Consider the following 54,449-nt stretch of genomic DNA (forward strand, 5'->3'; position numbering starts at 1 on the left):
GCCGCCCGAGAGCGAAACGGTCGATGCCCAGCCCCCTCAGGCGCAGGCCGGTCAACGGCAGATGCGCGTGCTTGCAGCAGAAGACAACCGGACCAACCAACTGATTCTTGGCAAGATGACCAAGGACCTTGATATCGAACTCCGCTTTGTCGCCAACGGGGTCGAGGCGGTTGATGCCTATTCCGACTTTGATCCTGATCTGATTTTCATGGATATTTCGATGCCAAAGATGGATGGCAAACAGGCCACGGCCGAGATTCGCCGGATCGAAGTCGGAACGGGCCGGCATGTTCCGGTCGTCGCGCTGACGGCCCATGCGATGGCCGGGGACGATCAGGGTATTCTGGCGGCCGGGCTGGATCATTATCTGACCAAGCCTTTGCACAAAAAGCTGATCTGCCAGATGATCGAAGACCATTGCCCCAAGGACGCCCGGCCCGTCATTGCCGATCCGGCTGCCGGCGCTTAGGGTATCTGCATGGATAAGGACCGAGGCTTTCGTCCCCGTGCGCTGGGCGAAATCGCCATTCGCTGCGCCGATATGGACAAGATGGTTGCGTTCTACGAGGACGTGATCGGGTTGCAGCGTCTGCGCGGTAACCGCACCAGCGCCATCACCTTCTTTCGCATTGCCGAAGGGTTTGGCGGGCATACCCAGGTATTGGCCCTGTTTCAGCAAGCGCCGGGCCCCGATTCCGACCGGAACGGGCCGGGCGGCAGCGCCCCGGCGACCGGGGCGGGGTCGTCACTGCATCACATCGCGCTGTCCTTGCCATTTGCCGAACAAGAGGCGGCGATGCGCTGGTATGACAGGATCGGCCAGCCCTATCGGATCGAGCAGTTCAGCTGGATCGGATGGCGCGGCATCTTCACCCAGGACCCCGAGGGCAACACGGTCGAACTGGTCGCCTATGACCCTTCGATGCTGGATCAGGCCTGATAGGGGCGCAGGAATACCGGTTTGTCCACATCCGACAGATCAGGCTGATACGCATAGCCCCCAAGGTCGAAATCCAACAGGCCGGACGGGTCGGTCAGGCGCTTTTGGATGACAAACCGCGCCATTGCCCCGCGTGCTTTCTTGGCGAAAAAGCTGACGACCTTGGGCTTGCCGCCTTTGTCCTCCATGAAAACTGGTGTGATGACGCGCAATTTCAGGGCTTTCGGGTCTACTGCACCGAAATATTCCTGACTGGCACAGTTCACCAGGACGGCGCTGCCGATACTTTCGGCTTGCGCATTCAGCGCCCTGCTCAGCTGGTCGCGCCAATAGTCGTACAGGTTCTTACCCCGCCGGGTTTTCAGCCTGCTGCCCATTTCCAGCCGGTAAGGCTGGATCGCGTCAAGCGGACGCAACAGACCGTACAGGCCCGACAGGATACGCAGATGATCCTGGGCCCAGGCCAGTTCGTCAGCCTCCAGTGACCCGGCCTCTAGCCCCTGATAGGTGTCCCCTGCAAAGGCCAGCGCAGCAGGGCGCGTCGCCGTGGCCTCAGGCGTGGCGGCAAAAGCGCGATAGCGGTCCCGGTTCAGGCGGGCCAGATCATCGCTGAGGTCCATCAGTTTTTTCAGGTCACCCAAAGTGAGGTTGCGGGCGGTTTTCGACAGCCGGACCGCGTCGTCCTGAAAGTCGGGCTGCGTGACCGCGAAATCCCGCTCTGCCCAGTCCAGCCGTTTGGCCGGGGAAATCACTACCAGCATATCCGCCCTCGTCTCTTGCCTGATGGGCCGTGTCTAGCCCGCCTGTCGCAGCACGTCCAGAAAGGCGGCGCCAAACCGTTCGTGCCGCCGGTCGCCCAGCACCTGTTCAATCGCGCGCGGGTCATCGCTACGCAATTGCGCCACCTTGGCCAGTTGCGAGGCCGAGCAGGTCAGCGGCTTGTCGATCCCGTCGGGGCCGCGTGACAACTGTGACTGAACTTCGAGCAGGCGGTCATAGATACCGCCCTGGTCACGCCCGGCAAGCTTGCGACGGGCGGGGTGCACCTCTTCGACCGCGCCGGTCAGCACCTCAAGGAAGGTGCTGCCATATCGTTCGAGCTTTTTCGCGCCGATCCCGCTGATCCGGGCCATGTCGTCCAGTGTGGCGGGACGGGTTTCCGCCATTTCGATCAGGGTCCGGTCGGGAAAGATGACATAGGCCGGAACGCGGGCCGCCTCGGCCAGGGCCCGCCGCTTGGCCTTGAGCGCGGACAACAGCGGCGCATCCTCGTCAGAGACCATCGCCTTGACGGCAGGCCGCCGCGTGGCCTTGCGGATCGTGTCTTTGCGCAGGTTGATCTGTGCCTCGCCCTTGAGGATCGGCTTGGCGGCCTCGGTCATGCGCAGTGCGCCGTGGCGTTCGGGGTCGGGGCGCACCAGATCATGGCCCATCATCTGTCGGAATATGGCCTGCCATTGCGGGCGCGACCATTCTTTGCCGATGCCATAGGTGGACAAGGCATCATGGCGCCGCGCGCGGATCTTGTCGGTCTCGTTGCCCAGAAGAATGTCGATCAGGTGGCCGGCCCCGAACCATTCCTCGGTGCGCAGGATCGCGGACAGGGCCATGCGGACGGGCGTGGTGCCGTCGAACACCTGCGGGGGGCTGTCGCACAAATCGCATTTGCCGCAGGGTTCGGCCCGTTCACCGAAATAGCCCAGCAAGGTCTGACGGCGGCAGACCAGCGCCTCGGCCAGGCCCAGCAGGGCGTTCAGCCGGGCGTGATCGGCCATGCGACGCTCGGGCGGGGCTAACCCCTCGTCGATCTGGGATCGACGCAGGCGGATGTCGTCGGGGCCGAACAGGGTCAGGGTTTCGGCGGGGGCGCCATCGCGCCCGGCGCGGCCGATTTCCTGGTAATAAGCCTCGATGGATTTGGGCAGGTCCGCATGGGCAACCCAGCGGATATCGGGTTTGTCGATGCCCATGCCGAAGGCCACGGTGGCGACGACGATCAGCCCGTCCTCGCGCGCAAAACGGGTTTCGACGATGCGTCGGTCCTCGGGGTCCATGCCGCCGTGATAGTGGCAGGCCGAATGCCCTTCGTCGCGCAGAGCCCTGGCCAGAACCTCGGTCTTGTTGCGGGTGCCGCAATAGACGATGCCGGATTGGGTTTTGCGGGCAGCGGCGAAATCAAGGATCTGCTTGCGCGGCCCGTCCTTGGCGGCAAAGGCCAGATGGATATTGGGCCGGTCAAAGCCGCGCAGAAACTTTTGCGGCGGCGTGCCATCGAACAGTTTCTCGACAATCTCGTCCTGTGTTTCCGCATCTGCTGTCGCGGTAAAGGCGGCCAGCGGCACGTTCAGGGCGCGCCTCAGCTCTCCGATCCGAAGATAGTCAGGGCGGAAATCGTGGCCCCATTGGCTGACGCAATGCGCCTCGTCCACCGCGATCAGGCTGACATTGATCCGCCGCAGCATGCCCAGCGCAGAGCCCGCCGCCAAACGTTCGGGCGCCATATAAAGCAGCTTGAGCCGCCCGGCCTCCAACGCCTCCCATACCGCGTCGGTTTCCTCGGGCGTGTTGCCCGAGGTCAGGGCACCCGCCGCAACACCAGCTTCCTGCAGGCCGCGGACCTGGTCGCGCATCAGCGCAATAAGCGGAGAGATCACCACCGTGACCCCCTCGCGCATCAGCGCAGGCAATTGAAAACACAAGGATTTGCCGCCGCCCGTCGGCATGATCGCCAACACGTTTTCGCCCGCCGTCACGGCATCGACGATTTCCTCCTGACCGGGGCGGAAGGCGTCGAATCCAAAGACATCTCGCAGCATCGGCGCGGCGTCAAACATATGCGGGTGTGCCCTGTTTTAAGGTTTGTCTGCTCTTGAGACAGGACAATCACATACTAAGAATCGGTGAACAAGAGGTCAGTAGAAGTGCGTCATATTGTTGGCGAGTATGATGCGCAGGGAAAAGACACCAATCAGTACGATCAACGGCGCCAAGTCCAATCCACCCATCGGTGGTAAGAGACGTCGAATTGGCCCATATATTGGTTCGAGTATGCGGTTCAGGCCATACCAAATCTGCGCGACGAACTGCTGATGAAGGTTGAGCACCTGGAAGTTGATCAGCCAGCTCATGATCACATGAGCAATGACTATAAACCAAACAAGGCTCAGTAGCATTTGCAAGATTTCGAAAAGAGATTGCATGGGTGCTCCGTTCTTTCACCGAAAGAGACCTAAGCACACACACGCCAAAGAGCAAGACTGTACCAACTGAACGCTTGCGAATTGGGCCAAACACCCGTCTTATTGGACAAAAGAAAAACTGGGGCAGTCATGGCAGAGATTTCCAAGCGCAAGCGTATCTGGGGATGGTGGTTTTTCGACTGGGCCAGCCAGCCCTACCATACCTTGCTGGTGACGTTTGTCTTTGGCCCCTATTTCGCAGGCGTCGCGGCCGAGTATTTCCTGAACTCGGGCCTCGACCCCGAGGCGGCTGGCGCGCGGGCACAGACCGTCTGGGCCAATTGCATGACCATCATTGGCCTGATCATCGCCTTTGGCGCGCCGCTGATGGGCGCGATGGCGGATGTTTCGGGTCGTCGAATTCCTTGGATATTCGGGTTCTCGCTGATGTATGCGGTGGGGTCTGCCACACTGTGGTTCACGCTGCCGGACGGGTCGAACATGTGGCTTATGCTGTCTGCGTTCGGGATCGGCTTTGTCGGGGCGGAATATGCGCTTATCTTCATCAACTCGCAGCTGCCCGATCTGGGCGATGACAGTGAAGTCGGCGAGATTTCGGGATCAGGCTTTGCCTTTGGCTATTTCGGGGGGCTGATTTCGCTGGCCATCATGCTGGCGCTGTTTGTGGAACAGGCCAATGGAAAGACGCTGATCGGGATGGACCCCCTGTTCGGTCTTGACGCGGCAACGCGGGAAGGCACGCGTTTTGTCGGGCCGTTCACCGCCGGGTGGTTCATCCTGTTCATGGTGCCTTATTTCCTGTGGGTCCGCGACGATGCGCCTTCCGGCAAGACTGGCCAGACCGGCACGGTGGCCGAGGCGTTGCGCGTGCTGGGCCGCTCGGTCGCGGCCTTGCGTCATCGTACCAGCCTTGCCAGTTACCTGGGGTCGTCGATGTTTTACCGCGACGCGCTGAACGGTCTTTACAGCTTTGGTGGGGTCTACGCGACGCTGGTGCTGCACTGGGACCTGACCAAGATCGGGGTTTTCGGAATTGTCAGCGTACTGGCGGCGGCGGCCTTTTCCTGGGTCGGAGGAAAGCTGGACAGGCGGTACGGTCCCAAACCGGTGATCCTGGTCGCGATCTGGGTGCTGATCCTTGTCTGCACAACGATCGTGTCGATGGACCGGACCCAGATTTTCGGGCTCGGTTTGCCGTCGGGCTCGAGCCTGCCGGACCTTGTTTTCTTTGGTTGCGGCGTGCTGATTGGCGGGATGGGGGGCATCCTGCAATCGGCCAGCCGTTCGATGATGGTGCGCCACACCGACCCAAAGGCCCCGGTCGAAAGCTTTGGGCTTTATGGCCTGTCGGGCCGGGCGACGGCCTTTGCCGCGCCTCTGCTGATCGGAATTGCGACAACGATGACCGGCAGCGCACGTCTGGGGGTGTCACCCATCGTTGCGTTGTTTATTCTGGGCCTGTTCCTGATGCGCTGGGTCAGACCGGAAGGGGACCAGAACAGATGAAATTACTGCGTTTTTTCGTGACCGTCGCCGCCCTGGGTCTTGCTGCAGAGGTCGCGGCCGAGCCTTTGGCAAAGCAACTCTTCGGGGCTCAAAGGGTCAGTTCACAGCAAAAACCGGCCGCGTTCGGCAGTTATTCGCGCGGCTGTGCGGCCGGATCGGTGCAACTGCCGGAAACCGGTGCGACATGGCAGGCCATGCGTTTGTCGCGCAACCGGAACTGGGGCCATCCTGAAACGATCGACTATGTCCAGGACCTGAGCCGGTTTGCAGCCCGACAGCCGGGATGGAACGGGCTGTATGTCGGCGATATCAGCCAACCGCGCGGGGGGCCTATGACCTCGGGCCACCGGTCGCATCAGCTGGGCCTTGATGTCGATATCTGGATGCTGCCCGGTGACAATATGCGCCTGTCGCGAAAGGCGCGGGAAAACCTGTCTTCGATTTCGCTGCGCCGCGCCAGCGGGGCCTATGTAAACGGGAACTGGACCAGCCAGCACCACGCTGTCCTGCGCGAGGCGGCCAAGGACAAGCGGGTCGCGCGCATTTTCGTCTTTCCCGGCGCAAAGGTGCAGATGTGCAATGACGAAAAGGGAAACCGCGCCTATCTGCGCAAGATCAGGCCCTGGTGGGGGCATCACTATCACTTTCACGTTCGCCTGAAATGCCCCCGAGGGTCCCGCGGCTGTGTCAATCAGGACGCCCCGCCCAAGGGCGATGGGTGCGCCGAGGCCCGGCAGTGGGTGCAGAACATCCTGAACCCGCCGCCGCCGGATCCGAATGCGCCACCCCCAAAGAAACGCCGTGAATACACGCTGGCCGACCTGCCTCAGCAATGCGCATCCGTTTTGCACTCGAACTGATTGCCGGCCTGACGCTGGCCGGGGCGGCGTGGGCGGTCGATGTCAAAACGGCCACCCTGGCCGACAGCTTTGCGTGGCGGCACCCTGCTGAATGGTTCGGCGGATTCTCGGCCGTACATGTTTCGGACAAGGGGCGCAATTTCATTGCGCTCAGTGACCGGGCCACCTTTGTGACTGGCCGGATCGAACGCGACAACGGCGCGATAGCGGACGTTCGCATTTTGGGCCATTGGCCAGTTCTGTCCAGCACTGGCCGTATCATGCTGGGCTATGCCGGTGATTCCGAAGGTCTGGCCGTGGCACCGGATGGCAATCTTTTCGTATCCTTCGAAGGGGTCCACCGGGTTGCCCATTACGCGGCACCCGGCACCCATGCGCGCGTGCTGCCGCGCCCGTCCGCCTTTGACGGGCTGGACCGCAACGGGTCATTCGAAGCACTTGCGATGGACCGGCGGGGGCGGCTCTATACCTTAACCGAGAAAAGCCGCACGCTTGAGGGCGACATCCCGGTCTATCGCTGGGACGGTCAGGCGTGGTCCACGCCGTTTGTCCTGCCCGCACGCGGCGGTTTTCTTCCGGTTTCGGCTGATTTCGGCCCTGACGGGCGGTTGTATGTCCTTGAACGCAGCGTGTCGCTGACCGGGTTCCGCACCCGCCTCAGGCGGTGGGACACAACCAATGACGTGCCGTCTGCCGAAGAAACCCTGCTGGAAACCGCGACCGGCACCCATGACAACCTCGAAGGTCTGTCCATCTGGCGCGACGCTCAGGGGGAAATGCGGGCCACGATGGTGTCCGACGACAATTTCCTGGCCCTGCAACGCACCGAGCTGGTGGAATACCTGCTGCCCGATTGACTTGCCGCAACCAAGGGTCTAAACGCACGGCTTGCCTTGGGATGAACCCTTGGCCAAGTCGCCGCTACCTTGTCAAAACGGGCATCTGAAAATGCAACGCAACTATATTCCCGGCATCATTGCCATGGCCGCCATTGTCGTGGCCTCGAACATCCTGGTCCAGTTCCTGATCCTTGACGGATTGCTGACCTGGGGTGCTTTCACCTATCCGCTGGCCTTCCTGGTCACTGACATCATGAACCGCGTCTATGGCGTGGGTCCGGCCCGCAAGGTCGTGTTCGCCGGGTTTGTCACCGGTATCATCTGCTCGCTGATCGGCAGCCAGATCATGCTGCAGGGCGATGGCTTTACCTATGCCGCCGTGCCGCTGCGGATCGCAGTTGCGTCCGGTACAGCCTTCCTGATCGCGCAACTGACGGACGTCACCGTGTTCAACGCCATGCGCGGCGGCCGCTGGTGGCGCGCGCCGCTGGTTTCGACTCTGGTCGGATCGGCGCTGGATACCGCGATCTTCTTCACGCTGGCCTTCTCGGCCTCGGTCACCTTCTTCGGTGCCAACGCCGACGCCGCAATCAACTGGGCGTGGGAGCCCGTGCCGTTCATGCTGACCGGCCCGATGGCGCCGCTATGGGTCACGCTGGCCTTTGCGGACTGGTTGGTAAAGCTGTCATTGGCTTTGATCGCCCTGATCCCGTTCAAGGTGATCGTCGCCCGTCTGACCGCCGCACAGCCTGCGTAAAAAAAGTGCTTTGAGAATGGCGCATCTTGTGTCAGGCTCAAAGTTAACCGCAACAGATAGAAAAGGAGGTGATCCAGTGTCGAGAAAGAGATTGGAGAGAGGTGTCGGAACAACCGGGGGGACCGCCTGCTAGGGCAGCCCTTGGCCGAGCGTTCGCTCCGGCTGGTCGATTGATCTAACCGACCCCACCTCCTGAACTTTCGAAGGGCCGTCCCGCCGGGGCGGCCCTTTCTGTTTCCACCCGTGCCTTGTAAGGTCAGCCCCATGTTGCGCATCACCGACGATATCGCCCTGCAAGACTGGGAAATGACCGAAAGCTTTGTGCGTTCCTCGGGTCCCGGTGGTCAGAACGTCAACAAGGTCTCGACCGCTGTTGAGCTTCGGTTTGAGGCCGCGCGCTCGCCATCCCTGCCGGAACCTGTCAAGAACCGCCTGAAACGTCTGGCCGGGCGGCGGTGGACCAAGGATGGCGCAATCATCATTCAATGCGAAGAAACCCGCAGCCAGGCCCGCAACCGTGAAATCGCGCGCAGCCGGCTGGCCGAGCTGATTGCCCGCGCCTTGGTCAAGCCCAAACGCCGGATCGCGACAAAGCCCACATATGGATCGGTCAAGCGGCGCTTGGCTGCGAAAAAGGCGCGTGGCGACGTCAAAGCGCTGCGGGGCAAAGTGTCCGAAGATTGATCTGGCATATTGCCTGCCCATTGATAATCTGACCCGCACAGGCGGCAAAAGGATCACGGCATGAGGCTGGAAGGAAAAACCGCAATCGTCACAGGCGGCGCATCGGGATTCGGCGCTGGGATCGCGCAGAAATTCGTGGCCGAAGGCGCCCGTGTGATGATTGCGGATATCAACGGAGACGCGGCCGCAAACCTGGCGGCACAACTGGGCGACCGGGCGCAACCGCAGCAGGTTGATGTCGCTGATCGCGCGTCTGTCCAGTCCATGGCGGAAACGGCGATCCGGGATTTCGGCGGGCTGGATATCCTGGTCAACAACGCCGGTGTCACGCACCTGCCGACGCCGCTGGAAGACGTCAGCGAACAGGATTTCGACCGCGTTTTCAACGTGAACATGAAATCGGTGTACCTGACCGCACGCGCATTGGTGCCACATATGAAATCCCGCAAGACCGGGGCGATCCTGAACGTGGCCTCGACGGCTGGCCTGTCGCCGCGCCCCAACCTGAACTGGTACAACGCCTCCAAGGGGTGGATGATCACGGCAACCAAGACAATGGCCGTGGAGCTTGCCCCTTCCGGCATCCGCGTCAACGCGATCTGCCCGGTTGCCGGGGAAACACCGCTGCTCAAATCTTTCATGGGCGAGGATACGCCCGAAATCCGGGCCAAATTCCTGTCGACCATCCCGCTGGGCCGGTTCTCGACCCCGGAAGACATGGCCAACGCCGCCTGTTTCCTGTGTTCGGACGAGGCCGGTATGGTCACAGGTACAGCGTTGGAGGTCGACGGTGGCCGCTGTATCTGATCCGCTCTTCATCTGGCCATAAATATCCCCGCTGGAGGCAGCGCGCCTGCGCGCTTCCCTGCAACAAGGCACGAGTTCATCAATGACTCCCGGACCGCGAAACCTGATCACCGATATTCCCGGCCTCAAGGTCGGAAATGCGCAGGATGCCACCCTGAAATCAGGAGCCACGGTTCTGACCGCCGCGCGCCCGTTCACCGCATCGGTCCATGTCATGGGCGGGGCCCCCGGTACCCGCGAAACGGATCTTCTTGCGGCGGACAAATCCGTAACCCATGTGGATGCCATCGCCCTGTCGGGCGGGTCGGCTTTTGGGCTGGACGCCTGTTCAGGCGTGTCCGACGGGCTGAAGGCGCAGGGCAGGGGCTTTGCGGTGGGGTCCGTCACCGTGCCCATCGTCCCCGGCGCAATTCTGTTCGACCTGCTCAATGGCGGCGACAAGGGATGGGACCAAAACCCCTATCACGCGCTTGGCCGCGCCGCGTTTGATACGGCTGCCGAGATATTCGACCTGGGGTCGGTGGGTGCCGGAACCGGGGCGCTTGCGGCGATGCACAAAGGCGGGCTCGGGTCGGCATCGCTGGTGCTGGATGACGGTACGATTGTTGGCGCTCTGGTCGCGGCCAACCCGATGGGCAGTGTCACAACGGCGGGTGACCGCCATTTCTGGGCAGCGCCGTTTGAAATCGGGGATGAATTCGGCGGCCTGGGCCCGGACCCGGCCTCGGGGCTGGGTCGGCCCGGTGCCAGCCGCAAGGCCGCCGCCATGCACGCCCTCGGTTCCGATCGGGCCAACACCACGATTGCGATCGTGGCCACCGACGCGGACCTGACCAAACCACAATGCCAGCGGATGGCGACGGCCGCGCATGACGGCATTGCCCGCGCGATTGTTCCCGCGCATACGCCGGGCGACGGTGATCTGGTTTTCGCGGTCAGCACCGGAACCCGCCCGGCAGGGGACGGCTCTGCCGACATGGCGATGATTGGCCACGCCGCCGCCCTGTGCCTGAGCCGGGCCATCGCGCGGGCCGTTTTCCTGGCCTCTCCGGCCCCCGGCGACTTGCTGCCGTGTTGGTCCGAAACGCAATAATGTAAGTGAAAAATGCGACTTTTGTCCACTGCGACCCGGTGACGCCGGACGGCAAATGCGCGTTGACTCCTGTGTCTTGGGGCGTTCCATTCGGGCAGCTAAATCGCATCGGAGCACGAGCTATGAAACGAATTATCGCACCTCTTCTTGTCGGACTGCTGGCGGTCCCCGCATTTGCGGAAGGCGATGCCGAGGCCGGAAAGAAGACATTCAACAAGTGCAAATCCTGCCACATGATCGCGGGCCCTGACGGCGAAGCGATCGTAAAGGGCGGCAAGACCGGCCCCAACCTGTATGGCATTTCGGGCCGCACGGCGGGCACGCTGGAGGGTTTCAAATACGGTGACAGCCTGGTTGCAGCCGGTGAAAACGGGCTGGTCTGGGATGAGACCACCTTTGTCGAATATGCGCAGGATCCCAAGGCGTTCCTGAAAAGCTACCTGGATGACACGGGCGCCAAATCCAAGATGACCTTCCGCCTGAAAAGCGGCGGCGAGGATGTCTTTGCCTATATCGTGAGTGTCTCGGGCGAGTAACGCCGGACCCCATCTTGGTGAAATGTGCAAAAGGCCGCAGCCCCTGCGGCCTTTCGTGCGCTTGATTGGCAGGAAATTCAAGGTCACCTTGGGACCCAAGGCGGAGCAACACGCCATCTCAGGGCCCGCATTGCAACGACACGCCAAACCGTCCGGGCAGGACGCAGCAAGTTCCGCACGAGCCTGACAATTGTCGAATTGGCACCAGGAGAGGATAAATGGGAATCACCATCCCGGCATGGGTTCAGGGCGAACTGACCCCCGTGGACAAGCTTGAGGCGCATGAAAAGGGGCTCAAGCACAAGGCGGTGTCGGTCTTTGCCGTGCGGGGCACCGAAATCCTGCTTCAGCGCCGGGCGATGGGAAAATACCACACACCGGGCCTGTGGGCGAATACATGCTGCACCCATCCCGACTGGGACGAAAGTTCAAGCGTCTGCGCCGTGCGCCGCCTGCGCGAAGAGCTGGGGATCACGGGGTTGTATCCCGAATATCGGCACCGCTTGGAATATCATGCGGATGTCGGCAACGGCATGGTCGAAAACGAGGTGGTCGACGTGTTTCTGGCCCATGTGCGCGGGCCGCTGACCATCACCCCCAACCCTGACGAGGTCATGGATATCCGCTGGATCGACTATCATGACCTGCTGGCCGAGGTCCTGCGGCACCCCGAGCGGTTTACCCCATGGCTCAAGATCTATTTGCACAACCACGCCGACACGATTTTCGGGCCCGACCTGATAATCTCGGCGAAAACCTGACGCCCGGCGGCAATCGGCTTCTTGCAAGGGCCAGCGAAGCCGCCTAAATCAACGCGTCATGGCCAAGCAAAAGACAGACCCGAATTACAAAATCATCGCCGAAAACCGGCGCGCGCGCTTCGATTACGCGATCGAGGACGATATCGAGTGCGGTATCATGCTGGAAGGGTCCGAGGTCAAATCCCTGCGGGCGGGCGGGTCGAACATCGCCGACAGCTATGCCTCGGTCGACGACGGAGAGCTGTGGCTGGTCAACAGCTATATCGCGCCCTACGAACAGGCCAAGGTCTTTAAGCACGAGGAACGGCGCCGCCGCAAACTGCTGGTGTCGCGCAAGGAATTGGCCAACCTGTGGAACGCGACACAGCGCAAGGGCATGACCCTTGTGCCGCTGGTTTTGTATTTCAACCACAAGGGCCGGGCCAAGGTGAAAATCGGCATTGCCAAGGGTAAAAAGACCCATGACAAGCGCGAAACCCAGGCCAAGCGGGACTGGTCACGTCAAAAGCAGCGGTTGATGAAGGATCACAGCTGATCCTTCCGTCGCGGTTCAGAACGCCATTGCAGCGGCAACCGCACGTTTCCAGCGATCATAGGCCGCGTCACGCTCGGGTTCGGACAATTCCGGCTTGAACCGGCGATCCAGCGCCCAGGTCTCGCTGAACCCGGCCTGGTCCGGGTAGACCCCTGCGCGCATCCCGGCCAGCCAGGCCGCGCCCAAGGCGGTTGTTTCCAGCATCACCGGCCGATCGACCGGTGCGCCCAGAAAATCGGACAGCCCCTGCATTGCCCAGTCGGATGCGCTGGCGCCGCCATCGACGCGCAGCGTGACATCCGTATCCGTGCCCCAGTCGCCCTGCATGGCATGCCACAGGTCGCGGGTTTGATACGCGATGCTTTCCAGCGTGGCGCGGGCGAATTCCGCGCGGCCCGAATTGCGGGTCAGGCCAAACACCGCGCCGCGGCAATCGGGTTTCCAATAGGGCGCCCCAAGCCCGGTAAAGGCAGGCACCAGAACGACGTTCTGGTTGGGATCGGCCCGCAACGCCAATTCGCCGCTTTGCTCGGCCGAATCGATGATCTGCAGCGCATCGCGCAGCCACTGAACCGCCGCACCTGCCACAAAGATCGACCCTTCCAACGCATAGGTCCGCTTTCCATCCAATTGGTAGGCGATCGTCGTCAGCAGCCGGTTTTTCGACTCGACCGGCGTATCGCCCGTATTCAACAGCGCGAAACAGCCCGTGCCATAGGTTGATTTCAGCATTCCCGGCTGGAAACAGGCTTGCCCAATCGTTGCGGCCTGTTGGTCGCCAGCCACCCCGAGAATCGCGATTTCACCCCCGAACAGAGCCGTTTTTCCAAAATCCGCGGCACAGTCCAGAACTTTGGGCAACATGGTCAGCGGCACATCCAGAAGGTCGCAGATCTCGGCGCTCCATTCGCCTTTGTGGATGTTGAACAGCAATGTGCGCGCGGCGTTGGTGGCGTCGGTGACATGGCTGCGCCCTTCGGTCAGGCGCCAGATCAGGAAACTGTCGATTGTGCCGAACATCAGGTCGCCAGCCTTGGCGCGATCACGGGCGCCGGGGATCGTATCCAGCAGCCATTTCACCTTGGTGCCCGAGAAATAAGGGTCCAGCAGCAAGCCGGTCTGGTCGGTGACGTCATCCTCGCACCCGGCCTGCTTGTAGCGGGCGCAGATATCGGCGGTGCGGCGATCCTGCCAGACAATAGCATTGTGGATCGGCTTGCCGGTTTCCCGGTCCCAGACCACGGTGGTTTCACGCTGGTTGGTGATGCCGATGCCGGCGATTTGGTCGGCGGTCACGCCATTGCTTGCCATGACGTCCCGGCACACGGTCAGAACGCTTTCCCAGATCTCTTCGGGGTCATGTTCGACCCAGCCTTCCTGCGGGAAATACTGTGTGAATTCCTTTTGCGCGGTGCCGGCGCGCTGCATGTCGGCGTCAAACAAAATGGCGCGCGATGACGTCGTGCCCTGATCAATGGCAAGAATATAGGTCATGCCTGCCGCCCCTCCCGTATTGGTTTTGCAGCAGTTTAGCGCAATCAAAGCCGCTGGTGCCAGAGCGTTCAGACGGGAATGTTGTCGATCAGGCGCACACCGTCCGCCCAGGCCGCGACAAACAGGCGGGCAGGTTTGTCGGCACAGGTCAAAGGGTCAAGCGTTTCGGCACAGCGCAGCTGAATATATTCCACATGCGCAAACCCGGCGGCCAACAGCGCGGTCCGGGCGTGGGCTGCAAGCTGGTCAAATGCGGCCCCGCCTTGCAGTGCGCGTGCCAGGTCATTCATGATCCGGTGCTTTTGGGCGGCAACCTGCAATCCCTGGGGCGACAGGCGCAGGTTGCGTGACGACATGGCCAGCCCCGAGGGTTCGCGTATCGTGGGGCATCCGACGACCTGGATCGGGATGTCCAGATCGCGCGCCATGCGGCGGACCACCATCAGTTGCTGAAAATCCTTTTCCCCAAAAAAGGCCCGATCCGCCTGTGTTTGCAGGAACAGCTTGGCCACGACGGTGGCGACCCCGTCAAAATGTCCGGGGCGAAATTCGCCTTCCATCACGTCGGTCAGGCCTGCAACCGAAACGGTGGTGGCGAAACCTTGCGGGTAGATCTCGTCAGGCTCGGGCACATAGATGGCGTCGACATCGAAGGGGGACAGCTTTTGCGCGTCCTCAATTTCAGTGCGCGGGTACTTGGCCAGATCCTCGGGGTTGTTGAATTGCTTGGGGTTCACGAAGATGGTCACGATCACCCGGTCGCACCCCGCCTTTGCGGCCTCGACCAAAGACAGATGCCCCCGGTGCAGCGCGCCCATCGTGGGCACAACGCCAATCACCTCGCCACGGCTGCGCCAACTGGTGGTCAGGGCGCGCAGGTCGTCCAGACGGCGCAGGATCGGCGCGGTCATGGCTTGGCCCCCTTGGCGGGGGCCTGATCGGCAAACACATGTTCATCCGTCGGAAAGCTGCGGGCGCGGACTTCGGCGGCGTATTCGGCAATGGCGGCCTCGGCCAACGGGCCCAGCTCGGCATAGCGTTTGACGAATTTCGGTTTGAAGGCGGTGAAAAAGCCCACCATGTCATCGACGACCAGTATCTGCCCGTCGCACCCGGCCGAGGCGCCGATACCAATGGTCGGAATTGACACCTCGGCGGTGATCTGGTCGGCAAGCCCCTGCGGAACCTTCTCTAACACGACCGAAAACGCACCGGCATCGGTGACGGCGCGGGCGTCAGCCAGAACCGCGTCGGCCTTTTCATCGCGGCCTTGCACCTTGTAGCCGCCCAGCGTGTTGATGGATTGTGGCGTCAGCCCGATATGGGCCATGACCGGAATGCCCCGTTTGACCAGAAAACGGACCGTGTCGGCCATCTCGACCCCGCCTTCCAGCTTGACCGCGGCAGCCCCTGTTTCGGCCATCAGTCGGGCGGCGTTGCGGAACGCCTCGGCGGGTGAATGTTCATAGCTGCCGAACGGCATGTCGACGACCATCATCGCCCGGTCCAGCCCCCGCGCCACCGCCTGGCCGTGCAAGATCATCATCTCCATGGTCACACCAAGGGTCGAATCCAGCCCGTGCAGCACCATTCCTACGCTGTCACCGACAAGAACAAAGTCGCAATGGGCATCCATCAACCGGGCCATTGGCGTGGTGTACGCGGTCAGGCTGACCAGGGGTTCGCCGCCTTTCCGGGCGCGAATATCCTCGGCGTTCGGGGCCTTTTTACGGGCGGTGGCGCTCATGGTCGCTCCTCCGGTGTTCAAGTTGCAGCGCGGCATAGCAGATTGCGCAAGGTCATAGAAACCCCGGTTGCGCGAACAATTCCTTGAATGACCTTAGGTTTACGGGGACATTGGTCTGAGAACGATCCGCGCCAAGCGGGCCAGCCTGTCTCAGTTGGGAGTGAAATTCATGGAAATGCAGTCAGTTCGATCCTTTGCATCGGCCCTTGCGCTTGGTGCGACCTTGCTTGCCTCGCAGGCCGTGGCCAAATCGGACATCACCATTGCGATGCAGTTGGAACCCCCGCATCTGGACCCGACCAGTGCCGCTGCCCAGGCCATTGATTCGGTGGTCTACACCAATATCTTCGAAGGCCTGACCCGCTTCATGGGTGATGGGTCGGTCGTGCCGGGGCTGGCCGAAAGCTGGGAGATTTCGGATGACGGGACCCAGTACACGTTCAAGCTGCGCCAAGGTGTCACGTTCCATGATGGCACCGCCATGGATGCCGAGGATGTCAAGTTCAGCCTTGACCGCGCGCTGGCCGACGACAGCGCGAACGCGCAAAAGGCGCTGTTTGCCGGGATCGAAAGCGTCGAGGTGATCGACCCGCTGACGGTCAAGGTCACGCTTGCCGCCCCCAACGGAAACTTCTTGTTCAACATGGCCTGGGGCGACGCGGTGATCGTCGCGCCCGAAAGCATCGGTGACATCAAGACCAACCCGGTGGGCACCGGCGCCTTTACCTTTGGCGAATGGGTGCAGGGCGACAGCATCACGCTGAACCGCAACCCTGAATATTGGGGCGATCAGCCCGCATTAGAGACTGCGACCTTCAAGTTCATCTCGGACCCGACCGCCGCTTTTGCCGCCATGATGGCCGAAGATATCGACGCGTTCGACAATTTCCCGGCACCCGAAAATCTGCCCCAGTTCGAGGCCGACCCGCGCTTTCAGGTGCTGGTAGGCTCAACCGAGGGCGAGACGATCCTGTCGACCAACAACAAACAACCCCCCTTTGATGATATCCGCGTGCGGCAGGCGCTGGCCCATGCGATTGACCGGCAGGCGATCATCGACGGGGCGATGTTTGGTTACGGCACGCCCATCGGCACGCATTTCGCGCCGCATAACCCCGCCTATGTCGATCTGACGGGGAATTCGGCCCATGACCCGGAAAAGGCCAAAGCATTGCTGGCCGAGGCCGGGTTTGCCGACGGGATTGAAACGACGTTGCACCTGCCGCCGCCGTCCTATGCGCGCCGTGGCGGTGAAATCATCGCCGCACAACTGGCCGAGGTCGGCATCAAGGCCGAGATCATCAATGTGGAATGGGCGCAATGGTTGGAATCGGTCTTTAAGGGCAAGGATTTCGGCCTGACGATCGTCAGCCATACCGAGCCGATGGATATCGGCATCTATGCGCGCCCGGATTATTATTTCCAGTATGACAGCCTGGATTTCCAGACCCTGATGGACAGCCTCAACACCACCACCGATCCGGACGAACGCAGCAGGCTTCTGGGCGAGGCACAGCGCCTGATCTCTGCTGATTACGTCAATGGCTACCTGTTCCAGCTGGCCAAGCTGGGCGTGGCCAAGGCGGGCGTGCAGGGGCTTTGGGAAAATGCACCAACCGCCGCGATTGACCTGACCGCGATCAGCTGGTCCGAATGACAAACCGACGGGGCTGCGCGTTGCAGCCCCGGGCCCCTGCCGGATGCGAAAAACTGTATTGATGTCACTGCTACGTATTTTTACCCTTGCTGCCGCCTTTCTGTGCCTGAACGCCGCAATGCCCGGAATGGTCCAGGCGCAGAACGTCCTGGGCAGTCGCCTGGATGCCCTGACGGGAACGCCTGACAATCCGCTGGACGTCGGTATAGGTATCTGGATTGACCAGATTATCGGCGTTGATCAAAAAGCCGAGAATTACGGTGCCGTCGTTGTGTTGCGGGCGGAATGGACCGACCCCGCACTGGCATTCGACCCGCAGGAAGCGGGCCGCGACATCCGCGTGTTCAGCCCACCGGCGCTGGCCGATCACGCAGCCGAAATCGGCGCAGTTTTGCCAGCCTTTGTCATCCATAACCAGCAGTCCAACAAGTGGATACATGAATCCGCCGCCGGGCTGAACCATGACGGGCATGTCGTCTATGTCGAGAAATCCTCGCTGACGCTGCAGGCACCCCATTTCAACTTTCGCAAATACCCGTTCGACACCCAGCGGTTTCAGTTCGAAGTGGTGTCCATCCTGCCGTCCGAATACGTATCCTACCATCCGCTGGACGACTTTTCGGGCCTTGGCGATCTTTTGGGCGAGGAAGAATGGATTCTGGGCAACGCGCGGCTTGAAGCCTCGACCGTTACCGGCTTGTCGGGTCGCGACAGCGACCAGGTGGCGCTGATTTTCGAAGGCAAGCGGCACCTGACCTATTACGTCATTCGCGTGTTCCTGCCGATGCTGGTGCTGGTCACCGTGGGCTGGGCGCTGTTTTTTCTGGACGAATACCGCAAGCGGATCGAAATCGCAGGCGCAAATCTATTGGTTTTCGTGGCCTTCAACTGGGCCATTTCCGAAGACCTGCCCAAGCTGGGATACCTGACCTTTCTGGATTTCATCCTGCAATGCATGTTCCTGATGACGGGGGCGCTGATCGTGTTCAACGTCGCCCTGCGCCGGTTAAAGGTCGCAGGCCGCGAAGAGGCAGCCAGGAAGCTGGATAATTATGCGATCAAGTGGATTTACCCCCTGGGGTATGCCGCAATCGTCGGATATGCGGTTTCAGCTTTTCTGGTAGTGCCATAGGTGCTGGACCCCGGCGGATTGCGACCCTAACGTGGCGCCAATGCTTCGTTATTCTCTCAAACGCCTGCTCTCGTTGATCGTCAGCCTCGTGGTTGCCTCGGTTGTCATTTTCGGGGTGATCGAGGTCGCGCCGGGTGACCCGGCGTCGTTCATGCTGGGCGTGAACGCGCAGCCCGATACCTTGGCGGCCCTGCGGGCAGAGCTTGGGCTGGACGTTTCCAAACTGCAGCGGTATTTCAATTGGGTCGGCGGGATGCTGACCGGGGATTTCGGCACATCCTACACCTATCGCACGCCTGTTTCGCAGATGATCGCGGACCGGCTGTGGGTGTCGCTGCCGCTGGCGCTTTATGCGCTGACCCTGTCCACCCTGATCGCCTTTCCCGCCGGGATCTATGCCGCTGCGCGCCGGGGCAAACCCGGAGACCTGGCGGTCATGGGCGCCACGCAACTGGGTATTGCGGTGCCGAATTTCTGGTTTGCGATGATGCTGGTGCTGATCTTTGCCATCAACCTGCGCTGGTTCAACGCCGGAGGGTTCGTGGGCTGGGAAACCGGATTGTGGACCGGGTTGCATTCGCTGACCCTGCCCGCCATCGCGCTGGCCCTGCCGCAGGCGGCCATCCTGGCGCGCGTCATGCGCTCATCACTGCTGGACATTCTGGGCGAGGATTTCATGCGCACGGCCCGCGCCAAGGGCCTTAGCCGCCGTCAGGCCTTGTGGCGGCACGGGGTGCGCAACGCGCTGATCCCGGTGCTGACAATCATCGGGTTGCAATTTTCCTTCCTGTTGGCAGGGTCGATCATCATCGAACAGGTGTTTTACCTGCCCGGCCTGGGGCGGCTGGTGTTTCAGGCGATCTCGGCCCGCGACCTGATCGTGGTGGAATCGGTGGTCATGCTGCTGGTTTTTGCCGTCATCACCGTGAACTTTCTGGTCGATCTGGCCTATGCCGCCGTCGACCCAAGGCTAAGGAGCCGGACATGAGCCGCAACCTGATCCTTGGCACGCTGCTATCGTCGCTGGTTCTTTTGGCGGCGGTGGTGTCGTTTGTCTGGACACCCTATGACCATGCCGCGCTGAACATTCCGGACAAGTTGCAGCCGCCCAACGCGCAACACTGGTTCGGCACGGATCATTTCGGGCGGGACATATTCTCGATGATCATGGTGGGCGCGCGCACCTCAATCGCGGTGGCGCTGGTGGCGGTGGGCATCGGTGTGGGTTTCGGCGTGCCGCTGGGCCTGACGGCAGCCGCCCGCAAAGGATCATGGCTGGACGAGGTGATCATGCGCGGGAATGACCTGGTTTTTGCCTTCCCTTCGCTGGTCATCGCCATCCTGATCACCGCCGTGTTCGGGGCCGGAGCCATCAACGCCATCATCGCCATCGGCATCTTCAACATCCCCGTTTTCGCGCGCATCACCCGCGGGGCCGCCCTGTCGCTGTGGGAGCGTGAGTTCATCCTTGCCGCCCGTGTGTCAGGCAAGGGCGCAGCGCGGATATCGGCCGAACATATCCTGCCCAATGTGGCCAACCTGCTGATCGTGCAAGGGACCATCCAGTTCAGCCTGGGCATTCTGGCTGAGGCGGGCTTGTCCTATGTCGGATTGGGCGCGCAACCGCCCACGCCCAGCTGGGGCCGGATGCTGGCCGATGCGCAGACAATGGTCAGTTTTGCCCCGCATTTGGCTCTGATTCCGGGTCTGGCGATCATCGTGACCGTGCTGGGTCTGAACCTGTTGGGCGACGGGCTGCGCGACTGGCTGGACCCCCGGATAAGGGTGGCGCGGGCATGAGTTTGCTTGAGATTGAAAACCTGTCACTGGCAATCCACGGGGTGCCGATCCTGAAACAGGTCGACCTGTCCATCGCCCCCGGTCAGATCGTGGCGGTGACAGGCGAAAGCGGCTCGGGCAAGTCGATGACGGCATTGGCCGTCATGCAATTGCTGCCAAACGGGGCCGAGGTCAGCGGCGCGATCCGGTTGAACGGGTCCGAACTTGTGAACCGCCCCGAGGCCGAAATGTGCGCCCTGCGCGGCGCCTCGATCGGCATGGTCTTCCAAGAGCCGATGACAGCGCTGAACCCGGTCAAAACCATCGGCGATCAGGTGATGGAGACAATCCTGATCCACAAGGCGATGCCCCCCGCGCAGGCCCGCGCCCGTGCCAAAGAGGTGCTGAGCCGCGTCGGCCTGCCGCCTGATCGGTTCCCGCTGTCGCGCTTTCCGCATGAACTGTCGGGGGGCCAGCGCCAGCGGGTGGTCATTGCCATGGCCATTGCGCTGCGCCCCAAGCTGCTGATCGCCGATGAACCGACAACTGCGCTGGACGTGACGACGCAGGCGCAAATCCTCGAATTGCTCAGGGGGCTGGTCAGCGAATACGATATGGGGCTGTTGATGATCACCCATGATCTGGCGGTGGTGGCGGATATGGCCGACCGGATCACCGTCATGCGCCATGGCGAAGTGGTCGAAAGCGGCGCGACCCAACATCTGCTGGGCCACATGCGCCATCCCTATACTCGCATGTTGTTCGAGGCCTCGGGCCACCAAGTTACCCTGCCCGAGCCGGTTGAGCCACGCCCGCTGCTGCAGGTCTCGCAAGTGGTGCGCGACTATCGTCTGCCGCGCAAGGCTTTGTTGGACATACCCGGTCATCACCGCGCGGTGGATGGGGTCAGCTTCACTCTCAACAAGGGTGAGCGTCTGGGGCTGGTGGGCGAGTCCGGATGCGGAAAATCGACCCTAACACGGGCCATTTTGGGGTTGGAAGAGGCTCAGTCCGGCGCAATTCATCTGGATGGGCAGCCGGTTTTCACCGGCCACCGGCCAAACCTTGCCGTGCGTCGCAAGATGCAGGTGGTGTTCCAGGACCCGTATGGCAGCTTTAACCCCCGTCACCGGGTCGCGCGCCTTGTGACCGAACCCTTTCACCTGTTGGAAAGCCCGCCCACCGGGACAGAACGGCAGGACCGGATCGCCGAGATGCTGACGGCGGTCGGCCTCAGCCCGGATGATTCAGGCAAGTACATTCACGAGTTCTCGGGCGGGCAACGGCAACGGATCGCAATTGCCCGTGCCCTGATCATCCGCCCCGAGTTGATCCTGTTTGACGAAGCGGTGTCGGCGCTTGATGTCTCGGTCCGGGCGCAGATCCTTGATCTGTTGGCTGAACTGTGCGCCACTTATGACCTGACCTATCTGTTCATCAGCCACGATCTGAGCGTTGTGCGCACCATCACCGACCGGGTGCTGGTCATGCAGTCCGGCCGGATCGTCGAGCAGGGCGAGACAGAGCAGGTCTTCTCGGACCCGCAGCATCGCTATACCCAATCGCTGATCGCCGCCGCGCCCCGATTGCCCGAGATCGGGCAGGGTGCCGCCTAATTGACCTTTGTTAGACCCTAATCGGAGCCCCAATATGACCCAACAGCCATGGTTTGACCCCACCCAGTGTCTGATTGGCGGGACCTGGGTCTCTGCGTCCTCGGGCGAAACCCTGCCATTGATCAACCCGTCGGACGGTGCCGAAATCTGCCGGATCGCGCGCGGCACTGACCCGGATGTCGATGCGGCCATTGCTGCGGCGCGGGCCGCGTTGGATGGTGATTGGGGCCGCATGACCGCGTTGCAGCGGGGCCGAATCCTGACCCGCCTGGGGCAACTGGTGCTGGACCGCGCCGACGATCTGGCCGCGCTTGAGGCGCTGGACGTGGGCAAGCCGCTGACGCAGGCGCGGGCGGATGCGGTGGCGCTGGCGCGGTATTGCGAGTTTTACGGTGGTGCGGCCGACAAGGTGATGGGCGAGACCATCCCTTATCTGGACGGCTACACGGTCTATACCCTGCGCGAACCGCATGGGGTGACGGGTCATATCGTGCCTTGGAATTATCCGATGCAGATCATTGGACGCTCGGTCGGGGCGGCATTGGCGATGGGCAATGCCTGCGTCCTGAAACCGGCGGAAGAGGCGTGCCTGACCGCACTGGCCTTTGCCCACCTCGCGGTTGAGGCCGGTTTGCCAGCCGGCGCGCTGAACGTTGTGCCCGGTCTGGGCGCCGAGGCGGGGGCAGCCCTGTCCGGGCATCCGGGCGTTGACCATATCTCGTTCACCGGATCGGTCGCGACGGGCGCCTTGGTGCAGCAGGCGGCGGGGCGCAATGTGGTGCCGGTGACGCTGGAACTGGGCGGTAAATCCCCGCAACTGGTCTTTGACGATGCCGATCTGGACGCCGCGCTGCCGTTTCTTGTGAATGCAGGCATCCAGAACGCAGGGCAGACCTGTTCGGCATCGTCTCGGATTCTGGTGCAGCGCGGCGTTTATGATCAGGTCAGATCCCGCATGGCCGAGGCGTATGAGCAGCTGAGCGTTGGCCCGGCGATGCAGGACCTGCGCGTCGGCCCGCTGATCTCGGCCCGGCAAAAGCAGATCGTCAGCGGATTTCTGGACAAAGGCGCGGACCTGACCATCGCCGCCCAAGGCAAGATCGTCGAAGACCCGCCCGAAGGCGGGGCCTATGTGTCGCCCACATTGTTTGCGGACGTGGCCCCGGATCATGTTCTGGCGCGGGATGAGATCTTTGGTCCGGTCCAGGTGCTGATCCCGTTTGAGACAGAAGAAAAGGCTCTGACCATAGCAAACAGCACAGACTACGGTTTGGTCGCCAGCGTCTGGACACGGGATGGCGCCCGGCAGATGCGGTTGGCCAAGCAACTGCGTTCGGGGCAGGTGTTTGTCAACAATTATGGCGCGGGCGGCGGGGTCGAGCTGCCGTTTGGTGGTGTTGGCAAATCTGGCCATGGCCGCGAAAAGGGCTTTGAGGCGCTTTATGGCTTTTCACAGCTAAAAACGGTCGCCGCCTATCACGGCTAGACGATGACCTCGATCGACTCTTGTGCGCCGACACCGAACACGCGTTTGTAGCGCGCGATCTGGTCTGGCGGGCCCATTGCCTTTTCGGGGTTGTCCGACAGCTTCACCGTTGGATGCCCATTGGCGGAAACCGCCTTGCACACCAGCGAGAACGGCGCCAGCGCGTCGTCGGGCACCAACCCGCGGAAATCATTGGTCAGCAGCGTGCCCCAGCCAAAGGATACGTTTGTACGCCCCGCAAACCGCGCGTGCAGTTCCTGGATCTTGTCCACATCCAGCCCGTCCGAAAAGATGATGCGCTTTGCCATCGGGTCTTCGCCGCGCGATTTCCACCAGTCAATGGCGATTTCCGCGCCCGCAGCCGGATCACCGCTGTCGATGCGGATACCGGTCCACCCCGCCAGCCAGTCTGGCGCGTTGTCCAGAAAACCCTTTGTGCCATAGGTGTCGGGCAGGATGATCCGCAGGTTGCCGTCATGTTCCTCGTGCCAGTCGCTGAGGACGTCATAGGGGGCCTGTGACAGCGCCTCGTCGGTTTTGGCCAGGGCGGAATAGACCATTGGCAGCTCATGCGCGTTTGTGCCGATCGCCTCGACCTCGCGGCGCATGGCAATCAGGCAGTTCGACGTCCCGGTAAAGGCGGGGCCCAGCCCTTCGATCATCGCCTGAACGCACCAGTCCTGCCACAGAAAGGAATGCCGACGCCGTGTACCGAAATCGGCGATACCCAGCCCGTCAATGCCGCGCAGCTGGTCGATCTTTTCCCAAACCCGCGTCATCGCGCGGGCATAAAGCACCTGAAGTTCGAACCGGCGCATATTATTGAGCACGGCGCGCGACCGCAGTTCCATCAGCACCGCCAGCGCCGGGATTTCCCACAACATAACCTCGTGCCATTTGCCTTCAAAGGTCAGTTCATACTGATCGCCCTTGCGTTCCAGGTGATAGGGCGGCAGCCTCAGATCCTCGAACCATTCCATGAAATCGGGGCGGAACATCTGGCGTTTGCCGTAGAACGTATTGCCCCGCAACCATGTGCTTTCACCGCGGCTCAGGCTGAGTGAGCGGATGTGGTCCAGCTGCTCACGCAGCTCGCCCTCGTCGATCAAACGGGCCAGGGGGACGTGATTCGATCGGTTGATCAGAGAAAAAACCACGTCGGTTTGGGGCTTGTTGCGAAACACTGACTGGCACATCAGCAGTTTGTAGAAGTCCGTGTCGATCAAAGACCGCACAATCGGGTCGATCTTCCATTTGTGGTTGTAGACACGGGTCGCGATGTCGACCATGGGAAACTCCTGCGATTTCCGTTGTTAGATCAATCGGGGCGCTGAATGGCAAGAGTCGCGGATTCGGTGACAATGCCAAGGTCAGGCCACAATGCGGGCATATTCTAAGGGCTCTTCACCGTTTAGGGGGAAGGGGGGATGGAACCAGAAGGTTGAAGTTTGTGAATGAGTCTCGAGTACGACTTTGATATTGTAGCTATGGAACCGGGCGAAACCGAAGGCGGGCAAATCGCTGCGAATGCGACCGGGCCGGTCCCGGTGCGCGCGCTGTTTCGTGACGTGAAAACGGCGGATGCATTGCGGGGGGCATCGCCCAAGATCCGCAAGATTTTCCTAGATGCGGGCTTTGGCCTGGACACGCCCGGCAGCGTCACGCCGCGCGGATTTTACCTGCCCGAAGACACCGAGGCGCGTGAACGCATCCTGCGCAACCTGTTTTCCAATATCAAAAGCATGGGCGTGCAGGGCGAATATAGCGGTGAGTTCGATTTTCGGCAGTTTCTGAACCATGTCAGGACGGCGCGGCCCTTGGTGGGGGTTTCGCGTCGCGAGCCGCAGGGTGACCCGCGCCCGACGCCACAGACTGCGACCAAGCCCGAACGGCGGACGGTGCCGGGCCGTATCGGATTTGCCCTTGGGCTGGCCGTGATCCTGTTCGTATTGCTCAAGTTCCTGGCCGCTGCGGGTGCGTCGCCCTGACGGTCAGGCAAGTGTCACACCGGCCTCGTGCATCGCGGTTTCGGCGGCGGCCAGTGATCCGTCCAGGTCGATGGCGCGACAGGCTGCGGTCCTGACCGTTACGTCAAACCCCAGGCGCGCGGCATCGACCGCCGAATAATGCACGCAAAAATCCGTCGCCAGCCCGACCATGGTCAACTGCGTGATCCCTCGGGTGTTCAGATACCCTTCCAATCCGGTCGGAGTTGACTGGTCATTCTCGAAAAAGGCCGAATAACTGTCGATATCGCTGCGAAAGCCCTTGCGGATGATCAGGTCGGCATCGGTTCGAAGATTGGGGTGAAATGCGGCCCCCTCGGTGCCCTGGACGCAATGATCGGGCCACAGAACCTGCGGGCCATAAGGCATCTGGATCAACTCGAACGGTGCTTTGCCCGGATGTGTGCCCGCGAAAGAAGAATGGCCCGCCGGGTGCCAGTCCTGTGTCAGGATCACGGCGTCAAACGCATCCATCATCGCGTTGATCGGGGCCACGACCTGATCGCCCTGGGCGACGGCCAGTGCGCCACCGGGGCAGAAATCGTTCTGGACGTCGATTACGAGCAGGGCGTGGGTCATTTCGGCCTCCTTGGGTTGCCCTATCGGTAGGGTGCCGGGCGGGGGGCGTCAATCCGGTCTCTTGCGACTCTGACCGGGCGGGTTTAGACCGCGCGCATGTATACGATCGCTGCACTCTATCACTTTACCCGCTTCCCGGACCCCGCCGCGCTGCAGGCGCCGCTGCTGGAACTTTGCCGCGCGCAATCGGTCAAGGGGACGCTGCTGCTGGCAAGCGAGGGGATCAATGGCACCATCGCCGGGCCACGCGCCGGAATTGATACCGTTCTGGCGCATGTCAAAGCCCTGCCCGGTTGCGCCGACCTGGAGTGGAAAGAGGCGACATCCGATCACCCGCCATTTGGCAAGATGAAGGTGCGCCTGAAGAAAGAGATCGTGACCATGGGCCAGCCCGATGTCGACCCGCGCGCCAGTGTCGGACACTATGTCGAGCCGCAGGACTGGAACGCCTTGATCCGTTCGGATGATGTGGTCGTCATCGACACGCGCAATGATTACGAGGTGGCGATTGGCACGTTTGAAGGCGCAATAGACCCTGAAACGGCCAGTTTCCGCGAGTTTCCCCAATGGTGGGAACAGAACAAGGACCGGTTCCACAACAAGCGCGTCGCGATGTTCTGCACCGGCGGTATCCGGTGTGAGAAATCCACCAATTACCTGCTGGGGCAGGGGGTCGAGGATGTCTATCACCTCAAGGGTGGTATTCTGCGATATCTTGAGGAAACCCCCGCCGAAGACAGTTCCTGGCAAGGCGAGTGTTTCGTCTTTGACAACCGCGTGTCGGTTGGGCACGGGCTGGTCGAGGGGCCGCATTCCCTGTGCCACGGCTGCCGCCGGCCGATCCTGCCCGAGGATATGGCGCGCGCCGAATATGAACAGGGCGTTTCCTGCCATCAGTGTATTCACGAGACCTCATCCGCCGACAAGGCGCGTTTCCGCGAGCGGCAAAAACAGATTGCCCTGGCCCGGACACGCGGGGCGGAGCATCTGAAAACCGATTGACCGCGGCCCGGAATAAGGTTGCAGCACAGGCCCCGAGGCCCGATGATCACCGCAGTTCGGCCAGACGGAGTTGACATGCACCACGAACCCAGAACCCTGGAAGAATGGAAATCGACCCTGGTTGCAGCGCTGGGCCTGGTTCTGGCCAGCTTTCTGGCCTGGTATGGATTGTCGCGCCTGAACGAAACGCAGGCCGGAGACACGATCGGCACGATTGCGGCGATTGGCCTGGTGGTTTGGCTGGTGTCCCAGTCCTGGTATTACATGACGCAGGTAAAGTCGCCCCGCAGGCTGTTGTTTCTGATGGGGGTGTCCTTCATTCAGGTCGTGCCCTTCCTGTTTGCCGCTGTCTACGGCGCATTCGGGTACAGTGACCTGTGTGTCATCGGCGCCAACGGTCCGGCGGACGTGCTGTATTTTTCCTATGTCACCTTTACCACGGTCGGATATGGCGATCTGTCCCCCGCCGGGTTGTGCCGCGCCCTTGCCGCGGCCGAGGCCGTTACGGGATATGTCCTGCTTGGGTTGTTTGTCGCGGCGGCAGTCACGATCTATTCGCGCACCCACGGGCACGGCTGATCACCGGTTCAGGTCGATCCAGCGCGACATCCGCGACTTGTCCCGAAAGCACTCGGCCGGAATGGGCCGTCTTTTGCTGCGCGAGATACGCTCGGCAAAGGCGACCTGCTTGCCGGTTGGGTAACTGTCGAATTGCGATGTCGCCGCGGGTTTATGCGCTGAAATCCAATCAGACAGGGCCTTGCGGTCGCACTGTGCCTCGACCGGGATTTCCAGGGCGGATTTCTCGGCAATCGCGCGCGCATACCGCATCTGGCGGTCGGTGACCGGCAGCAGGTGGTAATCATTGCTGGGCGTTTCGAACCAGCTTTGGCGGGCAGCATGTGACATCGCGACAACCTCCGTTCCGCATGAGAACAAATATAGAACATTTTTGGAACTTTTTCAAGATTTCCGCCGGTCGCGCGCCCCTAGGCGCCGTTTCCGAACCAGCCTGTCCCGTCGTCTTGCGACCAGTAGTGGTGCGCGTTATCTGCGCATCCAACAAAGATCAAAGGATGATTCCATGAGATTTCAACCCCCGGCCAGCCACTACATCGATGGGCAATATGTCGAAGATACGGACGGGGCCGCGATTGACGTCCTGTATCCCGCAACCGGCGAACGCATCGCCCAACTGCACGCGGCAACACCGGCAATTGTTGAAATGGCCCTGAACAGCGCCAAAGCGGCGCAGGCGGAATGGGCCGCCATGACCGGAACCGAACGGGGCCGTATCTTGCGCAGGGCCGCAGATATCATGCGGGAACGCAATCATGACCTGTCGGTTCTGGAAACCCATGATACCGGCAAGCCCTTGCTGGAAACGCTTGTGGCGGATGCAACATCCGGCGCGGACGCACTGGAATATTTCGGTGGCCTGGCGGCGTCGCTTACGGGCGAACATATTCCGCTGGGCGGGGGCGATTTCGTGTATACGATCCGCCAGGCGCTGGGCGTTTGCGTGGGGATCGGCGCGTGGAACTATCCCACCCAGATTGCGTGTTGGAAAGGCGCACCGGCGCTGGCCTGTGGCAATACGATGGTCTTCAAACCCTCGGAAACCACGCCCCTGTCCGCATTGCAGGTTGCCGAAATCCTGACCGAGGCAGGCGCCCCCGCCGGGGTGTATAACGTGATACAGGGATATGGCGCGGTGGGCGCGTCGCTGGTCACCGATCCGCGCGTGGCCAAGGTGTCGCTGACCGGCTCGGTTCCGACCGGGCGCAGGGTCTATGCGGCCGCCGCCGAAGGTATGAAACACGTCACGATGGAACTGGGCGGCAAGTCCCCGATGATCGTGTTCGACGATGCAGATATCGAAAACGCGGTATCGGGTGCGATCCTGGGCAATTTCTACTCGTCCGGGCAGGTCTGTTCGAACGGTACACGCGTCTTTGTGCACACAGCCATCAAAGACGCTTTTCTTGCCCGTCTTTGCGAACGGCTGGAGACCGCGAAAATCGGTGACCCGATGGACGAAACCGTCACCTTTGGCCCGATGGTCAGCGAAAACCAGATGAACATTGCCCTGGGATATGTCCAGAAGGGCAAGGCCGAAGGCGCCCGGCTGGTCTATGGCGGCGCCCGTCTGGACCGTGATGGCTTTTACATGCAGCCAACCGTCTTTGCCGATGTCACCGACGACATGTCCATCGCCAAAGAAGAGATTTTTGGCCCGGTCATGTCGGTTCTGGACTTTGAAACCGAAGCCGAGGTGATGGCCCGCGCAAACAACACCGAATTTGGCCTTGCGGCAGGTGTGTTTACCAATGACCTGACCCGCGCCCACCGTGTCGTGGCCGGGTTCGAGGCCGGGACATGCTATATCAACACCTACAACCTGGCGCCGGTCGAAGCGCCCTTTGGAGGGTCGAAAATGTCCGGTGTCGGCCGCGAAAACTCGAAACTGGCGATCAACCATTTCAGCGAGATGAAGACGGTCTATGTCTCAATGAACGACGTCGAGGCGCCGTACTAAGCGAAATTGGCCAACCGGGCTCTGTTCCCGACATTTCGCGTCGGGAACAGAGCATAAGCCACCCCGCACCTGTGGCTGACTTTCCTGAAAGGGTCATCCGGCCCGCCAGCAGGAGGTTCAGCCATGAAAACCCACGCGCAGGCCGTTGTAATCGGAGGGGGGCTGGTCGGATGTTCGATCCTGTATCATCTGGCCAAGCTCGGCTGGACCGACGTGGTGCTGCTGGAGCGTGATGAACTGACCAGCGGATCGACCTGGCACGCGGCCGCCAATATCCACGGGCTGCACGACAACAACAACATCACCCGCATCCAGCATTATACGATGAACTTGTATAAAGAGCTGGAAAAGGAAACCGGGCAGGGGTGCGGGGTGTTCCAGCCGGGCTCGTTATATCTGGCACAGACCGAGGACCGCGAGCACCAGTTGCGCCTGCAAGAGGCCAAGGCCCGGTTCTATGGCCTGAACTTTCACGAGATCAGCCGCGAACAGGCGAAAGAGCTGCACCCGCTGGCGCAGTTTGATGACGTCCGCTGTATCATGTTCGAACCCGATGGCGGCAATGTCGACCCATCCGGCGTGACCCAGGCCTATGCCGCCGGCGCGCGCGCGATGGGGGCCACGATTCAGCGGTTTTGCCCTGTGTTAGGGACCGAACAACAGTCTGATGGATCATGGATCGTGCGCACCGCAAAGGGTGATATTCACACGCAGTGGGTGGTGAATGCCGGTGGGCTTTGGGGCCGCGAGGTCGCGGCGATGGCGGGGATCGAACTGCCCCTGCAACCGACCGAGCATCAGTATTTCGTCACCGAGGCCATTGACGAGGTCGCCGCGCTGGGTCGCCGTTTGCCGTCAATTGCCGACCGCGACGGCGAATACTACTTCCGCCAGGAAGGAAATGGGCTGCTGATCGGCGCCTATGAAAAGGATATGAAGTTCTGGGCAGAAAACGGCACGCCGCTGGATTTTGCCCATGACCTGTTCCCCGACGATCTGGACCGGATCATGGACAACGTCATCCGCGCCACCGACCGTGTGCCGGTTGCCGCCACGGCGGGCGTCAAGCGTGTGATCAACGGGCCGATGATCTGGTCGCCCGATGCCAACGCGATCTGGGGGCCGGTGCCCGAGCTGCGGAACTATTTCTGCTGCACCGGCATCATCCCCGGCTTTTCGCAATCCGGCGGGTTGGGCCTGTTGTCGGCGCAGTGGATGATCGAAGGCGAGCCGCAATACGATATGTTCGCCTGGGATCTGGCGCGGTTTGGCGATTGGGCGGACAAGGCATTCACCAAGGCCCGGGTCGAAGATGCCTATACCCACCGGTTCGCCATCCATTTCCCGAACGAAGAACGCAGCGCCGGGCGTCCGGCCCGTATTCGCCCCGTCTTTCAGATGCAACAACAGTTGGGGGGCGTCTTTGGATTGAATTGCGGCTGGGAACACCCGCTTTGGTTTGCCGAGCAGCCGGGTCTGCGCGAAACAAACGGCTTTGCCCGCCAGAACTGGTGGGAACCGGTTGGGCGTGAAACACGGATGCTGCGCCAGGCGGTCGGCGTGATCGACATCTCGAATTTCGCCAACTACGTCATCAAGGGACCGGGCGCCCATGACTGGCTGGACCGGCTGGTGGCCAATCGGGTGCCAACGGAAGTGGGGCGATCCTGTCTGACGCCGATGATCTCGGTCCGTGGCGGTGTGGCCGGAGATTTCACCATCACCAAGGTCGACCAGGACGAATACATGATGATCGGCTCGGGCATGGCCGAGCGGTATCACCAACGTTTTGTCAACATGGTCGCCCTGCCCGAAGGCACCACGTTCGAGGTCGCGACCAACCGCATTGCGGGGTTCAGCGTCGCGGGGCCAAAGTCGCGTGAGCTGTTGCAGCACCTGACCGAAACGGACCTGTCCAATAGCGGGTTCAGGTTCATGCGGTCCCGTCAGATCACGGTCGCCGGCGTGGCATGCCTGGCCATCCGCGTCAGCTTTACCGGCGATCTCGGATGGGAGCTTCATTGCGCCGAAGAAGATCAAATCAGGCTCTATTCCGCGCTTTTGGACGTATCGGCCAAGCTGGGCGGCGGCCCCGTCGGGGGGCGCGCGCTGGGGTCATTGCGGATCGAAAAAGGCTATGGTTCGTGGGGCCGTGAATACAGCCAGGAATACTGGCCGCAACAGGTCGGGCTGGCGGGGCTGATCAAGCTGGACAAGGCGTTTTTGCACAAAGACGCCTATTTGGCGGTCAAAGACAACACCCCGCGTGAGGTCCTGTCGATTTTCGAGGTCGAGGCCGAGTTGGCCGATGCCTCGGGCGGTGAGCCGATTTTCACGCCGGATGGACGGCCTGTTGGCCGGGTGACGTCCGGGGCCTATGGGTATTCGGTTGGCAAGTCGCTTGCGATTGGGTTTGCCGACCCCAAGGTGGCGCAACCGGGGGATCGGGTCGAAATATTCATCCTCGGGCGGTCGCACCGGGCGACCCTGCTGGCCGATCCACCGTTCGACCCGGATGGGTTGCGGCTGCGGGACGTGGCCAAATGACCGGATCCTTCGACCGCGTCGCCAGGTTTGTCTTGAGCCGGCCGGCCGAAGACATGCCCGAAACCAGCAAAACGGCCGTTGCGCTGCTGCTGTTGGATACATTGGGCATCCTCATTGCCGCCGGGCCGATGGAGGCCGGGATAATCGCGCGCGATACCGCGGCCCTGCTGTTCGCCAGCAGCGATCCGGGCTTTGGCGCGCGGATGCCGTTTGACGGGCGCCAGGTCAGCATTGCGGGCGCGGCCTATGCCGGCGCTACTCAGATCGACAATCTGGATGGGCATGACGGGTATAATCCGACCAAAGGCCATATTGGCGTCGTGGTTCTGCCGGCCCTTGCCGCCCTTGCCGAGCATCGACCCGACCTGTCCGGCGCCGACGCTCTGGCCGCTGCGATAACCGGATATGAGGTCGCCGGGCGCGCGGCGATGGCGCTGCATGGCACGGTCAGCGACTATCACACATCCGGCGCCTGGAACGTCCTGGGCGTTGCGGCCATGGCGTCGCGGATGCGGTGCCACAACCCCAATCAGCTGCGGCAGGCCCTGGGAATTGCCGAATATCACGGCCCGCGCAGCCAGATGATGCGCGAAATCGCCAATCCTACGATGTTGCACGATGGGTCGGGCTGGGGGGCGTTGGTGGGTATGTCCGCCGCGGTCCTGGCTGAACGCGGGTTTGCCGGGGCGCCCGCCGTGACCGTCGAAGAAGACCAGGTCGCGCGGTTTTGGCAGGATCTGGGTGACTTCTGGCAGGTCGAACATCAGTATATCAAGCCCTATCCGATTTGCCGCTGGGCCCACGCCGCCCTGGATGGGGTTCGTTTGCTGATGCAGGAAAATAACCTTACCCATCATCATGTCCGTCATATTCAGATCAACAGCTTTCAACAGGCCGCAAGCCTGTTCGCGGGCGTACCGGACACGACATCCAAGGCGCAATATTCCCTGCCATTCGCGGCTGCGGTTCAGGCCGTGTATGGCCGGATTGGGGTCGAACATGTATCCGGGGCAGGCTTGGCCGACCCGGTCGTCGCAGATGTCATGACCCGCATTCAGGTGTCAGAATCCGCGCGGCACACGGCCCGATTTCCCAGGGGCCGCTGGGCCGATATTCAGATTACGACGACAGATGGCAGGGTACTGAATTCCAGAGATGTCAACGCGCGCGGCGGTCCCGAGGATCCGTTGTCGCGCCAGGAAGTCGTCGACAAGTTCCTGCAATTCTCTGCTCCGGTGATCGGGGCTGATCGCGCGAACAAGCTTTGCCAGGCAACCCTGAGCCTTAGCGAGCCCGGCGCGCGGTTTTCGGACCTGAGTGGTTTGCTTTATGACCCGCCAAGGCCCTGAGCGGCCCGTGCCCAAGGCGCAACAGCCGCCTTTTCACGGTTGAGCCAAGGTGTCAAAACCCGCGAACCAAGAACATGATCGCTGTGGTTCAGCTGGGTCGCGGGTCCGGGATATTTCGTCCTCAGTTGCCTTGTTCAGGGTCTTTTTCGGGCGCAGGTCCCGGTGGGGTTTGATCAAGCGTCGCCAATAATTGCTCGATGTTCTGGCGCGCGTCGGCACTGTTTGAAAGCAGCGCGGCGGCATCTGCAAGTGGTCGGTCCGGTTGACGCGGGGCGGGGGTCGCCAATGACCGGCTCAACCCTGCCATGGTGGCAAATTTGCCGGTTGGGGCCTGATCCGCCTGCTCTTGTTCGCCGGCAAGCCAAAAAAGCCTGTCGGCCTGCTCGGCCTCACCCAGGTCGCGGAACAGCGCGGCCGAGTCAGCCAGCGCGCCCGCCGCGGCAAGGGACCGCGCGCGCAACAATTGCGCCTGCGTTGATTCATCGTTCGACAATTCCAGCAGGGCCTTGTGCGGGTGGCCATTCAGCAACGCTACCCGAGCGCGTATGACGGCCCTGTCTTTCCGGCGCTGAACGTCATGTTGTCTGTTCGCCAGAGCATGTGCGCGCGTGCCGAACCCCAGGGATGCCAGGCGATCGGACAGAATGACGGCCGTTTCAATCGACAGGTGGCCAGTGACTTCATCTGGCAGAAGAACCGTGTGGCGTAGAAATGTCAGGTCATCGGATCGTTCTGCAAGAACCTGAAGAACCCGATCCCGCGTTCCATCCCATTTCCGATCCGCATCGCGTGACCGCACCAGGTCAAGCGCCGGGTCGAACTCTTGCGCCAATGCAAGGGCGACGGCATGGCTGCGCTCCATCACCGGGCCCAGTTCCGAGTCGCGCAATTCTATCGCGTAGGCGGCGATCAGGTCCGTTTCCTTGCCAGAAACCGAACCACGGTCCGACCAGCGCTTTTCGATCAGCCGCGCCAGAGCCAGAGGCGCCTCGATCCCGGATTCCGAATGGGTAACCACATCAGACAGCAGGCCTTCGGTCTTGTCGCCGTCGCCTTCGGCAGCCGAAACCCCGGCCTTGGCAAGCGAAACGACGGGTCGCCCCGGCATGTCGATGCGCTCGACCGCGCGCAGAATGCGGCGCGCTGCTTCTAGTTTTTGCCCCTTTACCAGGATTTCGGACAGCGCAGGCCCGACCGCGCGCCGCCAGTGGCCCGGAAGCCGCAGAAACGAGGTTTCGATGGATTGCAGGTCTGCCCCGGCCTGCAGTTCTTGTTCGGTCAGCGCCGCCCAAAGCGCGGCATCCCCGTGGCATCGTTGCATTCCGGCAAATGGGTTTTGCCCCGGCAGGTCACGTTCATCGGCCACATACGCGATGGCCGCAATCCAATCAGCACGCGGCGGCGCGGTATCCAGCAGGGCCACCAGTTCAACGGCCTCGGCGCCGAACCCGTAAAAGGCATAGATGCCGGCAAGATCCAGAACCCGGTCCGGATCGACCTTGTCGAATTCCTGGAACAATTCAGCGCGCGTACTGGCCACTTGCTGCGGAAATGGCCGCGAATCCGCCCAGGTGTCAAAGCCAAGCTCTGCATTGGTAATACAGGCGGGGCGGGTATCGATCTGCGCGATGCCGGGGGCGTTCATCCTGTGCAGGTCGTCCAGAACGGACGACACCAGGACATTGGAGGGAAAATGGCTCAGCGCTTTGCCGTCCGCCCCGATAACCGATGCGCGCGGTCCGGGCGGCGCAACTTGCAGGTCAACAATGCCACGATCGGCACCCTGAAGCACGCGCAACATCAACTGTTCATCAAACTGGTTCAGGTTCTGGGACAAATGCGGCAGGGACGGGCCAGTCAGGTCATCCGGGACAGTCGGACGCATGGGAAGCTGTCCGGGTGATGCAAGTGGCACCTCGGCGGGCCCTTTGGGCGTCGCATGTGTTCCGGGCGCGATATCCAGCACCAACATTGTCTGTCGGTGCATGAACGCCGTGGCGACACAGTCGCAGCCGAACGCCAGTTCCAGCGGGGTGCCGGGTGCATCCTGGGACAGGGCCGTCAACCGATTGCCGGTCAGGCGCGCAAAAACCGAGCCCGTGTCATACGTGACGCCATCCAGGTCGACATCCAGACGCGCACCACTTTCCAGCGGGATCAGGGACCAATTCGTTTCGGGCGGGACCTGCAGGACCAGCCGGGTAAAAGCACCATGTTCACCTGAACGAATCCTGACCTCTTGCGCGTGGCCAAACCCCGCGATCAGGACCGTCGTCGCGGCAAGGAAAACCAGCCGGATCATGCCGCAGCCTGTTTCAGGTCTTTCAGGGCGTCTTCCAGTTCGGTAAAGCCGGGGCGGTTATGCGTCGGAGTATTCTGGCGCCCGACCTCGATGCACATCGCCGCATTGTGGTTGTGCAGATTGGCGACCAGAACTTCTTTGATAAGCTGGTAAAAGTGATTGTCCTCTTCGACGACTGCCTTCAGTTTTCCGGCGAAAGGTCCGACCAGCCCATAGGCCAGGAATACGCCCAGAAAAGTCCCGACAAGTGCGCCGCCGATCAGCTTGCCCAGCACTTCGGGTGGCTGGTCAATGGACCCCATCGTCTTGATCACGCCAAGAACGGCGGCCACGATGCCCAGGGCGGGCAACCCGTCGGCGACCGTCTGCAGCGCGTGGCTGGAATGCATGGCGTGATGAAAATTCGCTTCCATCCGCTTTTCCAAAACCTCTTCGACCTGGTGTGGATCGTCATAGTTCATGGCGGCCGAGCGCATCGTGTCGCAAATTAGATCGACGGCCTCGGCATCGGATTGAATTTTGGGGTAGGCAGAGAAGAGCGTCGAGTTTTTGGGGTCTTCGATATGTTCCTCAACCTCGACCGGGTTGGCCCGCGCGATTCGGATTAGCGAAAACAGAAGGCACAGCAAATCGCGGTAATCCTCGGGCTTCCATTTGGGGCCCTTAAAGACCTTGGCAAGGTCCTTGGCGGTGTGTTTAACGGCCCCCATATCGTTGCTGATAAGGAACGCGCCGACCGCAGCGCCACCGATCATCATCATTTCAAATGGCAGCGATTTCAGGATGATTGCCATTTTCCCGCCCGCGGCCAGATAACCGCCAAAGACCATGGCGAAGATGACGACAATTCCAACAATTCCAATCATTTGCGATCTCCAACGGAACAGTATCTGAATACGGCTGGCATGCCGGTCATTCTTGCGGCGCGCGCGCGTTGCGCCCCGCCATTACGACGCTGATGGTATAAGCGGCTTCGGGGCTGAGGCCGGCCATGACGCCTGCGGCTGAATCCGGCGGCATCCGGGACAGGAAACCGGCAGCAAAGACCGGGTCCATGGTTTCGAACAGGGCGGCCGCATCCTTGGGCTTCATGTTCTGATAGACTTCGGTCAAACGCGTCAGGTCGGATTCGGCGGCCCGCTCTGCGATGGCCAGTGTTGCGCGCAGCGACTCTTCGGCCTGATGCAATGCGTCAAGCCTGGCGTCCACTGCCTGGCCTGCGATTTCCAGGGCTTTTTCCTTGTCCTGCAAGGCGGCCTCGCGTTTTTCCAGCGCTTTTTCTCGGCGCAAAAGCTCGGTCAGCAGGGTTTGTATGTCCCGGTCCTGCGAATCGGCCTTGGCCGGCTGAGCCACCGCAGCCGGTTCGGGTTGTGCCGTGCGCGCCAGGGCCGGACCGGCCTCAAGACCGATGCGCAGAACCGCAGACCCGATCATGAGCGCGGAGATGACCGTCAGAACGCCACCGCGCGCCTTTCTGCCACAAGGATTGCCAGATGTCCGTTTCATGATGGCGAGGCACCGTTTCGCGGGGCGTGCCGGAAGAACATGACGCCTTCGGGGGCCTTGGCCTCGGGTTTGTCCGTGGGTTCAGCGGTTTCGACCGGGGCAGGGGTTTCCGCGGGTTCGGGAGAAGACGCGTTGGCCGCGGTCTCGTCGCTGTTCGGCGGGTCGTCGGGATCGTCATCCGGCAGCGGGGCCTCATCCTCAACCTTATCCTCGGCCTGATGGTCTTGGGCGGACTGATCCGGGCCTGTTTCAGACGCCTCTTCCCGCGCCTCAAGGTCGTGCATGGAAGCCATCATCAGCTCCAACCGTTGCGCGACGGATTCCGCCCGTTGGGTCAGTTCGGACAAGGCCTGTGCGGAATGGTCCGAAGCCGTGCGCGCGGTCTCCAGGGACGTTTTCAGCTCATCCGCCTGCGCGGACAGAACGGAAACCGCGCCGCCGACGCCCTTTTCCAGATCGGTAAAGCGCTTTAGGCGCCGGGCGAGAACAAAGCAATACAAGCCCGCACCCAGCGCGCCTGCAACCAGCAAAATATCGGCAATCAGTTCCAAACCCGCCTCCTAGTTCAATACGAATTCAGTGATCAGAACGTCGCGCACCCGACCGTCGCCCACGACGATTTCGATGCGGCGCTGCAAATGCCCGCGAATGCGCACCAGCGCGAGCGAATCTTCGAAATCCGACACTTCGAGCGCGCGAAGATACCCGTTCAAGACATCCATGATCCGGGGCAGCATCGATTCCACATCCGAGGCATAGGGGTCGTTGACCTCAAGCTGCGCATGAAATTTCAGGTGCCGTGATTCGCCGGTATTGACCGCCACGATCACCGGGGGAAGATCGACGTAGCTGATGGCGGGCAGCGCCTTGACCGGCGTTGCCTTTTCCGCCCCCTCGTCAGCGTGGTCTTTCGGCTGTTGCGCAAAGGGCAGAAGGCCGGAACGGGTCAGGTAAAACCCGCCAGCCGCCCCGGCAAGGGCCAGGACACATCCCACGATTATCCCCGCTTTTGCGGATTTTTTGCTGGCCGGTTCCTCGGTCACGGTTGCGTCAGTCATGACGTCCTCATCCAATTTCTCGGAATCTGTCATACCCCCTCAGGAACTAACCGATTGTTAAGGGCAATCGTCCAAACAGAGGCTGAGCCGCACAGAATGTCGGCGAGTCGGAGGTGAGCGTGCAGCAGATCGGAACTGTCTGGGCAAGTTTGGACAGGCGTAAACAAATCGTCGTTGCCGGTGCGGTCGTGCTGGTGTTTCTGGGGGTTCTTGCAATGTCGCGCCTGGCGACAGCGCCTTCGATGACGCTGTTGTATGCGGGGTTGGAAAGTGGCGCGGCAGGGGACATCGTGCGCGTGCTTGATCAGCGCGGCGTTCGCTATGACATCCGGAGTGGATCAATCTATGTGCCCGGTGCCCAACGCGACGAATTGCGGATGACCCTGGCCAGCGAGGGCCTGCCGGCAAATGGCAGCCAGGGCTATGAATTGCTTGATTCACTCAGCGGGTTCGGGACGACGTCGCAGATGTTCGATGCCGCCTATTGGCGCGCCAAGGAAGGTGAGCTGGCGCGCACGATTGTGGGCAGCCCGCAGATCACGCAGGCGCGGGTGCATATCGCCAATGGGTCGTCAAACCCGTTCGAACGGCGGTCAGAGCCTACCGCATCGGTCTATCTGGTGGCATCGGGGGCGCAAATTTCAGCCGAACAGGCCAAGGCGATCCGGTTTCTGGTCTCATCGGCGGTCAGCGGGCTGACGCCCGAAAACGTGGCGGTCATCGATTCGAACGGCGCGGTCATCGGGGCACAGGATACCGCGGTCGCGGCGGACACTGCGGACGACAAGGCGCGGCAGTTGCGCGAACGGGTCATGCGTCTGGTCGAAGCGCGGGTTGGGCCGGGAAATGCCGTGGTCGAAGTCAGCGTCGATACGGTGACGGAAACCGAATCGATCCGCGAACGGCGCATTGACCCGAAGGGGCGCGTGGCGATTAGCACCGATGTCGAAGAACGCTCTGACAGCGCCCAGAATCAGTCCTCTGACGTGACGGTCGCCTCGAACCTGCCGGACGGGGACGGGGCAAGTGGGGACGAATCCAATTCCACAGCAACACAGACCCGCGAACGCGTGAACTATGAGGTTTCCGAGACGGAACTTGAAGTGCACCGCGCGCCCGGAGCGATCAAGCGTCTGACCGTTGCGGTTCTGGTCAATGGTACCCGTTCGGTTGATGGCACCGGGACCGAGACCTTTGTTCCCATGCCGCAGGCTGAACTGGATGCTCTGGAAGAGCTTGTCGCCTCGGCGGTCGGGTTCGATGCGGATCGGGGCGATGTCATTACGCTGAAATCGCTGGACCTTCCCACCGCCGAGCCGCAAGGCACCCTGGCCGCGGCGTCCTTCTGGCAGAAATTGCACCTGGATGCGATGTCCCTGATCCAGATGGCGGTTCTGGCCGTTGTTTCGCTGGTATTGGGCCTGTTCGTCATCCGCCCCATTCTGGCTGGCAAGGCATCTGTTCCGGCATTGCCGGCGGCGGGTGGCCCGGTTCTGGACCAAAGCGCGCCGCTGGTCGGTGAGATTGCCGCGGATGACGAACAGGCGTTTGCGCCGTTGCCATCACAAGCCCAGCAGGGCGGCCCGGTTCCGGCCCTGTCGGCCCCCCAGGGTGAGGATGCCGTGGACCGCCTGCGCGCGATGATCGGCGACAAGCAAGAGGAAACCGTTGAAATCCTGCGCAGCTGGCTTGAAGAAGGTGAGGAGGCAGTGTGATGTCCATCGCCCATCTTCTGGAAGATTTCACCGCGCAATCCAATGGCGACACGCTTCACATGCTCAGCGACGAAGCCCTGGAGGAGCAGCGCCTGGCAGCCTTCGAAGACGGTTACGGGGCAGGATGGGAGGATGCCGTTCAGGCGCAGGAAGATGGGCGCGGACAGGCCGCTGCCGCGCTGACCCAGTCTTTGGGTGATCTGTCCTTTACCCACCACGAGGCGATGACCCGCATGACCCGCTCGCTTGAGCCGATGTTTGAAAGCCTGACCCGCGTCGTGTTACCCGCAGCCGTGGATCGTGGCTTCGCCGCCCGGCTGACCGAACAATTGTGCGACATGGCGCGCGAGCAAATCGGCCAGCCCATGCAATTGCTGGTTCCGGCAGGTCAGGCCCAGAGCGTCGAAATGCTGATCCCCGCCGAATTGTCCCCCAAGCCGCAGATCAAGGAAGACCCGTCCCTGCTTGACGGGCAGGCCAGAATTCAGGTCGGTATCGCCCGGCGCGAGGTGGATTGCAGCGCGCTGGTGGCCTCCATCGCGCAGGCATTTGACGCATATGTGTTTGAAACGAAAGAGGTTATATCAAATGAGTGATCCCAACCCTGCCGCCTCGGGCAAGCCAAACCCGTTCGAGGCCGTCCCGATCGAAGTCACGGTCTCGGTCGGGCGTGCGCGCCCGCTGATCCGTGATCTGTTGACCATGGGCGAAAATGCGGTGCTGACCCTTGATAAGCGGGTCGAGGACCCGGTCGACCTTTATGTGGGCGATCAGCTGGTCGCGCGTGGCCTGCTGGAAGAGGTCGAAGGCGAACAGCCCGGTCAGCTTGCCGTGCGCCTGACGGAAATCGCGGATCTGCAAAACGGGATCGGATAATGCGGCTTGGTGCCTGCCTGATCCTGGGTTTTCTTGTGCTGTGCCCCGGTCTTGCCGCCGCGCAGGACCTGTCCCTGTCCCTGGGAGAAGGCGGATCAATCTCGGCCCGCAGCATTCAGTTGATCCTGTTGATCACGGTGCTCAGCCTGGCGCCGGGCCTGGCGATCATGGTGACGTGCTTTCCGTTCCTGATAACGGTCCTGGCCATATTGCGGCAGGGGCTGGGATTGCAGCAGTCGCCCCCGAACATGCTGATTGTCAGCCTGGCGCTGTTTCTGACCTATTTCATCATGGAACCGGTTTTTACCGAAGCCTGGACCAGCGGTATCCGCCCCCTGACGCAGGAAACCCTTGCGGTGGAACCGGCGCTGAAACGCGCAATGGTTCCGTTCCGCGAATTCATGGCCGCACGGCTTGACGCCGATACGTTCCACGCCATGGCATCGCTGCGGCCGGATGGCGACAGGTTGCAATTGTCGGCCCAAGCGCCGCTGTCAGTCTTGATGCCGTCTTTCATGCTGTCCGAAATTGCGCGGGCTTTTCAGATCGGGTTCCTGATCTTTTTGCCCTTTCTGATCATCGACCTGGTCGTCGCCGCGGTGCTGATGTCGATGGGCATGATGATGGTCCCGCCGGCAACGGTATCCCTGCCGTTCAAACTGGCGTTTTTCGTGATCGCCGATGGCTGGTCGCTGATTGCCGGTGCCCTGGTGCGCAGCTATATGCCCTGACGACCTGCGGGGGAGGGGCTGCTTGGAACCCAGGGCAAGCCCTGCCTGCTGACCAGACGGTGCAGGCTGGGCGGGGCGCCTGCCCGCCTTTAACCGGTTTTGTTCAGGTCCGTGATCAGCTGATTCAGGTTGCCTTTGCGGGCATCCAGCATGGCACCGATTTCGGTCCGCTCGGTCAGCAGCAGGTTCACGCCTTCGATAAACATGTTGTAGAACTTGTCGCGCCCGGATTTGTCCGACACCAAAAAGGTGACTTCGAACGGGGACGAGCCGCGCAGCTTGACCGAAGTCCGCACCTCGAAGCCCGCCTTGATCTTGCGGGCATTGCGCACGGTAACCTCGCCGCCGATGAACTCGCGGAAGCGGCGACCGTATTTGCGGGCGATATACCCCTGAAAGGCCTTGGTGAACTGACGCAGTTGCGCGGAACTGGCCGAGCGTGCATCCGGCCCCAACGCATAGCGCGCCATGATCGGAACATCGGCATATTGGGCAAAGATCTTTTCGAAATCGCGCAGCATCGCATTTTCTGACTTGCCCGAGTCGATCACCCGATTGATATCCCCGACCACCGAATTGACCAGCTGCTTGGCGCTGGCTTCGCTTTGGGCAAAGACCGGCATCGGAGCCCCGGCAATCGCAAAACCGGCGATGGCCGTGGAAAGAAACGTGCGGCGGGTTTGAGCATTATTCGGCATAGGGGTCCTCGTAGGGGTCTAGATATGGGTCCCTGACAGGGTCGGTTCCGATCTCGGCATAGGGGTCCGTGTACAAACCCAGATAGGCGTCCTCGTCATCCCTTGTAAGTTCAAAGCGGCGATTTTGCAGATAGATCAGGCGGGCCTGGGCGTAACTGTCTGCGCTTTCATACAAAATTGAATCGACCGTGTCCGAATACCGGCCCCTGTCGCCCATGCGGCGCACGATTTCGGCATAAACGCCAAGGTTGTCGGCCGGACGCGTCGGCGTGAAATTGATCGGGTTCGAGAACAGGTTCACGACAACCCCGACGGCATCCCGTGTTGTGGACGGACCATAGAACGGAAGCTCGACATAGGCGCCCTCGCCAAAGCCCCAGACATGCAGCGTTTCGCCGAAATCGGTATCGACCGGCGGCAGGTTCAGCTCGCTTGCCGGGTCGGACAGGCCGATGCCGCCGACAGTCATGTTGATGACGAACCGCAGCAGGGCATTGCCCATCTGCTTGGGGTTGCCCTGCAACAGGTAATCGACGGCCTGACCGGGCAACGAGATATTCTCGGCGAAGTGATTGAAACTGGTCACCATCGGGTCAGGGACAATTTTCACATAGCCCTTGGAGGCCGGGCGGAACAGAAACCGGTCCACGCCCAGGTTGAATTTGTGAATCGACCGGTTGGTGTTCTCATACGGGTCAAAAACCCCGCCCTGCCGCGAAGGTCCGTCAGGGTTAGAGGCGCAGGCCGACAGAATCGCCATGAACGAAAGAAAAATCAGGTGTTTCAAACGGATGCTGCGCGTCACGGTCTTCGTTACTCCTGGGTGCCCGCATCGGAATTTCCGGGCCTTCAATCAATACAACGTGGCTTTGTCTGTCGCTCTTGGTCCCGCGCCACATAGACGTTTCACACTCGGTTTGAAACTCCTAGCGTTTAACCCGCCGCACAGTGCGAGGTAAAGTGACCCAACTTCAACACTTCGGAATAAGAGAAGTTCTGCCCAGAATCTCATCTGCGACAAAAACGGATGATTATGGCTTTTCCAAGTCTGGCTTCCCGGTTAGCGTCCCGCCAAAGCGACCAATGATGAGGACCAAATCATGAGCATTTCTGACAAGCTGGCAGACCTGGGTGTGGCTCTGCCGGACGCTCCGGCGCCTGCGGCGAACTATGTCCCGTTCGTCCGTGTTGGCAACATTGTCTATGTCTCGGGCCAGATTTCCAAGGATGACGACCTGATCACCGGCAAGCTGGGGGATGACATGGATGTCGAAGCGGGGGCCGCCGCCGCCAGGGTTTGCGCGGTAAACCTGCTGGCGCAGGTCAAGGCCGCCTGCGACGGTGATATCAACCGGCTGGTTCGCGTGATCAAGCTGACCGGGTTCGTGAACTCGACCGCGGATTTCACCGCGCAGCCGCAAGTGATCAACGGCGCGTCCGATTTTCTGGTCGAGGCATTGGGCGAGGCGGGCCGGCATTCGCGCTCGGCGGTCAGCGCCGCGTCATTGCCCTTGGGCGTGGCCGTCGAAATCGAAGGTATCTTCGAAATCCAATGACCCCGCCGCTGCCACCGGAATTTCTGCGGCACCCGATTGCGCATCGGGCATTGCACGACAAGACGCAAGGCCGTCCGGAAAACAGCCGGGCCGCCATAAGCGCGGCCGTCGAGGCTGGGTACGGGATCGAGATCGATTTGCAACTGACCGCCGACAACCGAGCGGTTGTGTTTCACGACTATGCGCTGGAACGGCTGACGGGCCAAACCGGCGCGATCCGGCAAATGACCGTGGATCAGACCGCGCAGATCACCTTGCTGCAGTCCGGTGGCGAGGGCATTCCGACATTGGACGACGTTCTTGAACTGGTGGCAGGCCGGGTGCCCTTGCTGATCGAGCTCAAGGATCAGGACGGGGCAATGGGCCCCGATGTTGGTGCGCTGGAACAAGATACGGTTCGGGCGCTGGGCGGTTATGACGGGCCGGTGGCGCTGATGTCGTTCAACCCCAACAGCGTGGCCGAACTGGCGCGCCGCGCGCCGCACCTGCCGCGGGGTCTGGTCACCAGTTCCTATGGCGACGCAGACTGCAACTTGCCAAAGGCGCTGCGGGATCATCTGCGCGACATTGCCGATTTCGACCGTTCGGGCGCAAGTTTCATCAGCCATGAATGGCACGATCTGACCCGCCCGCGCGTGGCCCAGCTTAAGGCGCAGGCGGTCCCTGTTTTGTGCTGGACGATCCGGTCGCCCGAACAAGAGGCACAGGCGCGCGCGGTTGCCGACAATGTGACCTTTGAGGGGTATTTGGCGCCGCAACCGGGTTGATCCTTTTTCCGGCCACTACAAATAATGGACGGGCGCGGAGGGAATATGGATCAGGCACAAATCGAAGTTCGGGTTCTGGGCTCTCTTTCGCAGATATCGGCGGCAGAGTGGGACAGCTGTGCCTGCCCCGAGGCCGCCTCGGGGGGGCGGCCGCTGGATCCGTTCACGACGCATCGCTTCCTGCTTGCGCTGGAACAAAGTGGATCGGTCGGGCCGGGGACTGGCTGGCATCCGCAATATCTGACCGCCTATCTGGACGGGATGCTGATCGCCGCCGCGCCGATGTATGCCAAGTCTCACAGCCAGGGCGAGTATATCTTTGATCACAGCTGGGCGCATGCCTATGAAAACGCGGGCGGGCGCTATTACCCAAAGCTTCAGGTCGCGGTGCCCTTTACCCCGGTCACCGGGCGCCGGTTCCTGGTCCGTCCGGGGTATGAGGGTGTGGGCATGTCCGCGCTTGTGCAGGGGGCGGTGCAACTGGCGGCCGACAACCAGGTCTCGTCTCTGCATGCAACCTTTTGCTCCGAGGACGAGGCACAGGCAGGCGCGCAGATGGGGCTGATGACGCGCAATTCGCAACAGTTTCACTGGCTCAATGACGGGTATGACGATTTCGACGGGTTCCTGTCCGCCCTGTCGTCCCGCAAGCGCAAGAATATCCGCAAAGAGCGGGCGCAGGCGCTGGATTTCGGCGGTGACATCCGGGTTCTGACAGGGTCCGAGCTGCGGCCCGAGCATTGGGATGCGTTCTGGCGGTTCTACCAGGACACCGGCGCCCGCAAATGGGGCAGCCCCTATCTGACGCGCCAGTTCTTCGAGATCGCGCATCAGACGATGGCGGATGACATGGTTCTGGTTCTGGCCGAACGCGACGGCCATGCCATTGCGGGCGCGCTGAATTTCGTCGGGCGCGACGCTTTGTTCGGCCGCTATTGGGGCTGCACTGAACACCATGCGTGCCTGCATTTCGAACTGTGCTACTATAGGGCGATCGACTTTGCCATTGCCCACGGGCTGCGCCGGGTCGAGGCCGGTGCCCAGGGCGAACACAAGCTGGCCAGGGGATACCTGCCGACCCGCACCTTCAGCCTGCATTGGGTCGGTGATCCGGGCTTTGCGGATGCCGTCAGAAAATACCTGGACGCCGAGGCCGACGCGGTAGGAGAAGAGATAGAGATCTTGATAGAATACGGCCCGTTCCGAAAATCAAACCCGGAGGAACAGCAATGACAGAACTTTTGTCGACCGAGACCCGAGGGCCCTTGCTGGACCCGCTGTTCAAGAATGGCTGGACGATGGTCAAGAATCGGGACGCGATCACAAAGACATTCATCTTCGAGGATTTCGTCGATGCATTCGGCTGGATGACCCAGGTGGCGATCTGGGCCGAAAAATGGAACCATCACCCCGAGTGGTCAAATGTCTACCGCACGATCGAGGTCGTCCTGTCCACCCATGACGTTGGCGGGCTGTCGGCGCTGGATGCCAAGCTGGCCCGCAAGATGGACAGCTTGTGCTAGCGGTCTCCGCGCGACCCCATCCCGCCTGCCAGCATCGCCTTTTCGCCCAACTGCCGGAACTCGGCAGGTGTTACGGTGCCATCGCTGACATCGATATTGCCGGGTACCCCGGTTGCGCGGTTGCCCGTCATCCGGACGCTTCGGGCGCGGGGGTCGATGGTCAGGCAGCGGTTGTCATAGCATGTCAGACCGGCGGGGTTGATCTGAATAAGCGTTTGCCCGTCCGGCCCGGTCACAACCGGGGCCTGCGGGACGTCACATGCGGTCAAAATCCCACATGCGGCCAAAACAATCCATTTGTTCATAATACGCTCCTGTTTGCCGGAAAAATCCCGCCCTGCACGGCCCGCGCCTGATCAGTCGAGCTGACCGTTTCCGTCGCGATCCGCATCTGTGAAATCCGCGTGCATCTGCGCATCGTATTCCGCGCGGGACACCACGTTATCCTGGTTGCTGTCGGATTTGCGAAAATGTTCGATGTCCAGGAACGGCTTGGCCTCATCAAGCCCCAGCGTTCCGTTCTTGTCGTCGTCCATCTCCTGAAACGCATAGTCTGAAAAGGCGTCGAACTCGTTCCGGGACAGAAACCCGTCATTGTTGGTGTCGATGGCCTTCAGTTCGGCCTCGTGCAGCTGGGCCACGGTTTCAGCGGCTGCTGGTCCGGCAAGGGCAAGGCCCATGATCAAGAAAACTGCATGTTTCATTCCCTGTCTCCTCAGCACGCGTATCTCTGGCCTTCGAACCCGCCCGCAGCGGCGCCTGCGGCCGTCAGAATGTCCTTGCCAGAGCCGCCGCCGAACTGGTTGCCGATCACGCCGCCGATCAGCGCGCCGCCCAAGGTGCCGCCCAGGCAGGCAATTTCGTGCTGCCGGGCCGCCTGCTGCTGCGGGGTAGGTGCCGGACCGCAGGCCGCCAGCCCTGCCGCGGCGCCAATCCCAACCAGTGCAATCGCTTTCAGTTTCATCCGCCGACTCCTTGCTTGAACTGGGCTTGATCGGGTCAAGTATTTGCCTTTGGCCATCGCGTATCAAGCCAGTTAGGACGTTCAGGCCCCCGGTCGAGCGCCGGGGGCCCATTGTTCAGATCACACCCAGCAGCCCTTCGCCTGCGGACAATTCGCAAACGCCCGGGTTTTCTTCGATGTTCAGCGCCACCACCTTGCCGTCATCGACCAGCATTGCATAGCGTTTGGAGCGGCCAAACAACCCGGCGGGCGGCACGTCAAACTCCATTCCGATGGCCTTGGTGAATTCCGATGCGGCATCCGACAGCATGGTCAGGCCCGCCTCGGTTGCGCCGGTGGCTTCGCCCCAGGCGCCCATCACAAAGGGGTCGTTGACCGCCACGCAAATGACCTCGTCGACCCCTTTGGCGTCGAATTGGCTTTTGGTTCGGATAAAGCTGGGAACATGCGCGGTCGTGCAGGTTCCGGTATAGGCGCCGGGAACCGCGAATATGACGACCTTCCGGCCCTTGGTCTTTTCGGAAACCCGAACGCCTTCGGGGCCGTCCGCCCCCAGCTGGATCAGGGTCGCGTCGGGCAGAGTGTCACCTGTTGCAATCATTTTCATGCTCCTGTCGATTGGATTTGCAGAGTCGGTCTCAGCCGCAATATAGGTATGCTGACGACTGAGACCACGCAAATTCGACAGGGCGGGAGGAACATGAGCCATATTGTCGTGATCGGGGCCGGCCAGGCCGGCGCATCGCTGGTTGCGCGGCTGCGCAATGACGGCTTTGACGGGACGATCACCCTGATCGGTGCCGAACCGCATCCCCCCTATCAGCGCCCGCCATTGTCCAAGGCATATCTGTTGGGGGAGATGGAGAAGGAGCGCCTGTTCCTGCGGCCCGAAAGCTTTTACGCCGAGAACGATATCACCCTTCGCCTTGGTCAGCCCGTGACCGGCATAGACCCGAAGGCCCGGACCGTGACCGTGGGCGGCGAGGTGATCCAATATGACGAGCTGGCCCTGACCACCGGGTCTGACCCGCGCCGTCTGCCTGCGGCCATAGGCGGTGATTTGGACGGAGTGCATGTCGTGCGCGACCTGGCCCATATCGACGCGATGGAACCCAAGGTGAAGGACGGCGCGCGGGCGCTGATCGTGGGCGGCGGCTACATCGGGCTTGAAGCGGCGGCCGTTTGCGCCAAGCGCGGGGTCAAGGTGACGCTGGTCGAAATGGCGGACCGCATCCTGCAACGGGTCGCTGCGCCTGAAACCAGCGATTATTTCCGCACCCTGCACAGCGAATACGGCGCCGATATCCGCGAAGGCGTCGGGCTGGACCATTTGACGGGCGAAAACGGTCGGGTCACCGGCGCGGTGCTAAGTGACGGGACCAACCTGCCGGTCGATTTCGTCGTGGTCGGCGTGGGCATTACCCCTTCGACGCAACTGGCCGAATTGGCCGGGCTGGAGCTGGATAACGGCATCAAGACCGATGCCCATGGCCGCACGTCCGACCCCAATATCTGGGCGGCGGGCGATTGCGCCTCATTCCCGCACAAGGGCGACCGTATCCGGCTGGAAAGCGTGCCCAATGCCATCGACCAGGCCGAGATCGTGGCCCAGAACATGCTGGGCGCGGCCAGGGATTATGTGGCAAAGCCGTGGTTCTGGTCGGATCAGTTTGACGTCAAGTTGCAAATCGCAGGTCTGAACACCGGCTATGATCGTGTCGTCACGCGGCAGGGCGAAGGGCCAAGCGTTTCCTATTGGTATTATCGGGGCGACCAGCTGATCGCGGTCGATGCCATGAACGACCCGCGCGCCTATATGGTCGGCAAACGTCTGATCGAAATGGGCAAGACCGCCGATCCGGCGGTGGTGGCCGATGCCGGTGCGGATCTCAAACCGCTGCTCAAGGCGTGAGGATCATCGCCGGAGCGTTTCGCGGGCGGGCCCTGACGCCGGTCGGCAAGGGCGATGCGGGCGCGCATCTGCGGCCCACCACGGACCGGGTCCGCGAAAGCCTGTTCAACGTGCTGTCGCATAAGGTTGATTTTGATGGCCTGCGTGTGCTGGACCTGTTTGCAGGCACCGGTGCGCTGGGGCTTGAGGCGCTGTCGCGCGGCGCGGCGCATGCCACCTTTGTCGATGACGGGCGCGTGGCGCAGGGCTTGATCCGCAAGAATATCGACCTGACCCGTTGTGCGGACCGCACCGACCTGATCCGCCGCGATGCGGCGCGGTTGGGCGCGAATACGGGGGCGGGGTTCGATCTGGTATTTCTGGACCCGCCCTATGGCAGGTCGCTAGGGCAAAAGGCGCTGGGCGCCGCGCTGGCCGGGGGCTGGATTGCGCCTGATGCGCTGATCGTCTGGGAAGAAAGCGCGCCGATGGCCGCCCCCGCGGGGTTCGAGCCGGAAGACACGCGCAAATATGGCGATACCCATGTCTCGATGATGTGGCGCGCGGGCAGTCAGGCCGACGCGGCCAGTTGAATGTGCCCGTCGTCCAGGGCCCCTTCCAGATACTGCGCCAGTGACATCACCCGCTCGGCCGCGCCCTTCCCAAGTGGGGTAAGCGTGTATTCCACATGCGGCGGAACAACCTTGTAAGCCTTGCGCAGGATGAATCCGTCCTCTTCCAGCGTTCGCAAGGTTTGGGCCAGCATCCTTTCGCTGACGCCGTCGATCCTGCGCCGCAGGTCGCTGTAGCGTTGGGTGCCCGGAAGAAGCGCCATCAAAACCAATACGCCCCATTTGCTGGTCACGTGGTTGAACAATTCCCGTGACGGGCATTTCGCGCTCATCACATCGGCTTTCATCTGGATTGCGTGTTTTTTCATACTAACAAAATTGTGCGTACTTCCTTTTCGTAAGTTAGGCGTTACATATCGCCCTGTCAACAATCGGAAGAAGGACGCAGACCATGACTTTCGCCGTTACCGGGGCAACCGGACAGCTGGGCCGCCTGGCCATCGAGAAACTGAAAACACTTACCGAGGCGGATAACATCGTCGCGCTGGCGCGCTCGCCTGAAAAACTGTCGGACATGGGCGTTGCGGCGCGTGCGTTTGACTATACCAAACCCGAAATGCTGGTCCCGGCATTGCAGGGCGTCACGGTGCTGGCCCTGATTTCGTCGAGCGATTTCAACGACCGCACCGGCCAGCACCGCAACGTGATCGAGGCCGCCAAGGCCGCCGGGGTACAACGCATCGTCTATACTTCGATCACCCGTGCCGACAGCTCGCCCATGATGATCGCGCAGGATCACAAGGCGACCGAGCAGCTGTTGGCGGGCTCGGGCCTGCAAGTCACGGTGCTGCGCAACGGGTGGTACATCGAGAATTGGACCGACAGCCTGAAACCTTCGATCCAGGCCGGCGGAATGGTCGGAAGCGTCGGCACCGGCCGCGTCAGCCCCGCAACCCGCCAGGATTACGCCGAGGCGCTTGCCGCGGCTGTCGCGGGGTCCGGGCATGAAAACCAGACCTATGAACTGGGTGGTGATCCATTCACACTGGCGGATATGGCGGTCGAGGTGTCGGCGCAAACCGGCCAGGACATCCGCTATACCTCGCTGCCCAAGGACGACTATGCCGGTGTCCTGATCTCGGTCGGGCTGCCGGAACCGGTCGCGGCCTTTATCGCCGACGCCGAGGCAGGGGCCGCCGACGGATGGCTGTTGGACGAAAGCGGTGCGCTGGCCACGCTGATCGGGCGCGCGCCGACACCGATGAAGCAGGCCGTCGCCACGGCGCTGGCCTGATACCGGTGCCGTGACCGCGCATCCTGTCGCGGTCACGGCAACATGGTGCGGCAAAATGCGTTTGCCCGATTGCAGCCGCGTCCGACCTTGGATAGGCCCTGTCGCAGGTCAACAACGGAGCTGCCCATGCATGATCTTGTCATTTTCGATTGCGACGGCGTTCTGGTCGACAGCGAGGTCATCGCGAACCGGGCGCTTGTCCGTAACCTTGCCGGATACGGCCTGACGCTGACGTTGGAGGAATGCATGTCGCGGTTCGTCGGCGGCACGATGGTCGGTGTCAGGGACAAGGCGCGCAGCCTCGGGGCGGATCTGCCCGAAGATTGGGTCAACGAGGTCTATGGCGAGATTTACGCGGCCTTGCAGGCTGGCGTGCCATTGATTGATGGTATCGTCGCGTTGCTGGACACACTGGACCAAAACAAGGTGCCGTTTTGCGTGGCGTCCAACGGCAGCCCGGTCAAGATGGAGATCACGTTGGGCCAGAACGGCCTGTGGGACCGGTTTCGCGACGTCATGTTCTCGGCCCATGTCCTGGGAACCGCCAAGCCCGACCCAACCATGTTTCGCACCGCCGCAGCGCATTTTGGCGCGCAGTCCCCCGTTGTCATCGAAGACAGCCCAAGCGGCGTGACTGCCGCCATCCGTGCGGATATGCGGTGCCTGGGCTATGCCGCCCATGACGATGGGGCAAGGTTGGCCGACATTGGCGCAGAAGTGTTTTCCGACATGGCCGACGTACCGGGTCTTTTGGGTCTTTGATCCATCCGCTATCCACTGGTCCGAGTGGCGTTTCGCCTCCCGGTCAGCCGCGCCCAAACGCGCCCAAACTTCGGTAACACCTTAAGGTCAGGCATGTTTCTGCGAGTTTCTCGCAGAAACGGGTGGATCAGGATGAATAGGTCGGGTGGAACTTGCCGCCGGGTGAAAGCGTGAAAATCTCAACCCCATTTGCGGTGACGCCGACCGAATGTTCAAACTGTGCCGACAGCGACTTGTCGCGGGTTACGGCGGTCCAGTCATCGGCCAGGGTCTTGGTTTCCGGGCGGCCAAGGTTGACCATCGGTTCGATGGTAAAGAACATGCCCTCTTCCAGAACGGCACCCGTTCCCGGACGGCCATAATGCAGCACGTTTGGCGGCGCGTGGAACACCCGGCCCAGCCCGTGGCCGCAGAAATCGCGGACAACGCTCATCCGGTGTGCCTCGACATAGGCCTGAATGGCGTGGCCGATATCGCCGAACGTATTGCCGGGCTTGACCGTTTCGATCCCCTTGAACAGGGCGTCATGGGTTACCTGGATCAACCTTTCCGCCTTGCGCGGCAGTTTCCCGGCCACATACATGCGCGAGGTGTCGCCATACCAGCCATCCACGATCACGGTGACATCGATATTCAGAATATCGCCATCCTTCAGCTTTTTCTCGCCGGGGATACCGTGGCAAACGACATGGTTCACGCTGATGCAACTGGCGTGCTGATAGCCCTTGTATCCGATCGTGGCCGAGGTCGCGCCCGCATCTTCGACCATCTGCGTGATGATCCGGTCGATCTCGCCCGTTGTCTGGCCGGGAAAGACGTGGCTTGCGACATCATCGAGAATGCGCGCAGCCAAGGCCCCCGCCGCGTGCATCCCGGCAAAGTCACCTTGTTCGTAAATGCGGATACCGTCCTTTGTCAGGCGGCCACGATGGTCCTTCATCGACGCTAAGCTCCAAATGTTTCGCGCAGCATTTCTTTTACGCTGCTTGTGCAGAAAGTACCAGAGGGAGTTGGCCCATACCGTTCAGATGGCGCAGGCGCGTTCGAGTTCAAGGAACGGCCGGAAATGCGCGGCCAAACGGGTACGCACGATGGGGGGCTGCACTGGCGCGCATGCCTATCGCGCCAAGCCCTGCGATTAAATCCGTGACCTTGGAACCTAGTTCGAAAAACGCGCGCGTACTTCTTGCATGTCAAGCTTGTGCTCGGTCAGCCGCTCGGGTTCCCACTCGCTTCGTTCGGCTTCGAAAAAGTCGCCGCCATAGACATGCAGGGCGGCCGTCAGTCGCGGGATCGGGTTGGTGACCGAATGGATGATATCCGGCCCCATCGGACAGACGTCACCCGTCGTCAACGCTTTTGCACCGGCCGCTTCGATCAGCCCGTCCGGGTGATCCTTGATGCGCCGCCAAAAGATATTGTCCTCGCGGCCGCCATAAATACCGATCACGGCCCACATTTCGTGGTTATGAGGCGGAATCGTCGTTGATGGTTTCCAGGCCAGATTCACAATCGTCAGTTTGGGCGATTCGTAGATTGGCGAAATCCCGGGTTCCGTCGGTTCCCCCAGCGCCGCAATGACCGCAGAGGGGTCGGACATGGCACGGCGCACTACCTCGGCGACCGATTTGTGGGTCGGGTCTTTGTCGACGGCGTTGATGCAGTCGGCAACAAATGTGTCAATGTCAAACATATGCAAGCCCTTGCTGCGGCCCAGCATACCACAATTGCAGGTTTTTGTCTGCGGGACCGGCCCTGTCGCCTGAATACCCTATCCCGAGACCGCGTAAGATTTTTCCGTATCCACCCAAACGCCCTGGGGCGAAATGCGCGTTCCGTAGATCAGCCGTTCGACGCCTTGTGCCTGCGCCGCTGAAAATGCCGCCGCGTAGGCCGGATCGATATCGGCGGCCAGTGCAAAGCGGTCGCAATCGGTGCGCTGGACCAGATACAACATGATCGCCCGATGCCCATGTTGTGCCATCGCGGCCAGTTCGCCCAGGTGTTTGGTGCCGCGCGCGGTGACGCTGTCGGGAAATTCGGCCAGGCCGGATTGGCGCGAAAGCGTCACGCTTTTGACTTCGACATAGGCATCCGCAAGGCCGGGTTGGGTCAGCAGAAAATCGATGCGGCTGTTTTCACCGTATTTCACCTCGGGCCGGACGGTTCGGTATCGGGCCAGTTCGGGAATTTCGCCAGCCTCAAGCGCCGCGCGCAGGGCCTTGTTCGGCACCGATGTGTCGACGCCGGTAAAATGGCCATTCTCATGATCGACCAGCCGCCAACCGAATTTCAGCTTTTTCCGGGGGTCGTCATTCGGTTCAAGCCAGATTTTCTCGCCCGGCGCGGCCAGGCCCATCATGGACCCCGGATTGGCACAATGGGCGGTCACTTCGCGCCCGTCCTCCAGCCTGCAATCGGCCAGAAAGCGCTTGTAACGGCGGATAAGGCGGGCGGGCACAAGAGATGCGGCAAACTTCATGGGGTCAGCCATACCCTGCGCCCGTCCGCCTGGGAAGGGTCAGACCAGACCGGCCATGACGCCGCCATCAACGTCCCAGATCGCGCCGGTCACCCAGCTGGCATTGTCCGACAGCAAATGGGTCACTGTATTCGCGATATCCTCGGGGCGACCGACACGCCCGACCGGGTGAAACGCGTCGAACATGCCGGTCACGGTTTCCTCGATCTTGTCGGGGTCGATAAAGGCGCCAAAGATCGGTGTCACAACGATGGCAGGGGAAATGGCGTTTACGCGGATATTATGCGGGGCCAGTTCCATG

The 54,449-nt window shown here is 61.5% G+C and carries 61 protein-coding genes (2 of these 61 running past the window's edge); 36 read left to right on the forward strand and 25 right to left on the reverse strand.

The annotated features are described in order from the left end of the window. Together ACXAG8_RS09495 and ACXAG8_RS09500 are read left to right on the forward strand one after the other, a co-directional pair. Positions 1 to 469, forward strand: the final stretch of a protein-coding gene (locus ACXAG8_RS09495) for a response regulator (protein ID WP_475223623.1). It extends 1,745 nt beyond the left edge of the window; the window shows 469 of its 2,214 coding nt (coding positions 1,746-2,214); its start codon lies off the left edge, out of view; its stop codon occupies positions 467 to 469. Positions 470 to 478: 9 nt separating this feature from the next. Beyond that, positions 479 to 940 carry a VOC family protein gene (locus ACXAG8_RS09500; protein WP_475223624.1) on the forward strand — a complete coding sequence of 154 codons (462 nt, stop codon included), beginning with the start codon at positions 479 to 481 and terminating at the stop codon, positions 938 to 940. On the opposite strand, the gene yaaA is transcribed toward ACXAG8_RS09500, so the two are convergent. The 3 genes from yaaA to ACXAG8_RS09515 form a co-directional block, all read right to left on the reverse strand. Next, on the reverse strand, positions 931 to 1,701 hold the full coding sequence (gene yaaA / locus ACXAG8_RS09505; protein WP_475223625.1) for a peroxide stress protein YaaA: 771 nt from the start codon (positions 1,699 to 1,701) through the stop codon (positions 931 to 933). The genes ACXAG8_RS09500 and yaaA overlap by 10 nt on opposite strands. Before the next feature lie 33 nt (positions 1,702 to 1,734). Beyond that, a complete protein-coding gene (gene recQ / locus ACXAG8_RS09510) occupies positions 1,735 to 3,774 on the reverse strand; it encodes a DNA helicase RecQ (protein WP_475223626.1) in 2,040 nt (679 codons plus the stop codon). A 78-nt stretch (positions 3,775 to 3,852) separates the two neighbouring features. After that, positions 3,853 to 4,140, reverse strand: a complete 288-nt coding sequence (locus ACXAG8_RS09515) for a YggT family protein (RefSeq protein WP_475223627.1) — start codon at positions 4,138 to 4,140, stop codon at positions 3,853 to 3,855. A gap of 129 nt (positions 4,141 to 4,269) precedes the next feature. Between ACXAG8_RS09515 and ACXAG8_RS09520 the strand changes: the two genes are divergently transcribed. The 10 genes from ACXAG8_RS09520 to smpB all read left to right on the forward strand — a co-directional run bounded on the left by ACXAG8_RS09520 (position 4,270) and on the right by smpB (position 12,518). Continuing rightward, positions 4,270 to 5,646: an MFS transporter gene (locus tag ACXAG8_RS09520; protein WP_475223628.1), complete on the forward strand. Its 1,377-nt coding sequence runs from the start codon at positions 4,270 to 4,272 to the stop codon at positions 5,644 to 5,646. Next, on the forward strand, positions 5,643 to 6,506 hold the full coding sequence (mepA, locus tag ACXAG8_RS09525; protein WP_475223629.1) for a penicillin-insensitive murein endopeptidase: 864 nt from the start codon (positions 5,643 to 5,645) through the stop codon (positions 6,504 to 6,506). The genes ACXAG8_RS09520 and mepA overlap by 4 nt, the downstream gene beginning before the upstream one ends. Further along, entirely contained in the window at positions 6,479 to 7,363 is an 885-nt protein-coding gene (locus tag ACXAG8_RS09530; protein WP_475223630.1) for an esterase-like activity of phytase family protein, read from the forward strand. Before mepA ends, ACXAG8_RS09530 begins: the two co-directional genes overlap by 28 nt. Positions 7,364 to 7,454: 91 nt before the next feature. Next, positions 7,455 to 8,102 carry a queuosine precursor transporter gene (locus ACXAG8_RS09535; RefSeq protein WP_475223631.1) on the forward strand — a complete coding sequence of 216 codons (648 nt, stop codon included), beginning with the start codon at positions 7,455 to 7,457 and terminating at the stop codon, positions 8,100 to 8,102. A gap of 264 nt (positions 8,103 to 8,366) precedes the next feature. After that, positions 8,367 to 8,786 (forward strand): alternative ribosome rescue aminoacyl-tRNA hydrolase ArfB, encoded by a 420-nt coding sequence (gene arfB, locus ACXAG8_RS09540; RefSeq protein ID WP_475223632.1) that lies wholly within the window; start codon positions 8,367 to 8,369, stop codon positions 8,784 to 8,786. Between the two features lie 60 nt (positions 8,787 to 8,846). Further along, positions 8,847 to 9,593 carry an SDR family oxidoreductase gene (locus ACXAG8_RS09545; protein ID WP_475223633.1) on the forward strand — a complete coding sequence of 249 codons (747 nt, stop codon included), beginning with the start codon at positions 8,847 to 8,849 and terminating at the stop codon, positions 9,591 to 9,593. 82 nt (positions 9,594 to 9,675) lie between these two features. Continuing rightward, a complete protein-coding gene (locus ACXAG8_RS09550; protein WP_475223634.1) occupies positions 9,676 to 10,686 on the forward strand; it encodes a P1 family peptidase in 1,011 nt (336 codons plus the stop codon). A gap of 122 nt (positions 10,687 to 10,808) precedes the next feature. Continuing rightward, positions 10,809 to 11,222: a c-type cytochrome gene (locus tag ACXAG8_RS09555; RefSeq protein WP_475223635.1), complete on the forward strand. Its 414-nt coding sequence runs from the start codon at positions 10,809 to 10,811 to the stop codon at positions 11,220 to 11,222. A gap of 218 nt (positions 11,223 to 11,440) precedes the next feature. Next, entirely contained in the window at positions 11,441 to 11,983 is a 543-nt protein-coding gene (gene idi / locus ACXAG8_RS09560) for an isopentenyl-diphosphate Delta-isomerase (RefSeq protein ID WP_475223636.1), read from the forward strand. A 58-nt stretch (positions 11,984 to 12,041) separates the two neighbouring features. Continuing rightward, the gene (gene smpB, locus ACXAG8_RS09565) at positions 12,042 to 12,518 is read left to right on the forward strand and encodes an SsrA-binding protein SmpB (RefSeq protein WP_475223637.1); all 477 of its coding nucleotides are present in this window, start codon (positions 12,042 to 12,044) and stop codon (positions 12,516 to 12,518) included. Positions 12,519 to 12,533: 15 nt separating this feature from the next. Here the strand turns inward: smpB and glpK are convergent, their stop codons facing one another. The 3 genes from glpK to panB all read right to left on the reverse strand — a co-directional run bounded on the left by glpK (position 12,534) and on the right by panB (position 15,759). Next, the gene (glpK, locus tag ACXAG8_RS09570; RefSeq protein ID WP_475223638.1) at positions 12,534 to 14,012 is read right to left on the reverse strand and encodes a glycerol kinase GlpK; all 1,479 of its coding nucleotides are present in this window, start codon (positions 14,010 to 14,012) and stop codon (positions 12,534 to 12,536) included. 68 nt (positions 14,013 to 14,080) lie between these two features. Further along, entirely contained in the window at positions 14,081 to 14,923 is an 843-nt protein-coding gene (panC, locus tag ACXAG8_RS09575) for a pantoate--beta-alanine ligase (RefSeq protein ID WP_475223639.1), read from the reverse strand. After that, complete coding sequence (gene panB, locus ACXAG8_RS09580; RefSeq protein ID WP_475223640.1) at positions 14,920 to 15,759, reverse strand: 3-methyl-2-oxobutanoate hydroxymethyltransferase; 840 nt, start codon at positions 15,757 to 15,759, stop codon at positions 14,920 to 14,922. The genes panC and panB overlap by 4 nt, the downstream gene beginning before the upstream one ends. 169 nt (positions 15,760 to 15,928) lie before the next feature. Between panB and ACXAG8_RS09585 the strand changes: the two genes are divergently transcribed. The 6 genes from ACXAG8_RS09585 (at position 15,929) to ACXAG8_RS09610 (ending at position 23,429) form a co-directional block, all read left to right on the forward strand. Further along, positions 15,929 to 17,416 carry an ABC transporter substrate-binding protein gene (locus ACXAG8_RS09585; protein WP_475223641.1) on the forward strand — a complete coding sequence of 496 codons (1,488 nt, stop codon included), beginning with the start codon at positions 15,929 to 15,931 and terminating at the stop codon, positions 17,414 to 17,416. A gap of 61 nt (positions 17,417 to 17,477) precedes the next feature. Further along, entirely contained in the window at positions 17,478 to 18,548 is a 1,071-nt protein-coding gene (locus ACXAG8_RS09590; RefSeq protein WP_475223642.1) for a ligand-gated ion channel, read from the forward strand. Between the two features lie 40 nt (positions 18,549 to 18,588). Beyond that, positions 18,589 to 19,536, forward strand: coding sequence for an ABC transporter permease (locus tag ACXAG8_RS09595; protein WP_475223643.1), 948 nt, complete (start codon positions 18,589 to 18,591; stop codon positions 19,534 to 19,536). Continuing rightward, positions 19,533 to 20,348, forward strand: coding sequence for an ABC transporter permease (locus tag ACXAG8_RS09600; RefSeq protein ID WP_475223644.1), 816 nt, complete (start codon positions 19,533 to 19,535; stop codon positions 20,346 to 20,348). The genes ACXAG8_RS09595 and ACXAG8_RS09600 overlap by 4 nt, the downstream gene beginning before the upstream one ends. Then, a complete protein-coding gene (locus ACXAG8_RS09605; protein ID WP_475223645.1) occupies positions 20,345 to 21,943 on the forward strand; it encodes an ABC transporter ATP-binding protein in 1,599 nt (532 codons plus the stop codon). Before ACXAG8_RS09600 ends, ACXAG8_RS09605 begins: the two co-directional genes overlap by 4 nt. 34 nt (positions 21,944 to 21,977) lie before the next feature. Beyond that, entirely contained in the window at positions 21,978 to 23,429 is a 1,452-nt protein-coding gene (locus ACXAG8_RS09610) for an aldehyde dehydrogenase family protein (RefSeq protein WP_475223646.1), read from the forward strand. Here the strand turns inward: ACXAG8_RS09610 and pncB are convergent. Beyond that, a complete protein-coding gene (gene pncB, locus ACXAG8_RS09615) occupies positions 23,426 to 24,718 on the reverse strand; it encodes a nicotinate phosphoribosyltransferase (RefSeq protein ID WP_475223647.1) in 1,293 nt (430 codons plus the stop codon). The two genes, ACXAG8_RS09610 and pncB, sit on opposite strands and share 4 nt — an antisense overlap. 165 nt (positions 24,719 to 24,883) lie before the next feature. On the opposite strand from pncB, the gene ACXAG8_RS09620 reads away from it, so the two are divergent. After that, positions 24,884 to 25,417, forward strand: coding sequence for a hypothetical protein (locus tag ACXAG8_RS09620; RefSeq protein WP_475223648.1), 534 nt, complete (start codon positions 24,884 to 24,886; stop codon positions 25,415 to 25,417). Positions 25,418 to 25,420: 3 nt separating this feature from the next. Here the strand turns inward: ACXAG8_RS09620 and pncA are convergent, their stop codons facing one another. Continuing rightward, entirely contained in the window at positions 25,421 to 26,014 is a 594-nt protein-coding gene (pncA, locus tag ACXAG8_RS09625) for a bifunctional nicotinamidase/pyrazinamidase (protein ID WP_475223649.1), read from the reverse strand. A 96-nt stretch (positions 26,015 to 26,110) separates the two neighbouring features. Here pncA and trhO point away from each other — a divergent pair, with 96 nt between their 5' ends. Further along, positions 26,111 to 27,016, forward strand: coding sequence for an oxygen-dependent tRNA uridine(34) hydroxylase TrhO (gene trhO / locus ACXAG8_RS09630; protein ID WP_475223650.1), 906 nt, complete (start codon positions 26,111 to 26,113; stop codon positions 27,014 to 27,016). 42 nt (positions 27,017 to 27,058) lie between these two features. Further along, a complete protein-coding gene (locus ACXAG8_RS09635; RefSeq protein ID WP_475223651.1) occupies positions 27,059 to 27,595 on the forward strand; it encodes a potassium channel family protein in 537 nt (178 codons plus the stop codon). Here the strand turns inward: ACXAG8_RS09635 and ACXAG8_RS09640 are convergent, their stop codons facing one another. After that, on the reverse strand, positions 27,596 to 27,925 hold the full coding sequence (locus ACXAG8_RS09640) for a hypothetical protein (protein WP_475223652.1): 330 nt from the start codon (positions 27,923 to 27,925) through the stop codon (positions 27,596 to 27,598). A gap of 175 nt (positions 27,926 to 28,100) precedes the next feature. Between ACXAG8_RS09640 and betB the strand changes: the two genes are divergently transcribed. From betB to ACXAG8_RS09655, 3 genes are all read left to right on the forward strand, one after another. Then, a complete protein-coding gene (gene betB, locus ACXAG8_RS09645) occupies positions 28,101 to 29,555 on the forward strand; it encodes a betaine-aldehyde dehydrogenase (protein ID WP_475223653.1) in 1,455 nt (484 codons plus the stop codon). 123 nt (positions 29,556 to 29,678) lie between these two features. Next, positions 29,679 to 32,102, forward strand: a complete 2,424-nt coding sequence (locus tag ACXAG8_RS09650; protein WP_475223654.1) for a GcvT family protein — start codon at positions 29,679 to 29,681, stop codon at positions 32,100 to 32,102. After that, complete coding sequence (locus ACXAG8_RS09655) at positions 32,099 to 33,451, forward strand: MmgE/PrpD family protein (RefSeq protein ID WP_475223655.1); 1,353 nt, start codon at positions 32,099 to 32,101, stop codon at positions 33,449 to 33,451. Before ACXAG8_RS09650 ends, ACXAG8_RS09655 begins: the two co-directional genes overlap by 4 nt. A gap of 121 nt (positions 33,452 to 33,572) precedes the next feature. On the opposite strand, the gene ACXAG8_RS09660 is transcribed toward ACXAG8_RS09655, so the two are convergent. Genes ACXAG8_RS09660 through ACXAG8_RS09680 form a run of 5 tightly spaced genes read right to left on the reverse strand, consistent with a single transcriptional unit; the run spans position 33,573 to position 38,350 of the window. After that, a complete protein-coding gene (locus tag ACXAG8_RS09660) occupies positions 33,573 to 35,753 on the reverse strand; it encodes a hypothetical protein (RefSeq protein WP_475223656.1) in 2,181 nt (726 codons plus the stop codon). Beyond that, a complete protein-coding gene (motA, locus tag ACXAG8_RS09665) occupies positions 35,750 to 36,619 on the reverse strand; it encodes a flagellar motor stator protein MotA (protein ID WP_475223657.1) in 870 nt (289 codons plus the stop codon). The genes ACXAG8_RS09660 and motA overlap by 4 nt, the downstream gene beginning before the upstream one ends. Before the next feature lie 46 nt (positions 36,620 to 36,665). Beyond that, positions 36,666 to 37,259, reverse strand: a complete 594-nt coding sequence (locus ACXAG8_RS09670; RefSeq protein WP_475223658.1) for a MotE family protein — start codon at positions 37,257 to 37,259, stop codon at positions 36,666 to 36,668. After that, a complete protein-coding gene (locus ACXAG8_RS09675) occupies positions 37,256 to 37,810 on the reverse strand; it encodes a hypothetical protein (protein ID WP_475223659.1) in 555 nt (184 codons plus the stop codon). The genes ACXAG8_RS09670 and ACXAG8_RS09675 overlap by 4 nt, the downstream gene beginning before the upstream one ends. A gap of 9 nt (positions 37,811 to 37,819) precedes the next feature. Beyond that, entirely contained in the window at positions 37,820 to 38,350 is a 531-nt protein-coding gene (locus tag ACXAG8_RS09680) for a flagellar basal body-associated FliL family protein (RefSeq protein ID WP_475223660.1), read from the reverse strand. A gap of 86 nt (positions 38,351 to 38,436) precedes the next feature. On the opposite strand from ACXAG8_RS09680, the gene fliF reads away from it, so the two are divergent. Genes fliF through fliP form a run of 4 tightly spaced genes read left to right on the forward strand, consistent with a single transcriptional unit; the run spans position 38,437 to position 41,639 of the window. Further along, a complete protein-coding gene (fliF, locus tag ACXAG8_RS09685; protein WP_475223661.1) occupies positions 38,437 to 40,032 on the forward strand; it encodes a flagellar basal-body MS-ring/collar protein FliF in 1,596 nt (531 codons plus the stop codon). Next, on the forward strand, positions 40,032 to 40,628 hold the full coding sequence (locus ACXAG8_RS09690) for a FliH/SctL family protein (RefSeq protein WP_475223662.1): 597 nt from the start codon (positions 40,032 to 40,034) through the stop codon (positions 40,626 to 40,628). Before fliF ends, ACXAG8_RS09690 begins: the two co-directional genes overlap by 1 nt. Further along, positions 40,621 to 40,908: a FliM/FliN family flagellar motor switch protein gene (locus tag ACXAG8_RS09695; protein ID WP_475223663.1), complete on the forward strand. Its 288-nt coding sequence runs from the start codon at positions 40,621 to 40,623 to the stop codon at positions 40,906 to 40,908. Before ACXAG8_RS09690 ends, ACXAG8_RS09695 begins: the two co-directional genes overlap by 8 nt. Next, on the forward strand, positions 40,908 to 41,639 hold the full coding sequence (gene fliP, locus ACXAG8_RS09700) for a flagellar type III secretion system pore protein FliP (RefSeq protein ID WP_475223664.1): 732 nt from the start codon (positions 40,908 to 40,910) through the stop codon (positions 41,637 to 41,639). The genes ACXAG8_RS09695 and fliP overlap by 1 nt, the downstream gene beginning before the upstream one ends. A gap of 89 nt (positions 41,640 to 41,728) precedes the next feature. Here the strand turns inward: fliP and ACXAG8_RS09705 are convergent, their stop codons facing one another. Then, positions 41,729 to 42,337 (reverse strand): MlaC/ttg2D family ABC transporter substrate-binding protein, encoded by a 609-nt coding sequence (locus ACXAG8_RS09705; protein WP_475223665.1) that lies wholly within the window; start codon positions 42,335 to 42,337, stop codon positions 41,729 to 41,731. Beyond that, entirely contained in the window at positions 42,327 to 43,097 is a 771-nt protein-coding gene (locus tag ACXAG8_RS09710) for an MlaA family lipoprotein (RefSeq protein ID WP_475224145.1), read from the reverse strand. Before ACXAG8_RS09710 ends, ACXAG8_RS09705 begins: the two co-directional genes overlap by 11 nt. 340 nt (positions 43,098 to 43,437) lie before the next feature. On the opposite strand from ACXAG8_RS09710, the gene ACXAG8_RS09715 reads away from it, so the two are divergent. The 4 genes from ACXAG8_RS09715 to ACXAG8_RS09730 are packed head-to-tail and all read left to right on the forward strand — an operon-like array spanning position 43,438 to position 46,183. After that, on the forward strand, positions 43,438 to 43,893 hold the full coding sequence (locus tag ACXAG8_RS09715; protein WP_475223666.1) for a RidA family protein: 456 nt from the start codon (positions 43,438 to 43,440) through the stop codon (positions 43,891 to 43,893). Then, positions 43,890 to 44,660 carry a glycerophosphodiester phosphodiesterase family protein gene (locus ACXAG8_RS09720; protein WP_475223667.1) on the forward strand — a complete coding sequence of 257 codons (771 nt, stop codon included), beginning with the start codon at positions 43,890 to 43,892 and terminating at the stop codon, positions 44,658 to 44,660. Before ACXAG8_RS09715 ends, ACXAG8_RS09720 begins: the two co-directional genes overlap by 4 nt. Before the next feature lie 45 nt (positions 44,661 to 44,705). Next, a complete protein-coding gene (locus ACXAG8_RS09725; RefSeq protein WP_475223668.1) occupies positions 44,706 to 45,893 on the forward strand; it encodes a GNAT family N-acetyltransferase in 1,188 nt (395 codons plus the stop codon). Next, a complete protein-coding gene (locus ACXAG8_RS09730; RefSeq protein ID WP_475223669.1) occupies positions 45,890 to 46,183 on the forward strand; it encodes a 4a-hydroxytetrahydrobiopterin dehydratase in 294 nt (97 codons plus the stop codon). The genes ACXAG8_RS09725 and ACXAG8_RS09730 overlap by 4 nt, the downstream gene beginning before the upstream one ends. Here ACXAG8_RS09730 and ACXAG8_RS09735 read toward each other — a convergent pair. The 4 genes from ACXAG8_RS09735 to ACXAG8_RS09750 form a co-directional block, all read right to left on the reverse strand. Further along, positions 46,180 to 46,488: a hypothetical protein gene (locus tag ACXAG8_RS09735; RefSeq protein ID WP_475223670.1), complete on the reverse strand. Its 309-nt coding sequence runs from the start codon at positions 46,486 to 46,488 to the stop codon at positions 46,180 to 46,182. The two genes, ACXAG8_RS09730 and ACXAG8_RS09735, sit on opposite strands and share 4 nt — an antisense overlap. Positions 46,489 to 46,539: 51 nt before the next feature. Continuing rightward, positions 46,540 to 46,887 carry an EF-hand domain-containing protein gene (locus tag ACXAG8_RS09740; RefSeq protein ID WP_475223671.1) on the reverse strand — a complete coding sequence of 116 codons (348 nt, stop codon included), beginning with the start codon at positions 46,885 to 46,887 and terminating at the stop codon, positions 46,540 to 46,542. Positions 46,888 to 46,898: 11 nt separating this feature from the next. Further along, positions 46,899 to 47,147 carry a glycine zipper 2TM domain-containing protein gene (locus ACXAG8_RS09745; protein ID WP_475223672.1) on the reverse strand — a complete coding sequence of 83 codons (249 nt, stop codon included), beginning with the start codon at positions 47,145 to 47,147 and terminating at the stop codon, positions 46,899 to 46,901. A 115-nt stretch (positions 47,148 to 47,262) separates the two neighbouring features. Next, positions 47,263 to 47,748, reverse strand: a complete 486-nt coding sequence (locus ACXAG8_RS09750) for a redoxin family protein (RefSeq protein ID WP_475223673.1) — start codon at positions 47,746 to 47,748, stop codon at positions 47,263 to 47,265. 99 nt (positions 47,749 to 47,847) lie between these two features. Here ACXAG8_RS09750 and ACXAG8_RS09755 point away from each other — a divergent pair, with 99 nt between their 5' ends. Continuing rightward, the gene (locus ACXAG8_RS09755; protein ID WP_475223674.1) at positions 47,848 to 49,059 is read left to right on the forward strand and encodes an NAD(P)/FAD-dependent oxidoreductase; all 1,212 of its coding nucleotides are present in this window, start codon (positions 47,848 to 47,850) and stop codon (positions 49,057 to 49,059) included. Beyond that, complete coding sequence (rsmD, locus tag ACXAG8_RS09760; protein ID WP_475223675.1) at positions 49,056 to 49,631, forward strand: 16S rRNA (guanine(966)-N(2))-methyltransferase RsmD; 576 nt, start codon at positions 49,056 to 49,058, stop codon at positions 49,629 to 49,631. Before ACXAG8_RS09755 ends, rsmD begins: the two co-directional genes overlap by 4 nt. On the opposite strand, the gene ACXAG8_RS09765 is transcribed toward rsmD, so the two are convergent. After that, on the reverse strand, positions 49,610 to 49,978 hold the full coding sequence (locus ACXAG8_RS09765; RefSeq protein ID WP_475223676.1) for a winged helix-turn-helix transcriptional regulator: 369 nt from the start codon (positions 49,976 to 49,978) through the stop codon (positions 49,610 to 49,612). The two genes, rsmD and ACXAG8_RS09765, sit on opposite strands and share 22 nt — an antisense overlap. A gap of 83 nt (positions 49,979 to 50,061) precedes the next feature. Here ACXAG8_RS09765 and ACXAG8_RS09770 point away from each other — a divergent pair, with 83 nt between their 5' ends. After that, a complete protein-coding gene (locus ACXAG8_RS09770) occupies positions 50,062 to 50,904 on the forward strand; it encodes an SDR family oxidoreductase (RefSeq protein WP_475223677.1) in 843 nt (280 codons plus the stop codon). Between the two features lie 126 nt (positions 50,905 to 51,030). Beyond that, the gene (locus tag ACXAG8_RS09775; protein ID WP_475223678.1) at positions 51,031 to 51,666 is read left to right on the forward strand and encodes an HAD family hydrolase; all 636 of its coding nucleotides are present in this window, start codon (positions 51,031 to 51,033) and stop codon (positions 51,664 to 51,666) included. A 127-nt stretch (positions 51,667 to 51,793) separates the two neighbouring features. Here ACXAG8_RS09775 and map read toward each other — a convergent pair whose 3' ends face one another. The 4 genes from map to ACXAG8_RS09795 all read right to left on the reverse strand — a co-directional run. Further along, positions 51,794 to 52,606 (reverse strand): type I methionyl aminopeptidase, encoded by an 813-nt coding sequence (gene map, locus ACXAG8_RS09780; RefSeq protein WP_475223679.1) that lies wholly within the window; start codon positions 52,604 to 52,606, stop codon positions 51,794 to 51,796. A 219-nt stretch (positions 52,607 to 52,825) separates the two neighbouring features. Beyond that, entirely contained in the window at positions 52,826 to 53,359 is a 534-nt protein-coding gene (locus ACXAG8_RS09785) for a hypothetical protein (protein ID WP_475223680.1), read from the reverse strand. Between the two features lie 78 nt (positions 53,360 to 53,437). Then, a complete protein-coding gene (gene sfsA, locus ACXAG8_RS09790; protein ID WP_475224147.1) occupies positions 53,438 to 54,148 on the reverse strand; it encodes a DNA/RNA nuclease SfsA in 711 nt (236 codons plus the stop codon). A gap of 39 nt (positions 54,149 to 54,187) precedes the next feature. Then, positions 54,188 to 54,449, reverse strand: partial view of an SDR family NAD(P)-dependent oxidoreductase gene (locus tag ACXAG8_RS09795; protein WP_475223681.1) — the final stretch only. 494 nt of this gene lie beyond the right edge of the window; 262 of the gene's 756 nt are visible here — the last part of the coding sequence; its start codon lies beyond the right edge, outside the window; the stop codon is at positions 54,188 to 54,190.

The sequence above is a fragment of the Ruegeria sp. ABD4_443 genome, from assembly GCF_056160865.1.

Coding starts and splice junctions, on each gene's coding strand:
- ACXAG8_RS09500 (WP_475223624.1), top strand. CDS start 479: ATGGATAAGGACCGAGGCTTTCGTCCCCGTGCGCTGGGCGAAATCGCC.
- yaaA (WP_475223625.1), bottom strand. CDS start 1,701: ATGCTGGTAGTGATTTCCCCGGCCAAACGGCTGGACTGGGCAGAGCGG.
- recQ (WP_475223626.1), bottom strand. CDS start 3,774: ATGTTTGACGCCGCGCCGATGCTGCGAGATGTCTTTGGATTCGACGCC.
- ACXAG8_RS09515 (WP_475223627.1), bottom strand. CDS start 4,140: ATGCAATCTCTTTTCGAAATCTTGCAAATGCTACTGAGCCTTGTTTGG.
- ACXAG8_RS09520 (WP_475223628.1), top strand. CDS start 4,270: ATGGCAGAGATTTCCAAGCGCAAGCGTATCTGGGGATGGTGGTTTTTC.
- mepA (WP_475223629.1), top strand. CDS start 5,643: ATGAAATTACTGCGTTTTTTCGTGACCGTCGCCGCCCTGGGTCTTGCT.
- ACXAG8_RS09530 (WP_475223630.1), top strand. CDS start 6,479: ATGCGCATCCGTTTTGCACTCGAACTGATTGCCGGCCTGACGCTGGCC.
- ACXAG8_RS09535 (WP_475223631.1), top strand. CDS start 7,455: ATGCAACGCAACTATATTCCCGGCATCATTGCCATGGCCGCCATTGTC.
- arfB (WP_475223632.1), top strand. CDS start 8,367: ATGTTGCGCATCACCGACGATATCGCCCTGCAAGACTGGGAAATGACC.
- ACXAG8_RS09545 (WP_475223633.1), top strand. CDS start 8,847: ATGAGGCTGGAAGGAAAAACCGCAATCGTCACAGGCGGCGCATCGGGA.
- ACXAG8_RS09550 (WP_475223634.1), top strand. CDS start 9,676: ATGACTCCCGGACCGCGAAACCTGATCACCGATATTCCCGGCCTCAAG.
- ACXAG8_RS09555 (WP_475223635.1), top strand. CDS start 10,809: ATGAAACGAATTATCGCACCTCTTCTTGTCGGACTGCTGGCGGTCCCC.
- idi (WP_475223636.1), top strand. CDS start 11,441: ATGGGAATCACCATCCCGGCATGGGTTCAGGGCGAACTGACCCCCGTG.
- smpB (WP_475223637.1), top strand. CDS start 12,042: ATGGCCAAGCAAAAGACAGACCCGAATTACAAAATCATCGCCGAAAAC.
- glpK (WP_475223638.1), bottom strand. CDS start 14,012: ATGACCTATATTCTTGCCATTGATCAGGGCACGACGTCATCGCGCGCC.
- panC (WP_475223639.1), bottom strand. CDS start 14,923: ATGACCGCGCCGATCCTGCGCCGTCTGGACGACCTGCGCGCCCTGACC.
- panB (WP_475223640.1), bottom strand. CDS start 15,759: ATGAGCGCCACCGCCCGTAAAAAGGCCCCGAACGCCGAGGATATTCGC.
- ACXAG8_RS09585 (WP_475223641.1), top strand. CDS start 15,929: ATGGAAATGCAGTCAGTTCGATCCTTTGCATCGGCCCTTGCGCTTGGT.
- ACXAG8_RS09590 (WP_475223642.1), top strand. CDS start 17,478: ATGTCACTGCTACGTATTTTTACCCTTGCTGCCGCCTTTCTGTGCCTG.
- ACXAG8_RS09595 (WP_475223643.1), top strand. CDS start 18,589: ATGCTTCGTTATTCTCTCAAACGCCTGCTCTCGTTGATCGTCAGCCTC.
- ACXAG8_RS09600 (WP_475223644.1), top strand. CDS start 19,533: ATGAGCCGCAACCTGATCCTTGGCACGCTGCTATCGTCGCTGGTTCTT.
- ACXAG8_RS09605 (WP_475223645.1), top strand. CDS start 20,345: ATGAGTTTGCTTGAGATTGAAAACCTGTCACTGGCAATCCACGGGGTG.
- ACXAG8_RS09610 (WP_475223646.1), top strand. CDS start 21,978: ATGACCCAACAGCCATGGTTTGACCCCACCCAGTGTCTGATTGGCGGG.
- pncB (WP_475223647.1), bottom strand. CDS start 24,718: ATGGTCGACATCGCGACCCGTGTCTACAACCACAAATGGAAGATCGAC.
- ACXAG8_RS09620 (WP_475223648.1), top strand. CDS start 24,884: ATGAGTCTCGAGTACGACTTTGATATTGTAGCTATGGAACCGGGCGAA.
- pncA (WP_475223649.1), bottom strand. CDS start 26,014: ATGACCCACGCCCTGCTCGTAATCGACGTCCAGAACGATTTCTGCCCC.
- trhO (WP_475223650.1), top strand. CDS start 26,111: ATGTATACGATCGCTGCACTCTATCACTTTACCCGCTTCCCGGACCCC.
- ACXAG8_RS09635 (WP_475223651.1), top strand. CDS start 27,059: ATGATCACCGCAGTTCGGCCAGACGGAGTTGACATGCACCACGAACCC.
- ACXAG8_RS09640 (WP_475223652.1), bottom strand. CDS start 27,925: ATGTCACATGCTGCCCGCCAAAGCTGGTTCGAAACGCCCAGCAATGAT.
- betB (WP_475223653.1), top strand. CDS start 28,101: ATGAGATTTCAACCCCCGGCCAGCCACTACATCGATGGGCAATATGTC.
- ACXAG8_RS09650 (WP_475223654.1), top strand. CDS start 29,679: ATGAAAACCCACGCGCAGGCCGTTGTAATCGGAGGGGGGCTGGTCGGA.
- ACXAG8_RS09655 (WP_475223655.1), top strand. CDS start 32,099: ATGACCGGATCCTTCGACCGCGTCGCCAGGTTTGTCTTGAGCCGGCCG.
- ACXAG8_RS09660 (WP_475223656.1), bottom strand. CDS start 35,753: ATGATCCGGCTGGTTTTCCTTGCCGCGACGACGGTCCTGATCGCGGGG.
- motA (WP_475223657.1), bottom strand. CDS start 36,619: ATGATTGGAATTGTTGGAATTGTCGTCATCTTCGCCATGGTCTTTGGC.
- ACXAG8_RS09670 (WP_475223658.1), bottom strand. CDS start 37,259: ATGAAACGGACATCTGGCAATCCTTGTGGCAGAAAGGCGCGCGGTGGC.
- ACXAG8_RS09680 (WP_475223660.1), bottom strand. CDS start 38,350: ATGACAGATTCCGAGAAATTGGATGAGGACGTCATGACTGACGCAACC.
- ACXAG8_RS09690 (WP_475223662.1), top strand. CDS start 40,032: ATGTCCATCGCCCATCTTCTGGAAGATTTCACCGCGCAATCCAATGGC.
- ACXAG8_RS09695 (WP_475223663.1), top strand. CDS start 40,621: ATGAGTGATCCCAACCCTGCCGCCTCGGGCAAGCCAAACCCGTTCGAG.
- fliP (WP_475223664.1), top strand. CDS start 40,908: ATGCGGCTTGGTGCCTGCCTGATCCTGGGTTTTCTTGTGCTGTGCCCC.
- ACXAG8_RS09705 (WP_475223665.1), bottom strand. CDS start 42,337: ATGCCGAATAATGCTCAAACCCGCCGCACGTTTCTTTCCACGGCCATC.
- ACXAG8_RS09710 (WP_475224145.1), bottom strand. CDS start 43,097: ATGGCGATTCTGTCGGCCTGCGCCTCTAACCCTGACGGACCTTCGCGG.
- ACXAG8_RS09715 (WP_475223666.1), top strand. CDS start 43,438: ATGAGCATTTCTGACAAGCTGGCAGACCTGGGTGTGGCTCTGCCGGAC.
- ACXAG8_RS09720 (WP_475223667.1), top strand. CDS start 43,890: ATGACCCCGCCGCTGCCACCGGAATTTCTGCGGCACCCGATTGCGCAT.
- ACXAG8_RS09725 (WP_475223668.1), top strand. CDS start 44,706: ATGGATCAGGCACAAATCGAAGTTCGGGTTCTGGGCTCTCTTTCGCAG.
- ACXAG8_RS09730 (WP_475223669.1), top strand. CDS start 45,890: ATGACAGAACTTTTGTCGACCGAGACCCGAGGGCCCTTGCTGGACCCG.
- ACXAG8_RS09735 (WP_475223670.1), bottom strand. CDS start 46,488: ATGAACAAATGGATTGTTTTGGCCGCATGTGGGATTTTGACCGCATGT.
- ACXAG8_RS09740 (WP_475223671.1), bottom strand. CDS start 46,887: ATGAAACATGCAGTTTTCTTGATCATGGGCCTTGCCCTTGCCGGACCA.
- ACXAG8_RS09745 (WP_475223672.1), bottom strand. CDS start 47,147: ATGAAACTGAAAGCGATTGCACTGGTTGGGATTGGCGCCGCGGCAGGG.
- ACXAG8_RS09750 (WP_475223673.1), bottom strand. CDS start 47,748: ATGATTGCAACAGGTGACACTCTGCCCGACGCGACCCTGATCCAGCTG.
- ACXAG8_RS09755 (WP_475223674.1), top strand. CDS start 47,848: ATGAGCCATATTGTCGTGATCGGGGCCGGCCAGGCCGGCGCATCGCTG.
- ACXAG8_RS09765 (WP_475223676.1), bottom strand. CDS start 49,978: ATGAAAAAACACGCAATCCAGATGAAAGCCGATGTGATGAGCGCGAAA.
- ACXAG8_RS09770 (WP_475223677.1), top strand. CDS start 50,062: ATGACTTTCGCCGTTACCGGGGCAACCGGACAGCTGGGCCGCCTGGCC.
- ACXAG8_RS09775 (WP_475223678.1), top strand. CDS start 51,031: ATGCATGATCTTGTCATTTTCGATTGCGACGGCGTTCTGGTCGACAGC.
- map (WP_475223679.1), bottom strand. CDS start 52,606: ATGAAGGACCATCGTGGCCGCCTGACAAAGGACGGTATCCGCATTTAC.
- ACXAG8_RS09785 (WP_475223680.1), bottom strand. CDS start 53,359: ATGTTTGACATTGACACATTTGTTGCCGACTGCATCAACGCCGTCGAC.
- sfsA (WP_475224147.1), bottom strand. CDS start 54,148: ATGAAGTTTGCCGCATCTCTTGTGCCCGCCCGCCTTATCCGCCGTTAC.